At 37.4% G+C, this 57,671-nt stretch carries 64 protein-coding genes and 2 other annotated features (1 of these 66 running past the window's edge); of the genes, 16 read left to right on the top strand and 48 right to left on the bottom strand.

Going from position 1 to position 57,671, the window contains the following annotated elements:
* Positions 1 to 152: the 5' portion of a C40 family peptidase gene (locus C7B89_RS03025; protein WP_004231877.1), read on the bottom strand. 1,003 nt of this gene lie to the left of the window's left edge; 152 of the gene's 1,155 nt are visible here — the first part of the coding sequence; it begins with the start codon at positions 150 to 152; its stop codon lies off the left edge, out of view.
* Between the two features lie 321 nt (positions 153 to 473).
* Positions 474 to 2,462: an ABC1 kinase family protein gene (locus C7B89_RS03020; RefSeq protein ID WP_103118918.1), complete on the bottom strand. Its 1,989-nt coding sequence runs from the start codon at positions 2,460 to 2,462 to the stop codon at positions 474 to 476.
* Between the two features lie 248 nt (positions 2,463 to 2,710).
* On the opposite strand from C7B89_RS03020, the gene C7B89_RS03015 reads away from it, so the two are divergent.
* Positions 2,711 to 4,405 (top strand): FAD-dependent oxidoreductase, encoded by a 1,695-nt coding sequence (locus C7B89_RS03015; RefSeq protein WP_115673145.1) that lies wholly within the window; start codon positions 2,711 to 2,713, stop codon positions 4,403 to 4,405.
* Positions 4,406 to 4,443: 38 nt separating this feature from the next.
* Here C7B89_RS03015 and C7B89_RS03010 read toward each other — a convergent pair whose 3' ends face one another.
* The 11 genes from C7B89_RS03010 to hmpA all read right to left on the bottom strand — a co-directional run bounded on the left by C7B89_RS03010 (position 4,444) and on the right by hmpA (position 12,149).
* Entirely contained in the window at positions 4,444 to 5,394 is a 951-nt protein-coding gene (locus C7B89_RS03010) for a c-type cytochrome (RefSeq protein WP_004231872.1), read from the bottom strand.
* A 234-nt stretch (positions 5,395 to 5,628) separates the two neighbouring features.
* Positions 5,629 to 6,333, bottom strand: a complete 705-nt coding sequence (locus C7B89_RS03005; RefSeq protein WP_115673144.1) for a DsbA family oxidoreductase — start codon at positions 6,331 to 6,333, stop codon at positions 5,629 to 5,631.
* Positions 6,334 to 6,345: 12 nt separating this feature from the next.
* Positions 6,346 to 7,122 carry a sulfite exporter TauE/SafE family protein gene (locus tag C7B89_RS03000; RefSeq protein ID WP_103118920.1) on the bottom strand — a complete coding sequence of 259 codons (777 nt, stop codon included), beginning with the start codon at positions 7,120 to 7,122 and terminating at the stop codon, positions 6,346 to 6,348.
* Positions 7,123 to 7,202: 80 nt separating this feature from the next.
* Positions 7,203 to 7,433 carry a sulfurtransferase TusA family protein gene (locus C7B89_RS02995; protein ID WP_112118009.1) on the bottom strand — a complete coding sequence of 77 codons (231 nt, stop codon included), beginning with the start codon at positions 7,431 to 7,433 and terminating at the stop codon, positions 7,203 to 7,205.
* A gap of 141 nt (positions 7,434 to 7,574) precedes the next feature.
* On the bottom strand, positions 7,575 to 8,702 hold the full coding sequence (locus C7B89_RS02990) for an MBL fold metallo-hydrolase (protein ID WP_115673143.1): 1,128 nt from the start codon (positions 8,700 to 8,702) through the stop codon (positions 7,575 to 7,577).
* Between the two features lie 79 nt (positions 8,703 to 8,781).
* Complete coding sequence (locus C7B89_RS02985) at positions 8,782 to 9,177, bottom strand: DsrE/DsrF/DrsH-like family protein (protein WP_048394137.1); 396 nt, start codon at positions 9,175 to 9,177, stop codon at positions 8,782 to 8,784.
* 17 nt (positions 9,178 to 9,194) lie between these two features.
* The gene (locus C7B89_RS02980; RefSeq protein ID WP_115673142.1) at positions 9,195 to 9,743 is read right to left on the bottom strand and encodes a sulfurtransferase TusA family protein; all 549 of its coding nucleotides are present in this window, start codon (positions 9,741 to 9,743) and stop codon (positions 9,195 to 9,197) included.
* A 66-nt stretch (positions 9,744 to 9,809) separates the two neighbouring features.
* Entirely contained in the window at positions 9,810 to 10,106 is a 297-nt protein-coding gene (locus C7B89_RS02975) for a rhodanese-like domain-containing protein (protein ID WP_048394133.1), read from the bottom strand.
* A 12-nt stretch (positions 10,107 to 10,118) separates the two neighbouring features.
* Positions 10,119 to 10,460: a rhodanese-like domain-containing protein gene (locus C7B89_RS02970; protein ID WP_066037989.1), complete on the bottom strand. Its 342-nt coding sequence runs from the start codon at positions 10,458 to 10,460 to the stop codon at positions 10,119 to 10,121.
* 41 nt (positions 10,461 to 10,501) lie between these two features.
* A complete protein-coding gene (locus C7B89_RS02965) occupies positions 10,502 to 10,762 on the bottom strand; it encodes a metal-sensitive transcriptional regulator (protein ID WP_048394130.1) in 261 nt (86 codons plus the stop codon).
* A 220-nt stretch (positions 10,763 to 10,982) separates the two neighbouring features.
* Complete coding sequence (hmpA, locus tag C7B89_RS02960) at positions 10,983 to 12,149, bottom strand: NO-inducible flavohemoprotein (RefSeq protein ID WP_115673141.1); 1,167 nt, start codon at positions 12,147 to 12,149, stop codon at positions 10,983 to 10,985.
* 190 nt (positions 12,150 to 12,339) lie between these two features.
* Between hmpA and C7B89_RS02955 the strand changes: the two genes are divergently transcribed.
* The gene (locus C7B89_RS02955; RefSeq protein WP_048394127.1) at positions 12,340 to 12,777 is read left to right on the top strand and encodes an Rrf2 family transcriptional regulator; all 438 of its coding nucleotides are present in this window, start codon (positions 12,340 to 12,342) and stop codon (positions 12,775 to 12,777) included.
* A gap of 49 nt (positions 12,778 to 12,826) precedes the next feature.
* Here the strand turns inward: C7B89_RS02955 and C7B89_RS02950 are convergent, their stop codons facing one another.
* From C7B89_RS02950 to C7B89_RS02935, 4 genes are all read right to left on the bottom strand, one after another.
* The gene (locus C7B89_RS02950; protein WP_103118922.1) at positions 12,827 to 13,807 is read right to left on the bottom strand and encodes a GNAT family N-acetyltransferase; all 981 of its coding nucleotides are present in this window, start codon (positions 13,805 to 13,807) and stop codon (positions 12,827 to 12,829) included.
* A gap of 177 nt (positions 13,808 to 13,984) precedes the next feature.
* Entirely contained in the window at positions 13,985 to 15,103 is a 1,119-nt protein-coding gene (locus C7B89_RS02945) for a DUF4179 domain-containing protein (RefSeq protein WP_115673140.1), read from the bottom strand.
* Positions 15,075 to 15,665 carry an RNA polymerase sigma factor gene (locus C7B89_RS02940; RefSeq protein ID WP_115673139.1) on the bottom strand — a complete coding sequence of 197 codons (591 nt, stop codon included), beginning with the start codon at positions 15,663 to 15,665 and terminating at the stop codon, positions 15,075 to 15,077. Before C7B89_RS02940 ends, C7B89_RS02945 begins: the two co-directional genes overlap by 29 nt.
* Positions 15,666 to 15,890: 225 nt before the next feature.
* On the bottom strand, positions 15,891 to 16,385 hold the full coding sequence (locus C7B89_RS02935; RefSeq protein ID WP_048394119.1) for a DUF1648 domain-containing protein: 495 nt from the start codon (positions 16,383 to 16,385) through the stop codon (positions 15,891 to 15,893).
* A gap of 311 nt (positions 16,386 to 16,696) precedes the next feature.
* Here C7B89_RS02935 and C7B89_RS02930 point away from each other — a divergent pair, with 311 nt between their 5' ends.
* Together C7B89_RS02930 and C7B89_RS02925 are read left to right on the top strand one after the other, a co-directional pair.
* The gene (locus C7B89_RS02930; protein ID WP_115673138.1) at positions 16,697 to 18,391 is read left to right on the top strand and encodes a methyl-accepting chemotaxis protein; all 1,695 of its coding nucleotides are present in this window, start codon (positions 16,697 to 16,699) and stop codon (positions 18,389 to 18,391) included.
* A 262-nt stretch (positions 18,392 to 18,653) separates the two neighbouring features.
* Positions 18,654 to 18,892 (top strand) — a binding site (T-box leader).
* A 91-nt stretch (positions 18,893 to 18,983) separates the two neighbouring features.
* Positions 18,984 to 20,555, top strand: coding sequence for a 2-isopropylmalate synthase (locus C7B89_RS02925; protein ID WP_036079516.1), 1,572 nt, complete (start codon positions 18,984 to 18,986; stop codon positions 20,553 to 20,555).
* Between the two features lie 50 nt (positions 20,556 to 20,605).
* Here the strand turns inward: C7B89_RS02925 and metG are convergent, their stop codons facing one another.
* The 4 genes from metG to rsgA form a co-directional block, all read right to left on the bottom strand.
* Positions 20,606 to 22,240: a methionine--tRNA ligase gene (metG, locus tag C7B89_RS02920; protein ID WP_115673137.1), complete on the bottom strand. Its 1,635-nt coding sequence runs from the start codon at positions 22,238 to 22,240 to the stop codon at positions 20,606 to 20,608.
* 57 nt (positions 22,241 to 22,297) lie between these two features.
* Positions 22,298 to 22,558: a binding site (T-box leader), on the bottom strand.
* A gap of 88 nt (positions 22,559 to 22,646) precedes the next feature.
* On the bottom strand, positions 22,647 to 23,294 hold the full coding sequence (locus C7B89_RS02915; RefSeq protein ID WP_112116794.1) for an HAD hydrolase-like protein: 648 nt from the start codon (positions 23,292 to 23,294) through the stop codon (positions 22,647 to 22,649).
* Between the two features lie 15 nt (positions 23,295 to 23,309).
* The gene (gene fosM / locus C7B89_RS02910) at positions 23,310 to 23,735 is read right to left on the bottom strand and encodes a FosM family fosfomycin resistance protein (protein WP_115673136.1); all 426 of its coding nucleotides are present in this window, start codon (positions 23,733 to 23,735) and stop codon (positions 23,310 to 23,312) included.
* Positions 23,736 to 23,752: 17 nt separating this feature from the next.
* Positions 23,753 to 24,823 (bottom strand): ribosome small subunit-dependent GTPase A, encoded by a 1,071-nt coding sequence (gene rsgA, locus C7B89_RS02905; RefSeq protein WP_115673135.1) that lies wholly within the window; start codon positions 24,821 to 24,823, stop codon positions 23,753 to 23,755.
* Positions 24,824 to 25,215: 392 nt separating this feature from the next.
* On the opposite strand from rsgA, the gene C7B89_RS02900 reads away from it, so the two are divergent.
* On the top strand, positions 25,216 to 26,298 hold the full coding sequence (locus C7B89_RS02900; protein WP_054549649.1) for a type III polyketide synthase: 1,083 nt from the start codon (positions 25,216 to 25,218) through the stop codon (positions 26,296 to 26,298).
* A gap of 1 nt (position 26,299) precedes the next feature.
* Complete coding sequence (locus tag C7B89_RS02895) at positions 26,300 to 26,842, top strand: isoprenylcysteine carboxyl methyltransferase family protein (RefSeq protein ID WP_036079526.1); 543 nt, start codon at positions 26,300 to 26,302, stop codon at positions 26,840 to 26,842.
* A 20-nt stretch (positions 26,843 to 26,862) separates the two neighbouring features.
* Here the strand turns inward: C7B89_RS02895 and C7B89_RS02890 are convergent, their stop codons facing one another.
* Entirely contained in the window at positions 26,863 to 28,056 is a 1,194-nt protein-coding gene (locus C7B89_RS02890) for a GTP-binding protein (protein ID WP_036079527.1), read from the bottom strand.
* A gap of 169 nt (positions 28,057 to 28,225) precedes the next feature.
* Between C7B89_RS02890 and rpmG the strand changes: the two genes are divergently transcribed.
* A complete protein-coding gene (gene rpmG, locus C7B89_RS02885) occupies positions 28,226 to 28,375 on the top strand; it encodes a 50S ribosomal protein L33 (RefSeq protein WP_004231780.1) in 150 nt (49 codons plus the stop codon).
* A gap of 210 nt (positions 28,376 to 28,585) precedes the next feature.
* On the opposite strand, the gene C7B89_RS02880 is transcribed toward rpmG, so the two are convergent.
* The 4 genes from C7B89_RS02880 to C7B89_RS02865 all read right to left on the bottom strand — a co-directional run bounded on the left by C7B89_RS02880 (position 28,586) and on the right by C7B89_RS02865 (position 30,914).
* Complete coding sequence (locus tag C7B89_RS02880; protein WP_115673134.1) at positions 28,586 to 29,320, bottom strand: hypothetical protein; 735 nt, start codon at positions 29,318 to 29,320, stop codon at positions 28,586 to 28,588.
* A gap of 12 nt (positions 29,321 to 29,332) precedes the next feature.
* Positions 29,333 to 29,614, bottom strand: a complete 282-nt coding sequence (locus C7B89_RS02875) for a hypothetical protein (RefSeq protein ID WP_112116799.1) — start codon at positions 29,612 to 29,614, stop codon at positions 29,333 to 29,335.
* A complete protein-coding gene (locus C7B89_RS02870) occupies positions 29,607 to 30,179 on the bottom strand; it encodes a hypothetical protein (protein WP_048394104.1) in 573 nt (190 codons plus the stop codon). Before C7B89_RS02870 ends, C7B89_RS02875 begins: the two co-directional genes overlap by 8 nt.
* An 84-nt stretch (positions 30,180 to 30,263) precedes the next feature.
* The gene (locus tag C7B89_RS02865) at positions 30,264 to 30,914 is read right to left on the bottom strand and encodes a BMQ_0737 family morphogenetic spore coat protein (protein ID WP_004231775.1); all 651 of its coding nucleotides are present in this window, start codon (positions 30,912 to 30,914) and stop codon (positions 30,264 to 30,266) included.
* Between the two features lie 235 nt (positions 30,915 to 31,149).
* Here C7B89_RS02865 and C7B89_RS02860 point away from each other — a divergent pair, with 235 nt between their 5' ends.
* Together C7B89_RS02860 and C7B89_RS02855 are read left to right on the top strand one after the other, a co-directional pair.
* The gene (locus C7B89_RS02860; protein WP_066037978.1) at positions 31,150 to 32,337 is read left to right on the top strand and encodes a hypothetical protein; all 1,188 of its coding nucleotides are present in this window, start codon (positions 31,150 to 31,152) and stop codon (positions 32,335 to 32,337) included.
* 163 nt (positions 32,338 to 32,500) lie between these two features.
* Positions 32,501 to 33,118, top strand: coding sequence for an exosporium glycoprotein BclB-related protein (locus tag C7B89_RS02855; protein WP_054549653.1), 618 nt, complete (start codon positions 32,501 to 32,503; stop codon positions 33,116 to 33,118).
* A gap of 79 nt (positions 33,119 to 33,197) precedes the next feature.
* Here C7B89_RS02855 and C7B89_RS02850 read toward each other — a convergent pair whose 3' ends face one another.
* From C7B89_RS02850 to C7B89_RS02790, 13 genes are all read right to left on the bottom strand, one after another.
* Positions 33,198 to 33,710: a YfiT family bacillithiol transferase gene (locus C7B89_RS02850; RefSeq protein ID WP_048394098.1), complete on the bottom strand. Its 513-nt coding sequence runs from the start codon at positions 33,708 to 33,710 to the stop codon at positions 33,198 to 33,200.
* Positions 33,711 to 33,976: 266 nt separating this feature from the next.
* Positions 33,977 to 34,456: a hypothetical protein gene (locus tag C7B89_RS02845; RefSeq protein ID WP_115673133.1), complete on the bottom strand. Its 480-nt coding sequence runs from the start codon at positions 34,454 to 34,456 to the stop codon at positions 33,977 to 33,979.
* A 73-nt stretch (positions 34,457 to 34,529) separates the two neighbouring features.
* Positions 34,530 to 35,174, bottom strand: a complete 645-nt coding sequence (locus tag C7B89_RS02840) for a hypothetical protein (protein ID WP_115673132.1) — start codon at positions 35,172 to 35,174, stop codon at positions 34,530 to 34,532.
* Positions 35,171 to 35,659, bottom strand: a complete 489-nt coding sequence (locus C7B89_RS02835) for a GNAT family N-acetyltransferase (protein WP_048394093.1) — start codon at positions 35,657 to 35,659, stop codon at positions 35,171 to 35,173. Before C7B89_RS02835 ends, C7B89_RS02840 begins: the two co-directional genes overlap by 4 nt.
* Positions 35,660 to 35,741: 82 nt before the next feature.
* Entirely contained in the window at positions 35,742 to 37,313 is a 1,572-nt protein-coding gene (locus tag C7B89_RS02830; RefSeq protein WP_115673131.1) for a BCCT family transporter, read from the bottom strand.
* A 119-nt stretch (positions 37,314 to 37,432) separates the two neighbouring features.
* A complete protein-coding gene (locus C7B89_RS02825) occupies positions 37,433 to 38,203 on the bottom strand; it encodes an alpha/beta hydrolase (protein ID WP_048394090.1) in 771 nt (256 codons plus the stop codon).
* The gene (locus C7B89_RS02820) at positions 38,203 to 38,982 is read right to left on the bottom strand and encodes an ABC transporter ATP-binding protein (RefSeq protein ID WP_048394302.1); all 780 of its coding nucleotides are present in this window, start codon (positions 38,980 to 38,982) and stop codon (positions 38,203 to 38,205) included. Before C7B89_RS02820 ends, C7B89_RS02825 begins: the two co-directional genes overlap by 1 nt.
* 29 nt (positions 38,983 to 39,011) lie before the next feature.
* The gene (locus tag C7B89_RS02815; protein ID WP_016993066.1) at positions 39,012 to 40,007 is read right to left on the bottom strand and encodes a FecCD family ABC transporter permease; all 996 of its coding nucleotides are present in this window, start codon (positions 40,005 to 40,007) and stop codon (positions 39,012 to 39,014) included.
* A gap of 28 nt (positions 40,008 to 40,035) precedes the next feature.
* On the bottom strand, positions 40,036 to 41,043 hold the full coding sequence (locus C7B89_RS02810) for a FecCD family ABC transporter permease (RefSeq protein ID WP_048394088.1): 1,008 nt from the start codon (positions 41,041 to 41,043) through the stop codon (positions 40,036 to 40,038).
* Between the two features lie 154 nt (positions 41,044 to 41,197).
* On the bottom strand, positions 41,198 to 42,181 hold the full coding sequence (locus tag C7B89_RS02805; RefSeq protein WP_009370609.1) for an ABC transporter substrate-binding protein: 984 nt from the start codon (positions 42,179 to 42,181) through the stop codon (positions 41,198 to 41,200).
* A 204-nt stretch (positions 42,182 to 42,385) separates the two neighbouring features.
* Positions 42,386 to 43,216, bottom strand: coding sequence for a helix-turn-helix domain-containing protein (locus tag C7B89_RS02800; protein ID WP_048394085.1), 831 nt, complete (start codon positions 43,214 to 43,216; stop codon positions 42,386 to 42,388).
* Positions 43,217 to 43,226: 10 nt separating this feature from the next.
* The gene (locus C7B89_RS02795) at positions 43,227 to 43,691 is read right to left on the bottom strand and encodes a DinB family protein (protein ID WP_103118936.1); all 465 of its coding nucleotides are present in this window, start codon (positions 43,689 to 43,691) and stop codon (positions 43,227 to 43,229) included.
* A 21-nt stretch (positions 43,692 to 43,712) separates the two neighbouring features.
* Positions 43,713 to 44,282 carry a nucleotidyltransferase family protein gene (locus C7B89_RS02790; RefSeq protein ID WP_054549657.1) on the bottom strand — a complete coding sequence of 190 codons (570 nt, stop codon included), beginning with the start codon at positions 44,280 to 44,282 and terminating at the stop codon, positions 43,713 to 43,715.
* 112 nt (positions 44,283 to 44,394) lie between these two features.
* Between C7B89_RS02790 and C7B89_RS02785 the strand changes: the two genes are divergently transcribed.
* Complete coding sequence (locus C7B89_RS02785; RefSeq protein WP_054549658.1) at positions 44,395 to 45,189, top strand: sulfite exporter TauE/SafE family protein; 795 nt, start codon at positions 44,395 to 44,397, stop codon at positions 45,187 to 45,189.
* Here C7B89_RS02785 and C7B89_RS02780 read toward each other — a convergent pair.
* Genes C7B89_RS02780 through C7B89_RS02770 form a run of 3 tightly spaced genes read right to left on the bottom strand, consistent with a single transcriptional unit; the run spans position 45,186 to position 47,454 of the window.
* Positions 45,186 to 45,551, bottom strand: coding sequence for a YybH family protein (locus tag C7B89_RS02780; RefSeq protein WP_066037968.1), 366 nt, complete (start codon positions 45,549 to 45,551; stop codon positions 45,186 to 45,188). The two genes, C7B89_RS02785 and C7B89_RS02780, sit on opposite strands and share 4 nt — an antisense overlap.
* 54 nt (positions 45,552 to 45,605) lie before the next feature.
* Positions 45,606 to 46,499 (bottom strand): DMT family transporter, encoded by an 894-nt coding sequence (locus tag C7B89_RS02775; protein ID WP_054549660.1) that lies wholly within the window; start codon positions 46,497 to 46,499, stop codon positions 45,606 to 45,608.
* A gap of 4 nt (positions 46,500 to 46,503) precedes the next feature.
* Positions 46,504 to 47,454, bottom strand: a complete 951-nt coding sequence (locus C7B89_RS02770; RefSeq protein ID WP_054549661.1) for a proline dehydrogenase family protein — start codon at positions 47,452 to 47,454, stop codon at positions 46,504 to 46,506.
* 113 nt (positions 47,455 to 47,567) lie between these two features.
* On the opposite strand from C7B89_RS02770, the gene pdxR reads away from it, so the two are divergent.
* Both pdxR and C7B89_RS02760 read left to right on the top strand, forming a co-directional pair.
* Positions 47,568 to 48,959, top strand: a complete 1,392-nt coding sequence (gene pdxR, locus C7B89_RS02765) for a MocR-like pyridoxine biosynthesis transcription factor PdxR (protein WP_115673130.1) — start codon at positions 47,568 to 47,570, stop codon at positions 48,957 to 48,959.
* A gap of 4 nt (positions 48,960 to 48,963) precedes the next feature.
* Positions 48,964 to 49,455, top strand: a complete 492-nt coding sequence (locus tag C7B89_RS02760; RefSeq protein WP_244205556.1) for an SRPBCC family protein — start codon at positions 48,964 to 48,966, stop codon at positions 49,453 to 49,455.
* A gap of 44 nt (positions 49,456 to 49,499) precedes the next feature.
* On the opposite strand, the gene C7B89_RS02755 is transcribed toward C7B89_RS02760, so the two are convergent.
* From C7B89_RS02755 to C7B89_RS02745, 3 genes are all read right to left on the bottom strand, one after another.
* Positions 49,500 to 50,264 (bottom strand): hypothetical protein, encoded by a 765-nt coding sequence (locus C7B89_RS02755; protein ID WP_233732233.1) that lies wholly within the window; start codon positions 50,262 to 50,264, stop codon positions 49,500 to 49,502.
* Positions 50,265 to 50,334: 70 nt separating this feature from the next.
* Complete coding sequence (gene abc-f / locus C7B89_RS02750; RefSeq protein WP_115673163.1) at positions 50,335 to 51,966, bottom strand: ribosomal protection-like ABC-F family protein; 1,632 nt, start codon at positions 51,964 to 51,966, stop codon at positions 50,335 to 50,337.
* 331 nt (positions 51,967 to 52,297) lie between these two features.
* Positions 52,298 to 52,663, bottom strand: a complete 366-nt coding sequence (locus tag C7B89_RS02745) for a hypothetical protein (protein WP_054549664.1) — start codon at positions 52,661 to 52,663, stop codon at positions 52,298 to 52,300.
* A 132-nt stretch (positions 52,664 to 52,795) separates the two neighbouring features.
* On the opposite strand from C7B89_RS02745, the gene C7B89_RS02740 reads away from it, so the two are divergent.
* The 3 genes from C7B89_RS02740 (at position 52,796) to C7B89_RS02730 (ending at position 55,054) form a co-directional block, all read left to right on the top strand.
* Positions 52,796 to 53,686 carry an endo alpha-1,4 polygalactosaminidase gene (locus C7B89_RS02740; protein ID WP_054549665.1) on the top strand — a complete coding sequence of 297 codons (891 nt, stop codon included), beginning with the start codon at positions 52,796 to 52,798 and terminating at the stop codon, positions 53,684 to 53,686.
* A gap of 71 nt (positions 53,687 to 53,757) precedes the next feature.
* Complete coding sequence (locus tag C7B89_RS02735) at positions 53,758 to 54,240, top strand: DUF2243 domain-containing protein (protein ID WP_196333044.1); 483 nt, start codon at positions 53,758 to 53,760, stop codon at positions 54,238 to 54,240.
* A gap of 13 nt (positions 54,241 to 54,253) precedes the next feature.
* Positions 54,254 to 55,054, top strand: a complete 801-nt coding sequence (locus C7B89_RS02730; RefSeq protein WP_115673128.1) for a cytochrome c oxidase assembly protein — start codon at positions 54,254 to 54,256, stop codon at positions 55,052 to 55,054.
* Between the two features lie 14 nt (positions 55,055 to 55,068).
* On the opposite strand, the gene C7B89_RS02725 is transcribed toward C7B89_RS02730, so the two are convergent.
* Positions 55,069 to 55,578: a DNA-deoxyinosine glycosylase gene (locus C7B89_RS02725; RefSeq protein WP_066037962.1), complete on the bottom strand. Its 510-nt coding sequence runs from the start codon at positions 55,576 to 55,578 to the stop codon at positions 55,069 to 55,071.
* 18 nt (positions 55,579 to 55,596) lie between these two features.
* Positions 55,597 to 56,391, bottom strand: a complete 795-nt coding sequence (locus C7B89_RS02720; RefSeq protein WP_115673127.1) for a DUF2268 domain-containing putative Zn-dependent protease — start codon at positions 56,389 to 56,391, stop codon at positions 55,597 to 55,599.
* A gap of 105 nt (positions 56,392 to 56,496) precedes the next feature.
* On the opposite strand from C7B89_RS02720, the gene C7B89_RS02715 reads away from it, so the two are divergent.
* A complete protein-coding gene (locus tag C7B89_RS02715) occupies positions 56,497 to 56,757 on the top strand; it encodes a hypothetical protein (RefSeq protein ID WP_004231722.1) in 261 nt (86 codons plus the stop codon).
* Positions 56,758 to 56,822: 65 nt separating this feature from the next.
* Here the strand turns inward: C7B89_RS02715 and C7B89_RS02710 are convergent, their stop codons facing one another.
* Positions 56,823 to 57,557, bottom strand: coding sequence for a polysaccharide deacetylase family protein (locus C7B89_RS02710; protein ID WP_053075725.1), 735 nt, complete (start codon positions 57,555 to 57,557; stop codon positions 56,823 to 56,825).
* Positions 57,558 to 57,671: the final 114 nt, after the last annotated feature.

The raw sequence follows: 57,671 nt of genomic DNA, 5'->3' as shown, positions 1-57,671 counted from the left end.
TTTTTCTCAATCATTTGTTGAGAAGTTTCTTCGGCATGTACTTCTGTTGGTTGAATTGTATTAAATAATAAGCCGCCAGCTAGTGCTAATGCTAGCACCATCGACTTACGCCATTTGTTACGCTTAGCCACGTTACCTTCATTTCCCTTCATCTATCAATTTCGCTCTCGATATTCTATGTAATCACTTGAACGATTTCTATTTTAATTAAATGTTCTTATATTTATTTTAGCCTTTTAAAGTTTAGCATTTTCTACATAACTTTTATACTATTTCATGTCTATTTAATACATTAGTAAAACTCGAAATATTTCTGTAACATTCGCACTTAAACTACATTATTCTACATAATACATTTTTCTTCTACACAGAGAAACTATTAGCTAATTCGACATTAGACCTAACAGATATTTTGTAATGTTTTTGTAATATTTGAGGGTGCCAAAGAAAAAGGTAGGGAAAAAATTCCCTACCTATTGCTTCATCGACCTTAATGCTTGTATAGATAATCTCACTAACAAAATAGCACATAAAAATAAACCTAAATATGCCGCTGTGTTCAAATAGACCGCATAAGAATCGTGGATAAATTGTGAAATAGCTAAAAGAGCGACAGATATAATACCAAAAGTTATACCCACCAGCAGCAAAACAAATTGAGAAAACAAATGTGTAATAAAACGTGAATTATGTTCATCCGAAAAGACATCATGATGTAAAATGATTTTTCCGCTCTCAACTCGCTGAATGAGCTGATCGACTCTTCTAGGCATTTTACGCAAAGTCGGTATTAGCATAGATAATTCTTCTTGCAGCCGCTCCTTAGTTGCCATCGGTTCTTTAAAAGGCTTAAGGAAAGAGGCACGCATATATGTAGCAGAAAAATCCTTTGCCTCAGTAAAGATATCAAAACGTGGATCTATTACCCGTAATGTGCCATCTAACGTCACTAAGGAACGGAGAGCTAATCCCACTGCTGGATAGAATGCAAGTCCAAAATCTCTTACCACTGTAAATAGCGCGTGAATTAATTCTTCAGTAGGTATACGGTCAACATAGGAAATTTTCAGTAAAATTTGGTCGATTGCCTGCTCCATTCTCGCACGTTCTGCATGATCAGCATTTTCCACTAATAATGTTAAACCATCATATAAAACGCTTGAATCATTTAGTTGAATGCCCATCAAAAATAACTTTAAGCCTTCTTGCTGTGTTGCACCTAAACGTCCTACTGCGCCAAAGTCAAGCAAGACTGGTGTTCCATCTGTTTCATCGATATGGATATTTCCCGGATGTGGGTCTGCATGAAAAATACCAGAGAATAGCATCTGCTCAAAAAATGAGTAGAGTACGGTTCTTGCAAATTGCCTACGATCAATCGACAAACGATTAAATTCAGATGCCCCCTCTGCCACACTTTGTCCACGAATATACTCCATCACAATAACATTTTCATTACTGTAAGGCGTAAATATTTTAGGAATTCGAACCTTGTAATCGCTTTTCGCCAGTGCATTCTTCACCTGTAGCGTATTACGTACTTCAATATCTAAATGAATCTCCTCACGTAGCCCCTCTGCAAATCCCCCAGCCAACTCTCGAAAGCCTAATGATTCTGCCCAGGTTGATTTTGTGGATAGCCAATTAGCAAATTCCTCTAAAATTTCAAGGTCATCGCGCATAATTCCCTTTACTTCTGGACGCAATAGCTTGACTACCACCTCTTCATAATTTTTAAGCCTTGCTTTATGCACTTGGCCAATAGAGGCTGCTGCAATGGGTTCCATTTGAAATTGGCTAAATATTTCGTCCATTGATTGCGGAAGAGATCTCTCTAAAATTTGTTTCACTTGCTCCTCTGATAAAGGCCTTACTCGGTGTTGAAGCCTTTCTAATTCATCAATAAAAATAGGTGAAAAAAGCTCTTTTCGTGTGGAAAGTACCTGGCCAAATTTGATGAAAATCCCACCACATTGTTCTAACGTTGCGCGCAAAGCAATTGCAAGTTCTTTTTCATTTTCTCGTTGCCTCGCAAATTTAATCGTTTGTACGACACCGTTTGTAACAGCAATTTTTAATACCTGACGCAGGCGTTTCTGCTGTCGCCAATAGCTACGCAATCGCAATAGTAAAGATTTTTGGCCGTGACGGCGATCTCCATTCGTAATGCCACTAGGGTCAAAAAGCTCAAATACCAAATAAAGCAACATCGAAATTAGTAGCATACTACCGATCCAAATTAGTGTGCTTACCTCAGTTACTGTTTGCATCATCGTTTCTGATAAAAAATCTGTATGGCGTAGATAAGAATACCAGTACACAAAAGAGGTTAATGTCACACTAATAACGACTGACAGCACTCTTCGCACAAAATTAATATTCGAGCCAATTAATCGTCCACTCACAATATAAATCAAACCCGATACTATGAGGATTTGGGTTAAAAATTTCAAAAAGATCAATATGTCACCCCCTGTGCCATTTCCATTTCCTACTACCGTTAGTATAGCAAATTTGTGCATCAACTTTCTTGAACGAGGAACACCACAGAAAATTTATGAATTTGGCACCTTGATAATATACCCTTTAGGGTATATTATTTATTTGTAGTATTCAAACTACATAATTCTCCTATTTTTAGAAACAAAACCTTTATTTAAGAGACTCTAAATACCCCATTATGTATTTACTATGAAAAGGAGTGTTTACATTGAGTAAAAAATTTTTAATAGTCGGCGGCGTTGCAGGTGGTGCATCCACAGCGGCTCGTCTTCGTCGTCTAGATGAAAAGGCAGAAATTATTATATTTGAAAAGGGGCCGAATGTTTCATTCTCTAATTGTTCTCTCCCCTTCCATTTAAGCGGGATTGTTGAAAATAGCGACAAATTAATTTTAATGACGCCTCAAGGCTTCCAAACAAAATACAATATAGAGGCTCGTGTTCAGCAAGAAGTTGTACGTATTAACAGAGAGCAAAAAACCATCACCATTAAGGATTTAAAAACGAATAGAGATTATGAGGAAAGTTACGATACGTTAATTTTATCCCCAGGAGCAAGTCCTATCGTCCCTGACTTAGAGGGCATTCATTCTAAGCACGTCTTTACCATTAGAAACGTGGCTGATATTGACCGTTTAAATTGGTATCTACAAACAGATAATGTACAGGATATTGCCGTGGTCGGCGGAGGCTTCATTGGTGTAGAGGTAGCAGAAAATTTGAAGCTAGCAGGCTATAATGTATCTCTAGTTGAATTTGGCCAACAAATTATGGTCCCTTTTGATTATGATATGGCTCAAATCTTACACAAGGAAATGACTGATAAAGGGGTTCAAGTTATTGTCAATGACGGTCTTGCAAAGGTTACACCAAATAATGTGACGTTGAACTCAGGCAAACAATTGAAAGCCCAAGCAGTAGTATTAGCAATTGGCGTTCGACCTGAAATCCGCTTAGCCAAAGAGGCCGGGCTAACAATTGGTGAACTCGGAGGTATTCAAGTTGATGCAAATTACGTGACGTCTGATCCTTCCATATATGCTGTGGGAGATGCGATTGAAGTATTCCATCAGCTTACCCATAAACAGACGCGCCTTGCTTTAGCCGGTCCCGCTCAACGACAAGCACGTGCAGCAGCTAATCATATGTATAACATCCCTCATCACAACAAAGGAGTCATTGGATCTTCAAGCGTACAAATTTTCGATCTCGTATGCGCGACAACAGGTTTGAACGAAAAAACAGCCCTAGCAAATGGCTTTCAAGCAAAAAATGTTTATTTGATAGCTCCAGACAAAGTAGGACTAATGCCAAATAGTAATCCACTTCACTTTAAGCTCGTTTATGAAACACCGACGGGTAAAATACTAGGGGCTCAAGCAATAGGTAAAGGTAATGCAGATAAGAGGATTGATGTTATAGCTACCCTCATCACAATGGGCGGTACATTAGAAGATTTAAAGGAGCTAGAGTTATCCTATTCTCCAATGTTTAGCACTGCCCGTGATATTGTTAATTTGGCAGCTCTTGTAGCTCAAAATCTATTACACGGACACTTTAAGCAGGTAAAAGTTGATGAAGTAAGGGAACTCATTGAAAATCAAGCCTTTTTCTTAGACGTTCGTGAAAAAAATGAATTTGAATCCGGTCACCTTATCAATGCACACAATATTCCTCTAAGTGAACTTCGGGAAAGAATGGATGAAATTCCGAAGGATCAAGCAGTGTATGTGCATTGCCGATCTGGTCAACGTAGCTATAATGCTGTTATGGCCCTTCAAAATAGCGGTTTTTCTAACGTCTTTAATGTAAGTGGGTCATTCCTAGGGATTTGCTTATACGAATATTTTACAGATATCACAACGAACAGAGATAAAATAGTAACTGCTTATAATTTTAAATAAGTTAAAGGGATGCCAATTATCAGCATCCCTTTTCTTCGTTAATTTGTAGACAAAACTTTTTCCCAGTCAATCGTACCATTTTTAACTTGTTCACGTTTTTCCTTAGTCATGATGTCATTTGGACGCCCGCCTTTTGGCCAATCTTTTTCATGGTTTGCCCACTCTGGACGATCTTGCGATAAAATAAATGCAGCTAAATCTGCAGCTTCTTGATCTGTTAATGTTCCCGCTGCACCTATCGGCATATTATTTTGAATATAGCCAGCCATTTTTGACATACGTGCCATACCTGCGCCATCATTAAATGAATTATCTCCCCATAAAGCTGGGCCAGTATTAGCACCAGTTCCTGCGCCATCAGCTGCATGACAGGCTATACAGGACTGTGCATAAAGCTCCTCACCATCTGCAACATTTGGAATCGGCACATTCTTCATATCACTTGTGCCCGCCCATTCACGTTTTGCTCCAATCGGAACACCTTCAGAAATATAAGCGAAATACGCCACCATAGCCTCTAGTTCATCACTATTCATTTCGAATTTTTTACCATTCATACTCCGAACCATACAGCCATTAATCCGTTCTTCTATTGTAACTACACCACCTGAGCGTCCAATATACTGTGGATAATTTGCCATTACACCTACTAATGATGAGGCTTGCTCGTCATAGCCAGCACCGGCATGACAGCTTGTGCAAGATAATTGGTTGCCCACATATTCATCTGCCGCAACATGTGTGTTATTAACAAGTTCATAGCCCGTTAATATTGCTTCTTTCATTGGACCATCTGGTACTTCTTCAATACTTGGCGGAGCATAGACCACTGACTGAGCAGCTGCTGTTGTTGGTATTTGTGTTTGCACTGTCGCTTCTTTCTCACTCACATTCGAATCAACTGTAATTTTGTCACTGACAAACGTCCCAACAAAAATGGCGCCTGCTAACAGTACTGTTCCTGCTACTCCTGCTACTATAGGTTTCATCTATAATACCCCCCTTTGTATTCTCACTTATATTTTAGCAACATAACAATTTATTGGATGTGATTTTTCTCACACTACCATAAAATAGAACCATTCAGATGATAAAAAAGGATAAATTATACATTTTATTTTGTTCTATAACACAGAAAACAAGACTTAATACCTCTTGCAGTATTCATTTGTTCGAAAAAAAAGCGTCAAGTACACATACGCACTCGACACCTTTAAAGTCTTTTATAGTTTACACTGTCCATCAGCACATACCGATTCTCCATTGCCATTTATCATTATCGTTGGCTGAATACCAGCTATTTCTGCAGCTTGATGCAAAGTTCTCACAAACACTTCATTCGGCTCAGCCCCTTTAATACCATAACGATTTTCAAATACAAAGAACGGTACACTTTGTACGCCAAGTTGCTGTGCTTCATAGCGATCCTTGTCTAGCTCTTCACTAAAATCAGTTGAAGCTAATATTCCCGCTGCAACTTCTCTATCCAAATCTAATTGCGCAATAACTTTTAATAAGAACTCATCTTTATTCAAATCTTCACCATCTTTAAAATAACCAGCCATTAGTGCTTCCGTATAAGCTATCGCTTTACCAAATTGCTGCGTCCATTTAGCTAAACGATGAGCCTTTTCTGTATGCGCTGTTTTCACCTTAGCAAAATCATAATGCAAACCAACTTCCGTTGCTCTCGTAGCTATACCCTCGACCATATCTTTCACTTCATCTAGCGTGACATCATACTTTTTAGCCAGCGCCTCATAAAAAGAGGGTGCATTCACTTTCGGGATATCTGGGCCTATTTGAAATGCTTTATATTCTATTTCCACTAATCCTGTATAGCCTGCGATGCCAATCGCCCGTTCCAGTTCTCGCTTGCCAATATAACAAAATGGACATGTAAAATCAGAGAAAACTTCAATTTTCATTACCATACCCCCTTATAATATATCCATCCAAATTTTAATAGCTGTTGCTAATATAAGAACCGCTAAAATAATTTGTAGGAATTTAGTATTTAACTTGCCCCCTATTCTCGCACCTAGAGGAGCAGCTATTAGACTAGCTACAATCAAGATGAGCGCTGGATAATATTCCACTTGCCCAGTCATTAATTTACCAATAGTTCCTCCTATTGAGGAGATAAACGTAATAGCAAGGCTTGACGCAATGGTCATACGAGTAGGGATTCCTAAGACCACAAGCATGATTGGTACTAATAAAAATCCACCAGCTGCCCCTACTATCCCGGAACCGATACCAACAACGAAAGCTAATAGGGCCGACAATGGTTTATTAAATGTAACAGCCTGCATCGGTTTATCATCAATTTGCTTTTTCGGTATGAACATCATCACAGCTGCAATCAATGCAAGGATTCCATAGACCATGTTAATACCAGACTCAGATAAAAATTTTGAACCGAAGCTACCCACAAAGCTTCCCGCTAATATGGCGCTCCCCATATAGATAATGAGTGATTTATTTAAATACCCACCTTTACGATAGACCCAAACACCTGAAAGAGCAGCAAAAAGTACCTGAATCGCACTTATTCCTGACACCTCATGTGCAGAAAAGGCCGCAAATCCTAGTAATGGCGGTATATATAGTAGCATCGGGAAATTAATGATGGCACCGCCAATACCTAACATCCCTGATACAAATGAACCGAGAAAACCAATAAGTAAAATGGTTAAGATCCATGCAATATCCATTTAGTTTTCCTTCTTTCTGGCTGTATTCAACAAAAGGAAAGAAGGGTTGTTCTACTGTAATAGACAACCCTCAATCAGCCCTATGCTTTCTGAATGAAAAATGTAATAACGCCAGCCTCTTCAGATTGATCTAAAATGATATGACCTCCTGCTTTTGCCCAAGCAGGAATATCCGCTAAAGCTCCTTTATCTGTCACCTGAACTTCTAAAACTTCCCCAGACTTTAGGGTATCTATTGCTTTTTTTGTCTTCACAATAGGCATTGGACAAGAAAGGCCTTTTGCATCTAGTTGTAAACTTGATTTCATCATATTCTCCTTCAACTCGGCAAAGGTTGTAAGCGATTTTGCCGGTTCTTCTTGTTTTATATCTTCATGAAGGATGAGCGCCTTCAATTCACGAAATTTACATATAATAAGCATACATGCATACTCATTGCACTTTAGCATGTTTTATCGTACTGCACAGCGATTTGGTCCAATTTCCATTTCTGTTTGCTCATCTAACGCAGGTGTGATTTTCCCCATATTCACCTGACGAATTTCCTGATAAGCATTTGGTTGTGGAGGTAATTCATCTGTTACCACACGTCTAAATTCTTCTTCATCTTGAATATTTAATCCATGGTTTTGTACAAATAAATCCCCTAGTCGTCTAGCAACCGTCCCATCTTCATTCAGCTCATCAATAATCATAAAATGTGCTGGTAAGACAATAAGTTCATCAGACAATTCTCGATAACGCTTGTAAAGCGTGTATCGTAAATCTCCAACCCAGTCATCAGCAAGGCCAGCTAAATCAGGACGTCCGATTGAATCGATAAATAAAATATCTCCTGTTAATAAATATTTGCTGTCAACAACAAATGAAGTAGAGCCTATCGTATGACCAGGAGAATAGATAGCTCCTACATCTATTTTTGATGCACCGATTTGAACAGTCGTTCCATCAACCAATGGTGTATAGTGGAACACAACTTCCTCAGCGTCCTTAGGTGGCAAATAATAGGTTGCGCCTGTCATCTCTGCAATATGGCGCCCACCTGAAATGTGATCAGCATGTAAGTGTGTATCAAAAACATGTTTAATTTGGACATTTTTATGTTCTGCAAAATTTATAAACACATCTGTAAAACGTACAGCATCAATAATAGCTGCTTCACCTTCAGAAAGGACCATATAAGACAGACAGCCCTTTCCTAAGCGAACAAACTGATAAAGCTCACCACCGCCTGTTAAATCACCTACTTTAATTGGCTCTAAATATTCACTCCAGGATTTCATACCTCCAGCTAAATAGGCAACCTCAATACCTGCCTCAGCTAACATTTCAGCAACCATTAAAGACGATCCTTCTTTAGCACAAACGACTAATACATCTTTATCAGTTGGGATATTCGGTAAAATATTATCAATACCATCTAACAGTTCAAAATACGGTATATTTAAGTACTCAAAACGATGTCCATCGATTTTCCAATCTTCGAATGCATCCGCATTACGAACATCTAAAATAAACAACTCTTCATTGTGAATAACCTTTTTAGCTACTTGTGACGCGCTCCATTTTTGAATTGACATCTCTTTTACCCCCATTGGTATTGTTTTTATGTTTTTTATAGCGGAGAGGGGTGCCCTCTCCGCTTTTATAGGTAGGTCACTAGAATGTAAGTGACGGTGCTGCGTCTTTCGCGAATTCTAGGAACGTTACGGCTCCTCCCACTTCAATACCCTCAATGAAATCTTCAGTAGTTAAACCCATAACATCCATCGTCATCTGACAAGCAATAAATTTCACACCTAATTCTTGTGCCATTTCCACTAGTTGAGGAATAGCTGGCACATTTGCTTTTGTAAACCCTTCAGCATAGTGTTCTGCTCCAGCTGGCATTGGTAATGCATGCATACCTTGCTTATGAATTAAATTCAAACCTTCAAATGTAAAGAAGATAGCTACCTCTTTCTCAGAAGCTGCCGCAGCTGTTGCGATATTAAATACCTTATATGCATCAAATAAACCACCATTACTTGCAATGATTGCTACTTTGTTCGACATAATAAAATTCCTCCAATTTAAATGTTTTTTGTTAAATCGCCTGACCAGGATGTCATACCTGGTAAGACGTTAAATACTTTCGTAAAACCACGTGAAGCCAGCTTTTGCGCAGCCATGTCACTGCGTTTTCCAGTACGACAAATAACATATATCTCCTGCTCTTTATCAAGCTCAGAAAGTCGTGTCTCCAGTTCGCCCATTGGTATCGATTTTGCTCCCGCAATATGCCCAAAAGCGAATTCCGCTTCCTCACGTACATCTAGAATTAATCCTTTACGACTTGTGATTTGCTCTAAATCAATTGTTTGATCAAACGTCATTTCTTCTATTTGGTCGTTTGTACATTTACGAATATAGTGTTTCAGTACACCATCATCTTCTAAAGTACCAATATACTGATGACCTACAGTTTCAGCCCATGCCGCAATATCAGCTTTAGATCCTTTGTCAGTCGCAGCTACTTCTAAAATTTGACCATCTACTAAATCAGCCATCGCTTTTTTTGTTTTCACAATCGGCATCGGGCAAGAAAGACCCTTGGCATCTAGCTGAAAATCCGCCTTCATACTTTTCACAACCTCCATATACCTATAAGGGTATTATTTTAATCAAAAAAATATAGATTTAACCTATTACTGTACTTTTCCCTCCCAAGCTAACATACCACCAATCATGTTAGTTACATTAAAGCCATTACTTTCTAATAGTTGAGTAGCCCGAGCACTTCGTCCACCTGATCGACAAACCATAATATACGACTCCCTCTTATTTAATTCAGGTAGTCGAAACTCTAATAAACCTAGCGGGATATGAATAATGCCTGGGATGTGGCCAGCCTCTACTTCATCTACCTCTCGCACATCAATAAGATTCAGCTTCCCTCCTTGCTCCATCGTTTGTTGAACTTCTTTTGCTGTAATTTCTTTCACTTTTTTCTCCTCCTAGTATGCACTCATTCCACCACGAACATTAGAAACACGCTCAAAACCTTGCTTTTTAAGTTGCTTACAAGCCTGACTACTTCGCATACCACTCTGACAAATAACTATGATCTCTTTATCCTTCGGAAGGTTTTTAAAGCTCGACCCAAGCGGAACATTTTTAAATTGCGAGATATGCCGACCTTTATACTCAGCAGGCGTGCGTACATCGATAAATATCTTATCCTTATCATTCAGCATATCTTTTAATTGGGCTGTAGAAATTGATTGAACGCCCTTCGCTGGCTTCATTCGCCAAACGAAAAAGGCTGCCACAAGCGCGATAATAATCCATATTTCCATATGACCAGTCCTCCTTTTTATACGATTATGGGTATATCAAGTTATCGACTTTTCACGACCAAGTCCATCGCCTCTTGGATAGCAGCATTCATTTTTTCAGCATTGCCTTCAGCAGTCGATACACAATCTAATAAATTTTCACTTACAATGACACCAATCGTCCGGTCAACAGCAGAACGCACGGCAGATAGCTGTGTAATCACATCTTTACAACTTTGACCTTCTTCCATCATGCGTAAAATACCCCGCATTTGACCTTCCATACGTTTCACACGATTTGCAGTGTTTGAGCCATACGCCATTCTGTTATGCCCCCTTTCAAACGATAGATTGAACTTCCTTACGAGATTTATATTATACCCCTATAGGTATGTTGTCAACATAAAGCTTCTATCTTTTTTAAAATGCTGCAATTGCGAGTTACAATGTTCTCCCTATCGCTTTAACCTCATCTATCTGCTTCCTTATTATTTCAACAAAAAACCCTGCTACGAGTTATTACTCATAGCAGGGAGTTTATTTTTATTTAGCTAATTGCATGGCTGGCCCAAAGAATTCATAGTGAATTTTTTCATCTTTCACGCCAATTTCCTGTAAATTTTTAACAACCGCTTCCATAAAGCCTACAGGGCCACATACATATACATCTGCATTATCAGCTACTTTTTCAGCCAGCAATTCTTTTGTAATAAGCTTGTCTTCATCAGAGTATAAAGCTGTATAGGATGCATTCGGTAAGACGTTTACTTTCTTTTGAATGTCATCACTGAACGCTACAACCTTCTCATTACGAGCACATTGGATAAAGTTCACTTCATTCACTGCATTATCATTTAGAGATTGCAGCATACTGTTTAAAGGTGTTACACCGATACCGCCACTTACAAATGTAATTGGTGCAGCCGTTTCTTCTAACACAAATAATCCGGCTGGAGCACTTACATCTACCAAATCTCCAACTTGTAATTGATCATGAATATAATTTGACACTTTACCATTTGGCGTATGATCACTTTCACGTTTCACCGAAATACGATAGCCATCTTCTGCACTCGCTTGTGAAAGTGTATATTGACGGTTCATTAAATACTCTTCTCCTGGCACTTTCACTCGAATAGAGATGTATTGACCTGGTTCATAAGTTGGTAGTGGTGATCCATCTTCATTTACAAAATAAATAGAAGTTACTAAGTCACTTTCTACAACTTTTTTTGCCACTTTCAATGGTTTAAATAGACGCCAACCACCATTGTTCTCAGTTTTTTGGTATAACTCTTCTTCTACTTGAATGAAAATATCTGCGATAACGCCATAAGCCTCGGCCCATGCACCAATAATGTCATCAGTTGCTGCATCACCAAGTACTTCTTTAATCGCTTTTAATAAGTTTTCACCCACAATTGGGTAATGTTCAGGTAAAATTCCTAAACTACGGTGTTTATGTGCAATAAGCATTACGGCTGGTAAAATTGCTTCTAAGTTTTCAATATGAACTGCTGCAGCGTAAACAGTATTTGCTAATGCTGTTTGCTGACGGCCTTGTTCTTGGTTCGTGTGATTAAAAATATTTAGTAATTCTGGATGAGCTTGAAACATATTTTTGTAAAACGTCTTTGTGATTTCAACACCATGAACTTCTAATACAGGTACTGTCGCTTTAATAATTTGAATTGTTTCTTGTTTTAACATATCGCTTACCATCCTTTCGTGATTACAATATAACGCTTTCATTCTCTTAAAGCAATATATAAAATACATCTTTAACAAAATAGACATAATTAATGTATTTTAAATACATCTTTAAAAATAGGTTGTAGATATTATACTTCAATGTAAAAATGCTATAATTATTTTGAATTATAGAAAGTAGGGTGTTTAGATGCGCTTAACTTTATACACAGACTACTCTTTGCGCACACTTATTTATTTAGGCGCAAAGGAAGATGGTCAATTATCGACTATTCAAGAGATCTCAGATGCTTATAATATATCGAAAAACCATTTAATGAAGGTGACACACCAACTAGGGTTATTAGGTTACATTGAAACAATCCGTGGACGTGGCGGTGGAATTCGCCTTGCTATCGATCCAAAAACCATTACCATCGGTGAAATTGTTCGTCATACAGAAGAGGATTTTCATCTTGTAGAATGTTTCGATAAAGAAAATAACCTATGTAAAATAGCTCCAGAATGTCAATTAAAGGGTGTACTGTATGAAGCTTTGCAAGCCTATTTGAAAGTATTAGATCAATACACCTTGGACGATTTCCTTCATTCTAAGGAAAAATTAATGGCTCTACTGCTCGGTAAATAAAAATACCCGCTCAACATTTGTTGAACGGGTATTTTTTTTAGAAGTTTGCTTATAATTGCTTTGAAAAGAAAATCATATCCAATGCACGAATACCATTTTCATAAATTGGTTCTGGGTAATGACTGAAGTAGTCCTTTTCAATAGCCTCCATGCGAAAGCCTGCTTTTTGATAAAAAGCGATATTATCAATACTTGAGTTCGCCGTTCCAACTAATACCGTTTGATAACCATCCTTTTGACATTCTTCAGTGAGCTGTCGCAATATCTCTTTGCCTATTCCCTTCCCTTGATACTTTGGTACAATAGCAATATTCTTCAATTCAATTGTAGTATTAGTTTGAGGAATGACTAATGCCACTCCCACCAACAGTTCTCCACAATTAATTTTATATAATGTACCCTTATCTAAATATTTCCGAACTGCCACTTCACTCTCATCAGCTAATAAAAGCTGAGGTAAAAAGGCTTCTCGGTTTCCTTCTACCTTTTCTAGGGATGTTCGATAACGGACATAATCTTCTCGTTCAAAAACATTTAACACACATGGTTGCTTTTCCTTCACTTCTAACCACGAATGCTCCTCAGGATAATCTTTTTCCACCCCTAATCGAACAAAAGGTAGCTTTTCTTGTGCTTTTTGTGAACGGATATTAACCTTTCGGGCTCCTGCAAAAACACGTGATAATCCCAGCTCAAAAAACGCAATATCTAAAATAGCCGTTTTTGCTTCAAGATTATAGCCCTTCCCCCAAAATTGATAGCCAAGCCAAGAGCCGATATGACAGCTCTTTTTATGACGATCGATAAACATTAATGATGTCACACCAATGACTTGCCCCTCCTCATCTAAAATCACACGAGGGACGGTCTTACCTTCTTCTTCATCTATACGTTCACGCTTAATAAAATGAATTGTGTCTTCTACCTTGCCAGCAGGTAAGCCTAGGGCATCTCGAACCTGTGGCATAGAAGACAACGCATGCATAGCCTCAGCATACTTCACATCATGCCTTACTAACGTTACTGCCATCTTCTATTCCCCTTTATTTCTTAGGATTGAAAACTTATTCTTTATATATACTCCATATACTATAGATTATTCAAAAGCCTTGTTTTGCTAGTATAACTGAATATCCATCTACTTTATATAAATATAGAAAAATAAAAATTGAGAAAGTGAGCTTTTACTACACTTTCTCGATTATTTTTATGGTTGAACTGGTATAGTGATCTCTAGTTCAGGTATATATTGAATTTTCGGATAACCGTTTTTATCCAATTGAAACATACCTTTTTCGTTTTCCTTGAAAAGATGGATATAGGGTTTTAAGGTTATTGTTTTTGGAACAGATTCAAAAGGAGTGTACCGAAGATCATCAAGATGAATGTTTCCATTGGTAGCGTTCCAACCGTTTCCTCCAATTAATTCAATTTCACGACCATGCTCATCAATAATAACTATCCCCATTGTTAGTAGTGTTAAATTATCAGTGAACGTTGAATTATCAGTTAAAACCATCCGTGTTGTGATACTTGTTGTAACTGGTGTTAGCTTGACCTTTTCAAGAGTCAAATGAATATTGTCATATTGTCGACTTATATTTGGTGCTAAAGCTACATAGTCTTTCACTTTATTTTTCACAGGAATATCAATTTCAATGGGGTTTTCTATACCTTTGACAAAAGCTTGAATGGTTAAATCAAATTGCTCTGGGAAAGGCTTCCCTCCTTGATTTCTCAGATCTGAAAATTCAATAATGACAGAAGCATTATCTTTACCAGGGTACATAAAACCACTAATAGAATTGGACTCACTCGGAGCAAAAGAATTAATAGGCTCATCATTTATAAACAAATTATAATTACTGATACAATCCATTAAAGCTTCTTTCTGATCTTCTTTATAGGGGCGTTCAATAGCAATTGAAACACGTGTACCGTCATACGCTACTTCCGATACACTTAATGTAAACCCCTCCTGTGTCACACTTACCTGTGGTTTTGTAGAAAGTCCTTTTTCATCAGCCATCTGCAACCCCAAATCACCAGCGAGACGGAAAATTGAGGATAGTACAGGCACTTGTTTAAGCGTTGCAGCCATTGTTGGTGAAATAAATGATGTAATAAATAGCAAGCTAACTAGCATGGCTGTTGCAAAAGCAACTTTATAGTGCCATTTCTTCTGGTGCTTTACTACTTGTGGCTGCTCGTTACGTTCATATTTACTAATTACACGATCAACCAAATCAATTTCTACAGGTGTTTCTCGAATTAGCAGCTCTATTCGTGCCATTTCTTTATCCTTCTGCTTTGAATGAATGCTCATAAAATCCACCTCCTAACTTATTTTCCTTTATTAATTTTTTGCGTAATCGTTCATATTTTTTTCTTATTGTAGCTGGTTTCATATCCATAATTTCAGAAATTTCTTCAAAGCTATATTCTTCAATAGAACGAAGCAGTAAAATCCTTTTTTCATCTACATGTAAGTTTTCCAATAGCCTATGCACCATCTCATCATATTCAGGTATCGGTGCTTGCGTCTGCTTCACCTGTTCTCGCTTCACACTTAGCCAAAATTTATAGCCCCTATTTTTTGATTTTATGACATCAATACAATGGTGGTGAGCGATTTTATAAAGCCACGCCGATAAGGAAACCGTATAAGAAAATTTATGAATATTCTCTAGTCCTTTAATAAAAATATCTTGCGAAGCATCCTCCGCCTCCTCTTTGGTTCCTAGCATATAGTAACAATAAATATAAATTTGCTTTTGAAAACAACGAATGATTTCTGCATAGTCATGCGTGTCCCCTGATTGAACTTGCTCCACGATTGATTGAATATCTATATCAGCTCGCTCTTTTGATGGTTCTCGTGTAGTCAATGTTGTCCCCCCTCTCCAATCTATATAACTGAAATTATTAGAAGTTTGTGACACTAGATAAAAAATCTTAAAAATATTATTGAATGTCATCGAGTTACTTGGAGAAATCTTTTATATCTTCCCTTCTTCGCCTATATAACTGAAATCAACAGCCATTTGTGACACACTATAAAAATTTTTCACAAAAATAAAACGCTTAAGGGTAACCTAAGCGTTTGAGTCTCACTATTTTATTTTGTAGCTTGTTATAAACCCTTTAATAATTGGGATAAATACTCCTATCAATACAATGGGTAGGAACCACCATCCTAATGAATTTACCTCACCAAGACCAATACGAACCATCTGAATCGATATAAAAGCAAATAAAATGAGACAGATATTTTTTACTTGATTTAGTATTTTTCTGCTATTCAAATAAAATGCTTTTACATTACTTTCATCCAAACGTGACGGATAATTATGCATATGAGGTGCTTTTTCTAGCAGCCACATAACAATCCATAAAAATAAACCGATGAACGGAAGAATGAATAATTCTATTTTTGATCCCCATCGATCCACCTCACCTAATCCATTAAAATGACCAGGTATTTCATCAGGCAACTTACCCCATGCCAATATAATATAAAAGATGGATAAAATAAATATACTACCACCAATATAGTCCCATATCTTTTCTGATCTTGTTTTAGGTAACTTTAAAATTGGCCTATACATTTTCTCCACCCCTGTTCTTTTCCTTTACTACATCTACGTTATGACTACTATTAAAGTTTCAAAATTTATGAAAATTGACTTAATATTCAACATGCACCATTAATTATCCCTATTATTAGTAGCATTATAGCGATAAAATCTACTTTTTTTATTACTTCATATATAATTTATACCCATTTTCAAACTGCTAATTACTGTAGAAATACTCATAATACTTTGTAAAATTCATATAATCTGATATAAATGATATATATACATATTTCATTATTTTGTAACATTTCTACTAATTACTGAGAAAGGATATTTCAACTATGCGATTTACTATCTACAAGAAATTATTACTCGGTTTTTTTATAGTTATTTTGGTACTCGTTACAACAATCGGCTTAAATATAAAACAGCTTGATTCTGTAAATAAGACCTATCGTACATTATTGGAGGAACAAACTACTAAATCAATAAGTATTCAGGAATTACGGGTGATTGCAAAACAGGAAATTGTCAGCATGCGAGGCTACTTACTACTTGGTGACAAACAAAACTTTCAAAGTAATCAAGCCTCACGCGAGGAATTCAAACAAAAATCTGAAGAATTAATGGCTACTTTAGATTCAGAAAAATCAATTAAGATGCTTGAAGCTATTAATAAAAGTGAGCAAAATGTGCAAGAATTTGCAGATCGTATGTTTGAGTTAAAAGCTGCTGGAGAAACAGAGAAGTACGAAAAATTGGATAGTACTCAAGGACGCTTAATTATTAAACAATTCGATGAACGTGTTGAAAACCTTTCTAATTATCAAAATGAATATGTAGAAGGTAAAATGGCTGCTACATCCAATCAAATTCAAGACATCAAGCTCCAAATGATGCTTCTTGGAGTCTTTGCTGTTGTCATAAGTCTGATAATTGCTATGGTTGTTGGTAGTCTAATGTCTCGTCCAATTAACGGTATGGCTAAAGCTGCGAAAAAAATAGCTGAGGGTGACTTAACAGCTGAACAAATTCGTATAAAAAATCGTGATGAAGTAGGTGATCTAGCGCTTGCGTTTAATCAAATGGCTACAAATTTAAAGGATTTAATTACGAATGTGCGCCAAAACACTGTACAAGTTAGTGGCTCTGCTGCTGAGTTAACAGCTAGTGCAGAGCAAACTATACAGGCTACAGAACAAATCACTTCTTCTATTCAAGAGGTTGCTAGTGGCTCAGAGGCTCAAGGGAAAAACGCAACTGAAAGCTCAGAAGCAATGAAAAACATGACAAAGGGTATACAACAATTAGCTTCTACTACTGCGGCTGTTTCTGAACTGGCAATCGAAACAAATTCAGAGGCTAAGAAAGGGAATGATTCTTTACATCGTGTTATCTCTCAGATGACAACAATCAACACGGCTGTTTTAGAGTCAGCAAGTGTTGTTAAAAATCTAGACGGGCACTCCATTGAAATTGGCAATATCATTGGCATTATTACTGATATTGCAGAACAAACAAACTTATTAGCACTTAATGCTGCCATTGAAGCGGCTCGTGCAGGCGATCATGGACGCGGCTTTGCAGTCGTAGCAGATGAAGTGAAAAAGCTAGCAGAGCAATCAAAAAAATCCGCTGAGCAAATCGCTACCTTGATTTCTGAAATACAGCAGGATACAAACCGTGCTGTAACGGTGATGGATACTGGAACTCAAGAGGTTCAAATTGGTATGCAAGTAGTGAAGGTAGCAGAAGAAGGTTTCTCTAAGATTGTTGAGCTGATTGAGCAAGTATCCATACAAATCCAAGAAGCAACGACAGTGTCAGAGGAGATGTCCTCTAGTGCAGAGCAAATCTATGCTTCCTTTGATGAAATTGCAACTATTGCACAGATGTCCTCATCTAATTTACAAAATGTTGCTTCTGCTTCCGAAGAACAATTAGCTACTATCGAAGAAGTAGCTGCTTCAGCAGCAACACTTTCAAATATGGCAGAAGAACTTCACACGCAAGTCTCTCGTTTTAAGCTAGAATAAAAAACTGCTCGTTTTCTTTAGGTTTATAGAAAACGAGCAGTTTCTTCATACAAAGAAAAATAGCATGATTTTTCTACCTATCGTATGCTAACCCTACTCACCATTTTTTCCTAGTAAATACATTCTTCACCACTTTATTTTACACTTCACCAAATATCAAATTTTTAATAAAATAGACATTACTTAAGACAGAATTAAATAAATTTTTAGAATATTATTGACAGGCAGTTAATATCCAAGTAATATTGCTTTCAACAACACATTGCAGGCCAAGAATGGAAATAGTAAAAGTGATTGTGTACTTGTAGAGAGCCGATGGTTGGTGTAAATCGGTAGGCACACATTTTGAACTCGTCCATGAGCTACTCCCTGAACTTTTTAGTAAGGGATGTCGGTTTCCCCCGTTAACAGGATAGACAGTGATAGCTGTCGATAAGGGGACTTTTTCTATAAAGAGAAGGTCAATTAGAGTGGTACCGCGAGCATAAACTCGTCTCTATTTTTAAATAGAGACGGGTTTTTTATTTTTTTAATGACTTATTGGCCTAAGTGTAGATTTTAGATACTAATCACTAAAAAGGAGTGTTTGAAAATGGGAAGAAAAATTTGGGTGTTTGATACAACTTTACGTGATGGCGAACAGGTGCCTGGAGCAAAGCTAAATCTTTATGAAAAAGTAGAGATCGCTCAGCAGCTGAAAAAATTAGGTGTCGATATTATTGAGGCTGGATTCCCCGCTTCCTCTCAAGGTGATTTTGATGCCGTCAAAGCTGTAGCTGAAAAGGTTGGCAATACAAACGACATTATGATTACAGCATTAGCACGTGCTGTAAAGGCTGACATTGATGCTGTCTATAATGCTGTGAAGTATGCTCAAAACCCGATGATTCACATGGTACTAGGAACCTCTGATATTCATGTGGAGAAAAAATTCAGCAAGTCAAAAGATCAAATTTTACAAATAGGCGTGGATGCTGTGAAATACGCTAAAACATTATTGCCGCAAGTTCAATATTCCACAGAGGATGCCTCTCGTTCTGACTTTGAATATCTTTGGAAAACAATTGAAGCTGTTATGAGAGCTGGCGCAACGATGATTAACGTTCCTGATACGGTTGGCTTTGCAGAGCCAGAGGAATTTGGAGAAATGATTTTTAAATTAAATGACCGTATGAAAAATTTAGATGATAGCGTTCTTTTAAGCGTTCATTGTCACAATGATCTTGGCATGGCAACGGCTAATACGCTAGCTGCAATTAAAAATGGTGCAGATAAGGTAGAGTGTACAATCAATGGTATCGGTGAACGCGCAGGTAATGCTGCATTAGAAGAAGTTGTCATGGCACTTAAAACTCGTAGCTCCGTCTACAATGCAGAAACACGTATTAATACAAAAGAAATTATGAATACTTCACGTCTTGTTTCTAGCTTTATGGGCTTAGATGTACAGGTCAATAAAGCCATTACAGGAGATAATGCATTTGCCCATTCTTCTGGTATTCATCAAGATGGTTTGTTAAAATCGCGTGATGCTTATGAAATCGTCCATCCTGAGGATGTAGGTCTTGATGATATGGAGCTAGTACTAACAGCTCGATCTGGTCGCCATGCAGTGAAAAATGCTCTTGAAAAATTAGGTTTTACTAATCTTTCAACAGAGGAATTTGAAGGTATTTTCGAAGGATTCTTAAAGCTAGCCGATGCGAAGAAAGAAGTATATGATCACGATTTATATGTTATTGTTGAAAGCTATTATGAAAAACATGATGCCAATAATAAAAATGCTACACATTATAGTGAGCAATTCTTTGATTTTGATGATCTACAAGTCGTCAGCAATACAAGCTTCCCTTCAGCAAGTGTTAAGGTTCGAAAAGGCGGCGAAGTATTTAAAGCTAGTGCAGTAGGCTCTGGTCCAATTGATGCCCTCTATTCAGCCATTGCAGAAATTACAAATATGGATGTAAAACTAGTGGAATATAATATCAATAGTGTTTCACGAGGCAAAGAGGCTTTAGGTAAAGTAAAAATTACGATTGAGCATGAAGGCGAAAAGTATATTGCAAAAGCAGCAGATACAGATATTCTTAAGGCAAGTGCATTAGCCTATATTAATGCGATTAATAGCATTGTAGTGACAAAATTAACACCTGTTATGAATTAAATGAAAATAGCAAAGCAGTATGGCTCTTGCGCCATACTGCTTTTTCAATCCTAGTGACTATCCCTAACTAGTTTTTGATATTCCTCATCGATTCGTTCGATATCAAGACGTTCAAATAATGGTGTCACCTCTCGAATGACTTTAGGGAGATCTACCTGCTCATGCCACATCATTTCATTTATACCTAACATATTTCTTACTTTCTTTGCTGAAAACGGTAAGAAAGGATGCAGCAGCTGTCCTAAATTCGCAATGATATAGACGCAAGTTGCTAATGTACGATTACCTGCCTCTACGTTTTCTTTTACCTGTAGCCATGGCTGTTGTTCATCAAAATAACGATTAGCACCGCGAATATACTCAAAAATGGATTCTAACGCCTGCTTGAAATGACCACCTTCGATAAGAACACCCGCTTCATTAAACAATTGTACGGTTTGTTTTCGAATGTCGCTATCCACCTCCGCTTGTGGCACCTGACAAGCAAATGATTTCTCAATAAACTTCAATGTACGGTTTACAAAATTGCCATAGGCTCCGAGTAGTTCGCCATTATGGCTATAAATAAATTCCCGCCATGAAAAATCAGTATCACGATTTTCTGGCGCATTCATCGTTAAGAAATAACGAATAGAGTCCGCATCATAACGGCTTAAAATATAAGGAACCCATACAGCCCAATTCTGACTAGTAGATAATTTGCGTTTTTCTAATGTTAAATACTCATTAGATACGATATGGGTAGGTAATGCCTTGGATCCAATTCCCATTAAAATGGCTGGCCAAATAACTGTATGGAATGGAATATTATCCTTCCCATGTACATAGTATGAAATGGTCTCTTCATTCCATAAATCTTCAATAGCTATTTGATATTCTTTTGCCCATTCCAAGCTTGCTGTTAAGTACCCTGCTACAGCTTCGATCCATACATATATTTTTTTCCCTTCAAAACCTGGCACTGGAACATCTATGCCATTCGGTAAATCTCTTGTTACCGCTCGGTCAGGAACTCCCTCTGCCAAGTATCGCTCCGTTAACCCTAAAGCATTGTCACGCCAACGTTTCTCGGCTTTCGCTTGTACTAAATAAGACTCCAACCTTCCTTGAAATTGACTAAAGGTAAAATAAAAGTGCTCAGTTTCCCGAATAACAGGTTCGTTCCCACATATTTTGCAGCGCTTATCAATTAAATCCAATGGGTCTAAAATTTCTGAGCAGTTATCACATTGATCTCCCCTTGCTTTCGCTCCACAATTTGGACAGAGCCCCTCGACAAATCGATCTGGTAGAAATTGTTTATCCGTCTCACAGTAAGCCTGTTCAATTTTCTTCTTGTATAAGAAATTATTAGCCAGTAGCTGTAAGAAAAGGGCCTTAACGGATTCATGGTGGTGCTCCGCATCCGTTCTTGTGTACAAATCATAGGTAAATCCTAAATCATGAAAGCATCTAGTAAACTCCTCATGATAGTGATTAGCTATAGCTTCTGTCGTTGTATTTTCTTGGGCGGCACGAATAGAAATGGGTGTACCATTACAATCACTGCCTGATACATATAAAACCTGCTCACCTTTTTGTCGGTAATATCTAGCCAAAATATCACCTGGTAATAATGCGGCAACATGCCCTAAATGCAAAGAGCCATTTGCATACGGCCAAGCGCCTCCAATAACAATTGTCATTCTAAATTGCTCCCCTCACAGAAAAAATAGTAAAAAAAAATCGCCCTAATCAAATCTGATTAGGACGAGTATACCCGTGTTACCACCTATATTTACAAATAGCTCACGCTATTTGCCTCTATCAGTACGTCTTCACTCAAAAAAGAGATACTGCTGCTGTTGTAACGAGTGCCCATCTCGTCGTAATCTACTGGCTAAAAAGCTTTCGGTACGAAGCTCAAAGGTCATTTTCAAAAGGGTTCATTTACCTCATTTCCACCAACAGAGGCTCTCTATAAAATGCTAATCCAATTTACTTTTCCTTCTCAATGCTTTTTCTATAGGATTGGCATTATTTTACGCCTTCTTGTGAGGAAATGCAATGTTTGTCGCTAAATCATCCCTTTTTTTGATACACTTTCTTAAGTTAATCTAATGTAACCTTTAGCAAATCAGTTAAATCATCAATTACTATATCTGCTTTTTCTAACTCCTTATCTTGTGCAAAGTCAAAGCGAACACCTATTGATAGTAATTGATTGTCCTGTGCAGCTTGGATATCCGAAGAACGATCTCCTACCACTGCTCCATAATCAATTTTATTTTCATCTACAACTCTTTTGACCAGATCCGATTTATGCCCACTTGCAATTGCTTGAATGCTATAGATTCCCTTTATAAAACGCTCCAACTGATAGGTTTCGACGATTGCTTGTAAATAGTCAACCTGTCCATTACTCGCTATGTATAACGGATAATTCTCTGACAATGTTGCAAGGGTTTGTTCAGCGTTTGGATACAAAGCACCTTTATGTCCACGTATTTGCTCAATCAGCTTTACATGGAATAATACATTGCTCTCTTCTCGTATCTCTAAAGCATGCATAGGACATAATGTTTCCCACACAACAGGTAAAGGAACCCCCATTATTTCTCTATATTTTTCTATAGGTGTTTCTCCCTGCCACAAGCCGTTTGTCCGCAGCACATCAAATGTTGCGTCGAGCGCAGGCTCTAAAATAAGATTGGTTTGAAATAATGTTCCGTCCATATCAAAAATAAACGCTTTATTCATAAAATCTCTCCTTAATTAGTTATCAAAAAACACCATATGCTGCTTTTCTTGCTTATAATAATCCAAACGATCTTGCAAAGTTCCTGTATGAAATTCAAATTTATGACCATCAGGATCTGTAAAGTAAATCGATTTTTTATCCTTTTCATCTCTTGGCCGACCTGCTAAAATATTGACCTTTAGCTGAACCAATCTGTCATACATCTTATCAAAGTCATCCTCAGCGATTGTGAAAGCAATGTGTGTATAGGAATGATGGATGTCATTACGGGGTATATCCTTTTCTACATTCAGAGCTAGCCACAGCCCATTTACATCAAAATAGGCTGTGCTGTTCCCCTTTACTAGCAACTTGGCATCAAATACTCTTTCATAAAAAGTGATGGATTCCTCTAAATTAGAAACTGAAAACAATAAATGATTGATGTTTTGAATTGTCATGGTTGTGCTCCTATTGATTATTTCTTCCCCTTTTTCATTCCCTTGGCTATTTGCTTCCACTTGCGCTGCTCCTCAAGTTTTGCTTGCGTATTTGTTTTGTGCTCCATATAAGCCAATTCTCTTTGCAGCTTAAAATAGCTTTGTAGACGATATTGGTCCAAGTCCCCATCTACTATAGCTTGCTGGACAGCACAATAAGGCTCTTTTTGATGTGTACAATCACGATAACGACAAGCTGTTGCTAGTTCCTCAATATCTTGAAAGCTAGAAGCTAAACTATCCCCTTGATCCCACAATTGAAGCTCACGCATCCCTGGCGTATCAATTAGACAGCCACCAGCAGGCAATACTACTAGCTCTCGATGGGTTGTTGTATGTCGTCCCTTGGCATCATCCTCACGTATACCCGCTACTTTCATCAGTATCTCACCACATAAAGCATTTGTTAATGTGGATTTCCCTGCTCCAGAAGACCCCAATAGTGCCCCCGTGACCCCCTCTGTGAATAGCGTCTGAATTTCCTTTAGACCTTCGCCCGATAGAGCACTCGTTACAAAGATATCCACACCAAAGGCTACAGACTCCACTTCTTGTACTAAGCTCGAAACATCTTCGCATAAATCAGCTTTTGTCAGGACAATAATGGGCTTTGCCCCTGAATCCCAAGCAGCCACTAAATATCTCTCCAAACGTCGAATATTAAAATCTGCGTTCAAGCTCATAACAAGTAACACAATATCGACATTTGATGCGACAATCTGTTCTTGAATTTCCGTTCCTGCAACTTTACGTGAAAATACAGATTTTCGTTGGAATAGCTGATGAATAATTGCTCGTTCCTCTCCGGGCATTTTCTCCACTAGCACCCAATCACCAACTGCTGGATAGTCCTCCCTCGCTAAAGATGTATACGCATAATGACCAGCAATTGTCGCAAGCCATTCTCCCTCTTCAGCTAACACCCGATAAGAATGCTTATGCTCTAAAGTAACCCTTGCAGGCACACAATTTTTTAATTTAGCCTGTTTTTTCATTTCTATCATTTGCTCTTCAAAATATGTTGTAAAACCTAATGTTGTTAAATTCAATTTATTTTCCTCCTAAACGTATGATGCCTCAGCGAAAATAGTTGTCATCCGCAAGAGGCCCTATCGCAATTCACCTTTTGGAACTACAATAAAAAACCTTGTAGCTGCAATTCGGCAGTTACAAGGTTTCACAGGCACGTTTAAAAGATACACAAATACCCCGAGTTATGGCACGGCGTCACTTTGTATATTTTAGGCGTGTGAAATTGAACAAACCGAATTGCAGTTCGCTAATTACAGATCTATTCATCATGTCACATCACCTACTTTCCATTTAGTTGTTATCAATATAGCTAAATTTTCAGAAATTGTCAATTACAATATTATAAGCATTTATTCCAATCATCCACGCATACAATGAACAAAACCATTAAATGCGAGGAGATGTTGGATTGCCTAAAATCATTTCAATTAGCACATATCAACCACCTTACACATTACAGCAAGATAACGCAGAGGAACTAACGAAAGAGCTTTTTTATGCAAAAATTCCAAAACTAGAGCGCTACTTAAAGGTTTTTGAAAATGGTGGCATCAACACACGCCATTTTTGTGTGCCAGCTGAATGGCATCGTACGAATCACTCCTTTGAAGAACGTAATAATTTATATATTGAGTTAGCTACACAATACAGTGTAAGTGTCATTCAAGCATGTTTAGCTAATACAGCTTTTTTATCCTCACCTATTCCTACTGAGGACATCGATGCCATCATTTTTGTTAGCAGTACAGGAATTTCAACACCTAGCATTGACGCACGTGTTATGAACAAGCTTCCCTTTTCAGATCGACTTAAACGCATTCCTCTATGGGGTCTTGGTTGTGCAGGAGGAGCCGCTGGTATAAGCAGAGCCTATGATTTTTGTAAAGCCCATCCACATGCAAAGGTACTTGTCGTTTGTGTCGAGTTATGTAGCCTCACTTTTCAGCCAAATGATTTTTCTAAAAGTAATTTAATTGGTGCTTCTCTTTTTGCCGATGGTGCAGCATGCATACTTGTTTGTGGGGATGAAGTAGCTATCGCAACAAAAAGGCCAACCCCTAATATTCTAGCTACAGGTTCTAAATGGATGCCAGATTCGGAAAATGTAATGGGTTGGGATGTGAAAAACAACGGGCTTCATGTCGTTTTCCAAAAAAGTATTCCTTCTATTATTACCAATTGGCTCGGACCTTTCATTGAGCAATTTTTAATGGAACAAGGACTGTATAGCGAACAATTGACTCATTTTATTGCGCATCCTGGAGGAAAAAAGGTATTAAAAGCTTACGAAGATACACTTTATCTATCTCCCCAAAAAACCGACATTTCTCGGGAAATATTGAGACGACATGGTAATATGTCATCACCGACAGTGCTATACGTATTAGAGCAGTTTATGTTAAATGAAGGACAAGTGGAGGATACAGGCTTGCTCGTAGCTCTTGGCCCTGGTTTTTGTGCAGAAGCTGTATTATTAAACTGGAGGGAGTAACATGATCTTCTATTTTATTTTTATCCTTGTCGTTCTACAAAGATTGACAGAAGTTGTCATTGCCAAGCGCAATGAGAAATGGATGCTTTCACAAGGAGCCTATGAAGTAGGTGCTTCACACTACCCCTATATGGTAGCCATGCATATTAGCTTTTTTCTGTTTTTAATAGTGGAAATCGTCACAAACAATAATGGTATCTCGCCCTTATTTCCGTTATTTTTTATATTATTTTTAGCAGTGCAGGCTTTGCGGATCTGGTGTATTCGCTCTTTAGGCACTTTTTGGAATACAAAAATCCTCATTTTACCTGACGCACAAGTTGTTCGTAAAGGGCCATATGAATATATGCGCCACCCCAATTATGCGGTAGTTTGTTTAGAAATCCTTTTGCTACCACTCATGTTTCAGGCTTACTTTACAGCATTTTGTTTTACATTACTCAATATTACAATGCTTTCTGTCCGAATACCTATAGAAGAAAAAGCATTACGAGATGCTACTAATTATAATCGTGTATTTCAAAAGAAGATTTCGGAGTCTTAGCCGAAATCTTCTTTTCTTCTTTATTGCCATTCCCAGTTAAAGGGATCTTGTAGACGTTCCCAAGGGTTCTGAAACTCTTCATTTGTTAACAGACAGTTGTCCAACTGTTTAGTGATGTCTTCTCGATCTAGATCAATGCCAATAATCACAAGTTGTGTCATTCGATCTCCGAACTCTTCATCCCAATCTTCCAATACTTCAGGGCTTTGCTGGAATACATCCTGCTGCTGGGCTTGAGAAAGTGCCGCTACCCAATAAGAGACTGGTTCAATTTTTGCAGATGACCCCGCTTGCGATAATAATAGCGCAACTTCCTGATGTCTTGCACTCCAAATAATACCCTTCGCTCGTACTATTGAATCTGGCATGTGATCACACCACTCAACAAAGCGCATCGGATGAAACGGTCTTTTGCGTTTATAGGTAAAAGAAGAGATCCCGTACTCCTCAGTCTCTGGTGTATGGTTTTCATGACCAAGCTCCAACTCCTTTAACCAACCAGCCGATTCAGAGACACGTTCAAAGTCAAAGCGCCCCGTATTTAAAATTTCAACTGGATCAATAACACCATTTGTTGTACGTATAAGTTTTGCCTCAGGCTGTAATGCACGTAAAATACGTTCTAATCGCTCAAGCTCCTCTGCGGATACTAAATCGCACTTATTTAAAATAAGGACATCACAAAATTCAATTTGATCAATAAGAAGGTCTGCAACATCACGCTCATCTAATTCACCAACAGCTTCCTTCCGCTCCAATAAGCTTTCCCCAGACTGAAAATCATGCCAAAAACGATGGGCATCTACGACAGTAACCATTGTATCTAATCGACAAAACTTCGTTAAATCAATGCCAAGCTCCTCGTCTAAATAACTAAATGTTTGTGCAACTGGAATCGGCTCACTAATCCCTGTCGATTCAATCAAAATGTAATCAATATTGCCTAGCTTCGAAAGACGTTCCACCTCCTGCAATAGATCCTCTCGTAATGTACAGCAAATACAACCATTCGATAGCTCCACAAATTTCTCTTCTGTACGTGATATACCGCTACCATTTGCGATAAGCTCCGCATCAATATTAATTTCACTCATATCATTCACAATAACAGCGACACGTAAATCCTTTTTGTTTTGCAATACATGATTCATCATTGTTGTCTTACCAGAACCTAAATATCCACTCAATACTGTAACAGGAATTTTCTTTGTCATTCTTACAACTCCTCAAATCGTAATCATTACTATTTACAATTTGTAATTAAATCATATTACTTTGGAAAATGCAAAGCTTTTTATTACTAGTGAAATTAAACTTGACAATATCCAGTGAGAAATATATTGTTTAAATCGTAATAATTACTATTTAAAAGGAGGTCCTTCAATGCGTGTACAAGTAACACTAGCCTGTACTGAAACAGGTGATAAAAACTATATTACTACTAAAAATAAACGCAATAATCCCGAAAGATTGGAGCTTAAAAAGTACTCCCCACGTCTGAAGCGTGTAACCCTGCATAGAGAAACAAAATAATATTGGAATGGGGGTCATGATGAGTTCCTCATGAGCGGGTCTGACCTGTTTTAGAGTGGTGTCTTCTACTTTGTGAGCGGGGTTAACCTGCTTTGGAGCGCCTTCCTCTTCTTTGTGAGCGGTTGAACCTTCTTATAAGCTTTTTATGCAAATCAAAAAATGACTGTTTCAAAGGCATATCTTTGAAACAGTCATGATGAAATTTTATAGCTAAAGCTGCTCACTATTGATTTCTAACGCTAGTTCATTCAATTTCTCATCTAATTCATCGAGCATGCGTAATCTAAAATCTATTTGTTCGTCAATATTAACTCCTTGTTTCATTGATGTGCTACCATCCTTAGATTGTTTCTTTAATGCAACGATTTCATTGGATAATCTCTCAATATCTAGATTTTTCGTCTCTAACTCACTTAGTAAATGTCGATGAAGGTTGTCTGATTCTACTTTCTCTCTATGGTATTTTTCTAGTGTCTCTAAAATATTCTCCATTTGTTTACTTGCTATGGTTGTATAGTCACTTAACTTTTTATCTATGCCTTCCACAATAGACCTTTCATTTGAATCGATCGAAGCCTCCTTTGATGCTTGAAATTTGTCCATCAATGACTTTTTTTCAGCCCGCAATTCTGCCAATTCCTTTAATAATGCCTCAATGGATGCAATTTGCTTTTTTCTTTGCGCTTCTCTCTTCTGAATTTCTTCATCGTAAGCTTGCAATTCTTTATCAAAGTCTCTTTTCAACTTTAGGAGTTCCATTGAAAGTTCTTTTTTATGCCTTGTTAATTGAACATTTTCTCGTTCAAGTCGAAGAACCAAAGCATAATAATCACTATCTCTAAGTCTTTTTACTTCATTTTTGTACTTGGCTAACTCGGCCCTTAAAAAAATAATCATTTGTTGGAGCTGTATTGGATCATTGTTTTTCACAATATCATTGTCCATCATCACACCCCCCTAGCCTGAATATCTTTTTAGTAAATCGACCACCTCTTCAAGCTGCTCTCTACTTTCCTCTAGTAAATCATCCAGCTGCTTCATCCATTTTTCTTCTAACTTTGAATTCTCTATTTGTTCAACATGACTCTTTTCGCCTGAAACAAGATAAGCCATTAATAGCTGTAATGTACTTTTTTCAAGAAAGGCAAAGCTATTATCTTGTTCATTACGACGACTTAGCTGTTCCTTTACTAATTGTTGAATTACACTACCGAACTCTTGTTTTTCGTTGTCACCCATTGTCTTCCTCCTGTGTTTGGCCCATTCCATTTAGATTAATTGGATTTAAAACAACAACACCTTCTGTGAGCTGATCGCAATATGTAAAACCCATAATCGTGCCTGAATATGATAAATTATGGGACCATTTTATTTGAAAATTGGTAAATGAAATGGTTTCATTCGGTTCGATTGTTGATTTACCAACTGGTCTCAGCCAATACTCCTCTTTGCTTGATTTGTCATTAAAACGCTCCCACTGACTCTGCCCCTGAGTTTTAAAATTCGGAGTGAAATTTTCATGAACATATCTCCCTGAAAAGTAAAACGGTGACTCCTTGGGTATTGTTATACACAAAGATGGGTTCGTGACGGCTGCACTACCAATATTACGAATATGATAGGAGCCTAAACATAAACTCTCTTGCTCAGGATCATAAGAAATATTAAGTGCAGTTGTAAAATAACTAATGAGGTTAATCCTATTCGGAATTGCTAATTCCTCAACCAACCTTTTAATATCATGAACATAGGCATTTGTTTGTTCTTTTAGTGCCTGTATCTTGTCTTCAATACGATCTGCCACTTTAAACCTCCTTGTTATTTCCATTAAAAAAAGAGAGGATTACCCTCTCTTCATAGTATGACTTTCTTCTTTTTGTTATCACAATTAACCAACAGTTGGGAAAATAACTGGGCATTGTTGTGGACGAACCGCAGTTGGACATGAGAATGGTAAGTCTGCTCTTGGTTCGCAGAAAGTTGCTAAAAATTCCACAGTAACTGGGAATGTAGATTGAATACTTTGACAAACAGCAACAGTAATTGTCAACGCAGAGAACGTGATTGTACCTGCTGCAGCACCTGTTCCAACACTAAGTGTTCCAGTTGTACAAACGAAGCAATCTAAATCTGTGTATAAAATTTCAACGTCTGTTCCCTTAGGTGCACATAATGTCACTTGCTCACAGCGAGAAACTGGAATATTATTGCTTGTGAAAACAGTACCATTAGGTAAAGTAACGACAATTGTTAGAATGAAGTTCTTTTGAACATTTAGATGTTGCAGACAAACAGTTGATCCATCAATAGAGAATTGGCGATTCTCACGGTTCAGAATCACAATTGGATTTGTAGTTGCTGGAATTACTCGACAAGTAACAATAGCACCTGTTAAGTCAGTAGTTGCTGTAACACCTGGGAATGTAATTGGTCCAGTAGGTGAAATATCAAACGACATTTCTTTTACAATCCAGTCGTATACCTTATCAACATTTATACAGATTAGTTCCTGCGCCTGGGATGGCATATGCTCTTGCATCCTTTTGACACCTCCATAAAATTTTTATCTTTCGTTTGTAGCATATGTTTTTCAGCTATAAGTGCATGGGCTAACAAATAGTTACATTGGATATTTATTAAAATCAATCAAGATTTGTTTTCATACTCCTCCCTCATTAACGAGACGAATCAAAATGTTGAAAGAACCGTTATATTTGTAACAGAAAGTCAATATTTTTAATAAACTAATAATGGACTGAAAGGGGTGAACTACAATGGAAGAGTCAAAATTGTATACCACTCAAGAAATTGAAAATTTAAAGGAAAAAATTGAATCTTATAGAGAATCGTTAACCTCGTTAAAAATGGGGAAGTCAATTGAAGATTTCCTTTATATGAAGCAGGAGTTTGATGGACTAAAAACACAGATGGCCCATTTAGAAGGGATTACAGAGACATTGGATACTAAACAAAATTCATATATAAAAGGATACGACGATCAAATTAGGGTTCTTTCAACACAGCTTGAGTCTTTGAATCAAACCATTGAAGGAATGAACCAAGAGATTTTATCAATTTTAAATAAACTGTTACCAGTTAAAGGAAATGATGCAAAAACCATAATGCCCTCCATTGACATGCCTGCTCAAACCTATTCTAATCTTTTACCTAGACAACCTAGAATGACACAGACAGCAGATCAAACTACAATTACATCAGCACAACCTTCTTATAGACTACTACAAAGTGTGGCAGGTAAAGCCAAAAACCACCAACCAAATGTAAATATCGGGGGTCCCTCTCCTCAGAATGGTCTACCGGAAACTAAACCTGAAGAACGGCATTTTAATCAGCAATATTTCCAATCAATCAATACGCACCCCAGCCAAATATACAATGGTTTATACAGAAACACGACAGTTGAATCCACCTTCCATTTTAAAAATGCCATGGATGCAAAGGAAGTTCCAGTAAGTGTATATGATCCATCTGCCGTACAGCCTGCTTCAAGAGAAGAAAACATCGAGAATGATACTTTACAATCTTCTATAGTTAATGAATCAGATAGCACTAAAACTGAAACATTAAATAATCCTATGGAGGCTGTGAAAATTGAGAATGAACATAACAATCTTGAGAATCCCATTGTAACGAATGAATCGATAGAACAAGTTATCTTGGAGCAACTTAGCGAACCTGTTAGTCAAGACATTGAAGCAATAGCTAGTGAGCCTCTCAACCAAATCATTGCAGAAACAGTAGCAGAACCTTCAGCTATAGATCATTCTCCTTCATTGGAAACAGAAGAATATGTTGAAGTGTATCATGCTGATGCAACCTATGAGGTTCATCTGTCCTTTGAAGAAGAGATCATGCAACTTGAATCTGTAAACAAGCCGATTGAGGAAGACCATAAAAAGGGAAAAAACTCATTTTTCGATTTCTTTAAAAGATGGAGTTAACATTATCTTAAACATCCACTATGTCAAAACATACATAGTGGATGTCTTTATGTGTCAAATAAAAGCAGTCATTAAGAAATCATTGAATTTATAGGTGAAATAGATAATTGCCCTTAACCCCTAATCTGAAATGAATAGAATAATGAAGAAAGGGGGTGTAAAAATGTGTTTGAATAACTCAATGTGTGGCTGTTCAGGTAACGGTCATGGTAACGGGGAGTGTACTGCACTGGGACCTTTTGTTGCAATTGACGCTGCATGTATTACTCCACCAGTAGCTACTGGTTCTATTATCCCATTCTCATCAGGAATAACTCCTGTTGCTTTAGTGTCTCTTGCTACTGGTTTAGTTGGTACTGTAAGTCTTGTTGGATTTGGTACATCTGTTCCAGGAGTTGCTCTTGCTGGCGTTAATATCGATTTAACATCTAGTCTTGCTACTGAAGCATTTACGGTTCCACGTCCAGGTACAATTACATCTATTTCTGCTACAATCTCAGCAACTGCTGCTTTAACTCTAACTGGAACAGCGACTGTCAGAGCACAGATTTACCGCGCAGTTCAAGGAAGCAATGTATTCAGCCCTACTGCAGCATTTGTTGATTTATTACCAGCTTTACCACTAATAGCATTAGCAGTAGGTACGATTGCAAGTGGTAATGCAAACGTTTCAGTACCTGTAAGTACTGGTGATCGTTTACTAATGGTATTCTCTATGACTACTACAGGAGTTGCTGCTACACTTGCTGGTAACGCAAGTGCTGGTATTACTATCGTATAAAATAAACTTAAATAAAAAATGAAAACAAGTGATTTCCTTATTAGCAGAAATCACTTGTTTTTTCATAAAACATCCATATTTATTTAACCAAAGCATTCTGAATATGTGCCAAATGATGCTTACCATGCCATGCATAAAGGCCAATTGCATGCTCAAGAGTCGTCAGGCCTGAATCAGGATGATTAAAGGCTCTTTGTAATTGTTCATCCGATAAGCTTGACAGTAAATAAACCCAACGTTCATGTAAGCTTTCAATTAAATTAAAAGAAATTGCTACTGGCATTTCAGAATCTGGTAGCTGTGCCCATTCTGCCTCATTGTATGGCTTAATGGTTGGTACATCCTCTGTTAAAGCTAGCTTAAAACGAATATAGCTATTCATATGACTATCAGCAATATGATGGACTAGCTGTGTCACTGTCCAGCCATTTTCACGATAAGATTTTACTAAGTCTTGCTCGCTTGCACCACTTAATGCCTCTGCAAGTTGTTTTGGTAACAAACGAATTTCATTAATCCACTCTAGTACTTGCTGTGAATTCATTTCTTTGGGAAATTGGAATTGTCCAATGGGATAACGTAAATCTTTCATACTGCTGACCTCCATTTTATTTTTTATATTACCAATTTAATATTTTTCTTGCTACAACCATGCACTGTAATTATCTATGTTCAATAGCTTTTCGCATTTAAATTTCTGAATGGCGTCTTCAGCATCTTGTGCATTTCAGAAATATGAAAGCAATACACAATGCAAGCTTACATGCGCACACCATACACCTCCTTTCCCAATACATATACAAACATCAAAAACCCTTATTTTATAAGTATAAATAATTACAAAATAAGGGTTTACTATTATTCCTGGATATCGTATATCAACGTATCAAAGTATTTTTCATTTGTATACAGTAGAATAGCCCATTCACCAGGCTTAGGAACTTTCACATGAGAAGGTGTATGAGCATCTGCTCCATTAACAGGTCCTCCGAGTCCTATGCTCCAACCATTCACTAAAATCGGTTGTATGACTTTAGAGTCTCTATGGTATCCAATAACCGTTAATTCTGTATCTCGTACTTCATCTATTCCCCATAGATGCCACATCCATTTTTGTGTGCTTAAACTTGGCATATCTGCACCAATGACACCCGACTTATCAGCATTACCAATAATGCCTCTATCACCAAATTCCACTGCCTTTTGATTCCAATCAACTGATGCAATATCACTTTCTTGCACAAAATCAGGTAGATCCTCTGGCATTGTAACATTTGCTTTGTCTGTACAACCCACTAAAAATAATAGCAATATACATCCAAATACAACTCGTTTCATAACATCCCCCCTTTCTTATGAAACGTTTGTTTTAACCAGATTGTTACAGATAATTCTGTAAATTATGAAACTATCATTTTATCGTACTCTTTACATTATCAACTAATGACTTTAATGGATGGAGAATTGTAATTGCCGTGTGATCTTCAAATCGTTGCGCTGCATCCACCATCGATAGCTGGGCAACCGATATGGATTTTTCTTCAGCTGACAAAGTATGCAAAGCCCTTAAAATAGCATCATCATAGGCTTCCTTTTTCCCCTGCATAATGAGATCAAATGTATGCTCAATAATTTTTCCCTCTACATCTACTGATACTCCTTGATGCTTAGCATATTGGTGAAGTCTTGCCATCGTTCCTTCGACAGTTGCAGGATTTGTAAAAAGAATAAATTGAGGCTGTTGCTTACATATACTTTCAAAATAGGGCTCATCTATCTTTATGATAGGGATCGAGGGATCGAGCAAAGTTTCATCCTCTAATAAAGCAATATAATTTGTACACGTTATTAAAATGGCATCCACATCACAACTAATTATCCATTCAATTTGCTCCTTAACTTTACGTGCTAAACCATCACTACCTTTAGACACGTGCTGTATCACGCCAGGGTCTACAAAATGGAGTATCTCTATGTCTTCAGCGCTTTGAAAAGCCTGCTCAATGTATTGTATATTGGAATAATGAGCATGCAAGCAGGCGACCTTTTTTCTCAATTAAACTCCTCCTCATTGGAAAGTCTCTTTTCCATGGTTGCTATTACTAGAGAGTTACCATTACGATTCTTCACCATTTCCTCTTTCGTTACAACATAACCTAAAGAACGATATAACTCAATATTACGTGGAACACTCATACGTACTTTGCACTGACTAATTGTAATCCCCTTCGATAGTGTATATTGTTCAAGCCAAGAAATTAGTGTTTTAGCTAAACCTTGTCCCTGTCTTTCTGGGATAACTGAAAGTCTAAAAAAATAAATTCCCTTTGTACTGAGGGTAAACCTTACCATGGCAACTGGCTGTTTTTCGATATAGCCAATAAACGCTTGTTCACTTTGCTGCATTGCCTGCTCAATAGAATCCACCGTTTCACTTAGTGCACTGGATGGTGGAGTAGCCTTTTCATATTCTTGAAACGCCTGTAGCATCACCTGATGTATAACTGGGGCATCCTTGCTCTGTGCTAAAACAATTTCCATCCTAAAGCACCTCTTATCGTTTTTTATTCATAATAGTGCATATTAAAACAAAAAGAAACCGTATTATTTCGAATACGGCCTACTACTTAGTATGTTTATCTTTCACTTTTGCTTCCTTTTCAATATGCTTTCTCGCTATTTTCAAACGTTGGATATCCTTTTTCTTAAGAGGAATAATCTCTTCCTTCATCATCTTAATATAAGAAATCATTAATAAAAGTAACACCACTGTAAAGGGTAATGCAGCAATTAACGAGGCCGTTTGTAATGCTTCAAGACCTCCTGTATACAATAAAACACCTGAAATAGCTGCCATCAAAACACCCCATACAAACTTTGATAAAATGGTGGGATTTAAAGATCCTTTTGTCGTCATACTTGCCATAATAAAGGTGGCGGAATCAGCAGAGGTAATTAAAAATATTATGATTAAAAGTATTCCAATTGTGGATGCAATCACTGAAAGTGGTAAGTGTTCAAAAAGCTGGAAAAGAGCAACCGTTACATCATTATGAACAGATTGAGCGATTTGTGCATCTTGATGTAAATCAAACCACATCGCAGTTCCTCCAAAGGTCGCGATCCAAAAGCAGGCAATGAGGGGCGGAATAATTAATACACCTATAATAAATTCTCGTATAGTCCTGCCTTTGGATACACGAGCTATAAAGGAGCCTACAAATGGTGACCAAGCAATCGCCCATGCCCAGTAAAAGATTGTCCAATCCTTCACCCAAGTTCCACCAACATATGGCTGCATCCTTAAACTATATTGAATAAAATTTGAAATATAATCACCAATAGCTAATGTAAAGGTTTCAAGTATAAAGATTGTTGGGCCTGTAATAAAAACAAATAAGAGTAAGACGATTGCTAAAGTCATATTGACATTACTCAGAATCTTCATCCCTTTTTGTAGACCTGTTGTGGCTGATAACATATAGCCAATAAACATGATAAGAATAATGGCCACTTGCAAGATAAATGTATCTGGCAAACCAAAAACAAATGTCAAACCTCCATTTGTTTGTAATACGCCTAGCCCTATAGACGTTGCTACTCCCATGACGGTAGCAATTACTGCGAGAATATCGATCGTTCCTTTAACGACTCGATTTGTTCCAGTGACAGGCTCTAAAGCAGTGGAGATGAGCATATTTCTTTTTTTATTGAATTGTACAAAGGCCATAACAAGGCCCAATATGGCATAAACAGACCACTGGCTTAATCCCCAATGAAAGAATGAATATCCCATCGCCAGTCGGGCTGCATCCGTTGATAGCGGTTTTGTGTCACTGAAGGGTGGTGAAAAATAATGACTCATTGGCTCAGCTACTCCCCAGAAGACCAAACCGACACCAAGTCCAGCTGAAAAGAGCATGGAAATCCAAGTTAGAAAACTAAACTCAGGGCGACCATCTTCCGATCCAAGGCGAATGGTACCATATTTGCTAATTGCCAAGCCAAATAAAAAAATAACGATAATAAAGACTGACATTAAATAAAACCAGCCAAAATAATCCGTTGTCATATGAAATACGCTGTTTGCTACGTTCTTAAATTTTTCTGGTATCGTTGCTCCGATAATGACCAAAAGAAAAATTGCTCCACTTGAAATAAGAAATACTGGGTTTCTTAAAATTTTATTTTGCATACAGCGCCTCCATTTATCCCAGACAGATGACCAAATTTCCTTTATTATGCGTATCATTCGTTAATTTTATTAATAAATAAAAAAGAAACCGCATTATCAAAAGACAATGCGGTCTACTATTAATGTGATTTATGCATAAAACGTATGGCTCTACTCATAACAGTTGGTACGATCGAAGCATGATTTTCGTTTAAAGCCTCATAAAATTCAACATTCATTATTTTTTCTAATACTGTCGCCATTTGGCGCGCATCATCCACCATAAAGGTTTCAAGTTCACCAGCGCTCAAAAACAAAGTTTCGTTCATGTCTTGATGCTCGTTCAGAAATACTGAAGCACACTGCACTAATTCATGCTCATTCCACCAAATGGATGGGCTAATAGCTAGATAGCGCTGGAAGCTGGATTGGTGGTGAAATAGTTGCCACAGTGCAAAGTAACCTCCTAGGGAATGACCAAATAAAGCTTGCTGTGCTTGATTTACTGGATATTGTGCCTCAATCGTCGGCTTTAGCTCTTCTTCTATAAAGAGACTAAAATCCACTGCTCCTCCAAGCTTCTCATGACCTTTTCCTTTAAATCTTGCTGGATAAATATAAGACTCCGCAGGTGCTGTAAAATCATAAAATCTTCTTTCACGCATATCGTCGCCATGACCAATTCCAATAACAATAGCTGGAAGGATACCTGTTTTTGGTGCATTACGACTTTGTAGACGCACCGCTTCCTTTACAAGGTTAAAATAGGATGAGCCATCAAGTACATACAAAACTGGAAAGCCATCTTGTGGCGCTTCCTCCTCTGGCACATAGATATTAATCGTGTACAAATAATTTGTCAATTTTGAAGTCATATGTTGTGTAATGTAGTCTACTTTAGTTGTATTCATTAGATATCCTCCTTCAAAATTTCATAGCCATAACATACAGGTGTATTGGTTACAGGATCTTCCATAATGCGTGCATCAATATTAAATACTTTACGCATTACCTCAGCACTTAAAATTTCCTGTGGCGTGCCAGTTTGCATAATAATACCCTTACGCATTGCAATAAGATGATCTGAATATCTGGCCGCGTGGTTAATATCATGTAGAACCATCACTACTGTACAGCTGTGGTGCTCATTTAAACTTTTAACAATGTCCAATACCTCTAGCTGATGCGCCATATCTAAATAAGTAGTAGGTTCATCCAATAGCAAGATATTTGTTTCTTGTGCTAAGGCCATAGCTAGCCAAACACGCTGACGCTGACCTCCTGAAAGCTGGGCAAGCTCCCTATTTCGATATTCCATCGTATTAGTAACTGTTAAAGCCCATTCAATCATTTCCTCATCCTTATTCGTTAAACGATTGACATTGTTGCGATGTGGATAGCGACCATACGCAATTAACTCCTCCACTTTCAATTGACCAGGAGCTATCGGTGTTTGAGATAATATTGCTAGTTTCTTGGCAATATCTTTGGTCGATAAATTTTGCATATTTTGCTCCTGCAAATATACCGTACCTTGTTGTTTTTTTAAAATACGTCCTATCGTTTTAAGGAGTGTAGATTTACCACAACCATTTGGACCGATGATTGTAGTCACTTTGCCCTCTTCTATCGTTAAATTTAACCCTTCAAAGACACGTACCTGCTCATAACCTGAAGCCAAATTTTCCATTCTAAATGCAGTTTGCACGCCATTTCCTCCTATGCCTTAGATTTCACCAGTAAATACAAGAAATATGGAATCCCAATAATTGAAACAACAATACCTACAGCCAGTTCCGATGGTGCAAAAACGGTTTTACCAATAAAATCAGCGAGGATTAACAGACCTGCACCAATTAAAGCACTCACTGGCATAACGTAACGGTGCTGAATACCAACAAGCTGCTTGGCAATGTGGGGGGCCATTAAACCTATGAAGCCAATACTCCCTGATACAGACACACAAGCACTGACAAGACCTACACTGGCTAGTAACAGCTTCATTTTCTCCTTTTCAACAGCTATTCCTAAACTTGTGATGCTATCCTCTTCAAGCTGAAAATAATCGAGTAAATATGATTTTCTATGCACATATATTCCTAAAATCAAAAGCCAAGGTAGCATCGTAAGCGCAAAGATCCAATTCGCATTATAAATTGAACCTGCCATCCAAATAGCCGCTGATTCAAAATCTTGTGCACTCATTTTTAAGGATAGGAACAAGGACAAAGCTCCAAATCCACTATTGATAGCTATACCAGTTAAGATTAATCGCTGCATATCCAGATGACCATTTTTTAAAGCAAATGAAAAAATCAGGATAGCTGCAATTGTTCCACCGATAAAACCGAATAGTGGCATCATTAAAATTGACATCCAGCTGTTCATATCTGCACTCACTAGCTTTACTTGAAAGAAGTACATGAATAGTACGACTGCTGCACCAGCTCCAGCATTAATCCCTAATATTCCTGGATCTGCTAGTCCATTGCGTGTAATCCCCTGTAATACAACTCCTGCCATACCTAAGCCAATACCGACAAGTCCAGCAATGACAATCCGAGGTAAACGGAATTCAAATATAACAAGATCAAACTTTGAATTTGACTCGATCCGCAGCAATGTTTTGATAACATCCATTACAGACATATCAAAAACACCATTTGTAATATGTAAATAGCTCGCAACTAAAATCATTAAAACAAGCATCAGCATGGTTAAAAAGAATACACTTGAGGTTTTTTTACGCACGTTTTTCACCTCCGTGCTTACGAACTAAATATAAGAAGAATGGTACACCGACCAATGCGGTTAAGACACCAATTGGCGTTTCAAATGGATAATTGACAACGCGGCTCAGGACATCACAAAGCACTAAGAAAAAGGCTCCAATGACAGCTGCACAAGGAATAATATAGCGATAATCAACACCAACAAGGAAGCGTGTAATATGTGGTATGACTAACCCTACAAAGGCGATTTTCCCTACAAGTGCAACCGCTGTCCCTGTCAAACATACGACAGCTAGCATGCTAATAATACGAACTACTTTTGTTTTCTGTCCTAGCCCCATGGCAATATCTTCACCTAATGAAGTAATGGTAATCGCTTTTGCCGATAATAAAGCCAAGATCAACCCAGTTAAACCAAATGGAATAGAAAGAATCAGCATATCCATATTTACCATATGTACCTTTGTGTTATACCAAGCACTTACTGTTTGTGATACTTGGAAATACATCGCAATAGCAGTAGCAATACTACTTAAAAATGTGCCAATGACCGTTCCAATTATGGCTAGCCTTACTGGAGATAAGCCATTGCGGATTAACGAGCCAAAACCAAAGACAATACCAGCTCCCAATGCAGAACCAAGCATCGATAATAAAATCATTTGATAGTTTGGTAGCCCTGGAAAAAAAACAATGGCTAATGTAATGACAAATGCAGAGCCATCATTGACACCCATTAATGAAGGCGAGGCTAAATAGTTTCGTGTAATCCCCTGCATGACTGCACCGGCAACTGCTAAAAATGCTCCAACTAGTAATACCGCGGCAACTCTTGGAATACGGCCTGTTCTTATAATTTGATGATCGACATCCGATGGATCAAATGCTGTCATCGACTGCCATACTGTAATGGCACTAATATCTTTTGTCCCATACATAACAGAAATAAGTGCCACAAGGGCAATAAGGAAAGGAGATATCGCTAATATTGAAAACGACACTATGTTTGTTTTTTTCAACTTTCACACCTTTTTCTTTATCCATTTTGCGGTACACAATATCAATCACTTAAGTGTATACCCTTAACAACGCCTGCAATGAAAAATGCCACATCTTACAAAAGGCTGGTAATAGCCCGGTGATATCACCAAATCTACTACCAGCCTGTTTATACTATTTAAATAATTTTTCAGCCGCAGCATCTAAGAATTTCACCTTAGACCAAGCAGTACCACCTTGTGCTAATGGCTCAATTGTGTTGACGAAAACTTGATTATTTTGTGTTGCCTTTAAGCTAGTGAAAATTGGATTCTTTTGTAGCTCCTCTAAAGCTTTTGGCGTATCCTTATTCTCGGAATCCTCGAATTGCAGGAAAATCACATCTGGATTTACTTGTGCTAATGTTTCAAGTGATAGTTCCGCTTGCGCCTTAGCTGTTGTAACAACTTCTGGTACAGGTGCTCCTAAATCTTCATATAGAACAGGGTTTAAATAAACGCCTGCTGGATAGATGTACATCACTCCACCACGAACACGGATGATTAATACTTGCTTATCTGCTAATTGCTCCTTGGATTTTACTTGGGCATCAGCAACTTTGGCTTCATAGTCAGAGATGATTTTCTTTGCATCCTCTTCCTTCCCAGCTAATTGTGCAAGCAATGTTAAATTTTCTTTCCAATTTGTTGAAATATGTGAGTATGGAATCATTGTTTGAATTTTGTTGAGCTTTTCAGCCGTTTCTTCAGGGAATTTCGAAGTACCCACAATTACATCAGGATCCAGATTAAGAATGGCTTCTGCATTTGGCTCCATTTTATTTCCTACAAGTGTAGCTCCTTCAAAATCTGTTGCTAGATAGGCAGGAACTTTTCCACCTACTTCTAGAACACCTACTGGCTTAATACCAAGCATTGCCGCATCTTCCATTGATTCAAGACTGGCAGCGACAATGTTCTTTACTTCGGCTGGTAGCTCATATTGCTCGCCTAAGTACGTGATGGTCTGCGTTGATTTAGCTTGCTCTGTCTGTGATTCTGTTGCACTTGTCTCTGCTGTATTAGCTGTTGATGTTGCTTCCTCAGCTTTGTCTGTTCCACATGCAGCCAGTGATAATGCTAATAGTGCTGGTGCACACATTTTAAAATATTTATTCATAGATATTCTCCCCTAACGAGCTCATATTGATAATGATAATCGTTTTCATATATAAGTCAATATATAATTGATACTCATTATCATTTACGGATACTATCCTAACAAAGTGAAAAAAGATTGTGAATGGACGATTTCGAAAATGACATGGATTTTTGCCGATTTAAGCAATAAAAAAACTGCTTCTTTTTTATAAGAAACAGTCAATTATACATATCTGGCTTCCTCTATTTTTAACTTGCGATAGGCTGAGGGAGATAAACCCGTACACTTTTTAAATACTCTGCTAAAATAAAAACAATCTACATATCCAACACATTCCGCAATTTCAGCTACAGGTATTCCACCATATTCTAGTAAGTCTTTCGCACGTCGTATACGGTATTCTGTTATATATGTACTTGGATTCATACCTGTATGCTGCTCAAATAAATAAGCAAAACGACGACGCTCAATGCCCAATTCCATCGAGATATTTGATACTGAGATTTGCTGTGCATAATTTTCATGTATATACTGTAATGCCTGTTCCATTAATTCGCTGGCACTATCTAAAACCTGCATTTTTGCCGCTACAAGGATATCTTCCAACAAATTCATAAATAATGTCTTAGACTTGAATACAGCCATATTACCAGGAAAGGAATAGCTTTCTACTAATTGCTGAACATGGCTAATAATTTGTGTGTTAAAGCCTGTATTGATTAGAAAATGTTGCTCGGCTAGTGGATATAGATTTATTTCTTCTGTAGGTAGGCTGTAATGAACAACTGCATACTCCCAACCTTTATGGCCAGTCGCTCTCACTTCTATCGGCATCTGGGGGCCAGCATGGGCAATCATTCCTGGCTCCATCATATAGGGGGTTCCATTAAAGCTAAAGATCGCACTCCCTGCAAGTGGCACTACTAAACCACACTTTTCTGGAGCTGTTGTTCTACCAGCATCTACTTCACCTGGCTCCATTTTTTTAGTAAAAACATCTGTAAATTTTACAGAAGCATGTGCAAAGTAATCAATTAAATACTTGATATCCATATGCTAACTCCTATACATGTATAACATTCTGAATCTGTGAAAAATGATGTAAATCATGATTGATTAATCCTACAAAATAGTCGATTATAGTCATTTCTGACTGCCCAATTTTAAATGACTGTTGCCATTGCTCATCTGTCCATTGCTGAATATCCTGCAATAATTGACGCCTTGTGGAAATAAAATCATTCAATGTTTCCTCCATTGTTTGTTCACGGCTTTTCTTAGCTGCCATCGTATTCAAATGTGCTACATCTGGCCCTTTCGGCAGACGCTCATCTGTAAAGAGAAAAGGAATTCGGTAATTTTGCACAAACTTGTCCCATGGAGGAAGATGCCCAATTACCTCTGCAACCGACCATTTCCCAGGTTCAATGGGCATACGCCATTGTGCCTCAGATAACCCTCGTAAATTATCTATCCAATCTAAAGATTTTATATAGTGTTTAATGACATAGGTTTTATCTTGTTGCAATTGTTCCCCCTCTTTCTTTTTTTATTGAAGATGAATTTTCAATTCTGGCCAACATAAATGCCATTGTTTTTGCTGAATTCTTTGACGATAAATCGCATAGGCATACTTATTTTCTAGGTAAAACGATGTTGGCTCTACTATGCCTGCTCCTAAAAGATGAATACCGTACGGTGCTGCAATCTCTAGTACCCCATCTGATAATTTTACTCCAATTGCCGTTGGGATTTCTGGGAAATGAGAGATTCCATCAACAGCAGACTGATATGGTTTACTACCATTTAGGACATGCATTCGTGCTTGATTTTTCACGGACCAAGGCTCGTTTGGAGATAACTTTCTCAGTTCTCGCTCATACTGCTTCTCTACTTCTTCTGCTAAATTTTCTTTATCAAAATATATCACATCAATATCAGCAATTGGTGTTCTTTCTTTTTTATTATGAAGGTAATCCCATACCTTTGAGCGAATAATTCCTGCGCATATCCACCAATCTGGTAGTTGCAAGTTTTCTACTGTGGATAAAATGCTCATCACCCAGTCATCAGATGCAATTAAGTTCTTCAGCTCTTCCTCCGATTGAAGCAACCTCATTCTGTCAGCCTCCATTAATATAAATTAAATTTATAAATCACTAAAAATTATATATTAGATTTATACATTAACACCATTTACCCTAAAGCTAATAAAAGAAAGGGAGAAGCTTATGAATAAAATGATCATGCTGTTATTATTTGTACTACTTAGCTTAGTTGGACTTTTCTATACAAACATTTCTTTAACACTCGTATGTATCGGGATGGTAGCTGCTTTTATCGGTACACTTGCAGGGGGTGGTGGACTAATTACACTTCCTGCCATGATGCTTGTCGGTATCCCTATTCAAACAAGTATTGCCACAAACAAATTTTCGACAGGCATTTCATCTTTATCCAGTATTTTTTTTCTACTCTATCAGAAGGAGCTACATCTCACATCTATCATCAAATATATAGCTCTTGCTATTGTTGGGGGGATTTGCGGCTCACTTTTAGCGGTTTCGCTGTCTGAGCAAACTATGAACTATATGGCCTGTGTACTACTTCTTTTGGCTTTAGTCGTAACTTTGAAAAATAAGGCGTTGACGGAAGTTCCTGATTCGCTAGAACATCAAGCACCTCATTTTTGGCAACCATTTTTCATCGCTATGTATGATGGTGGTTTCGGCCCTGGCTCTTCGACATTTAGCATCTTACACTATCTACGTACTCATCATACTTACATAAAGGCTGTACAGCTCACTCGAGTACTCCTCTTCGGGAGCTGTACAGGAGCATTTATTGTGTTTTATCACACTGGCTTTATTCAATGGCACTATGCAATTGCTATGGCAGTTGGCTCCATTATAGGCTCCCAATTAGGTCTTATAGTGCTCCCATACATTCCATTAAAAATAGCCAAAACACTACTAACATTGATTATTATATTGTTGCTTGTTCAAGTTACATTGAAAATAATTTAATGACCACTACTCAAATGCTCATGAATTACCTTCCATTGATCGTTAACTAATGTAAAAATATTAGTTGCTCTACCGCTACCTGATACAAATTTTTCGTTATGATAGCCTTCATAGTGATATGTATAAAGACAGGTAGCCGTCGTTTCATCAACGGTTAACCATTTTACATCAGTAGCTGAATAAACCTCTTCTTTAATGACATTCCATGCATGCTTGAAATAAGCCTCAATCTCCTCTGTTGTTGTGCATGTTTTATCAGAAAACCAATAAATTGCTTGTGGATGCAAAATAGCCTTTACTTGATTAAAATCATGGGTATTTGTTGCTTGGATATAATGTTCCAATGCTTGTTGATGTGTCATCTTCACCCCTCCTTTTTTTACAATATTATCCGATAATTAACTTTTTATAAATCACTAGTTCTGTATCCCTTTCTGCTTTGACAGTAAATAGATGGCAGCTATAATTAAGAAAAAACCACAGACCTGAAGATTAGTTATTTTTTCATCCAATAGAATAGAAGATAAAATCATACTACTAATTGGCAATAAGCTAGTAAGTACACCTGCCCAAGATGCTGAAATTACTGCAAGACCCTGTTGCATCAAAAGAAACGCTATGACGGTTACAACAATGCCGAAATACAATACTAATCCCCACTCTGCAGCTGATATTTCTTTAAATTCAAAATATCTGCTTTCAGCTACAGCAAATGGGAAAAATAATATGACGCCAAATAAGCTAACCATAGTTGAGACTGTAAGAGCACTCATACGATAAGAAATTAACTTACCAATGATGATAAATAAAGATTCACAGAATACTGCACCTAAAATGAATAGATTGCCTAATAATGAAGTTGAAAAATGGTTAGTAGTAGAATGGTTAGCAATGTTCATAAGGATGGCTCCCACTACGGCAAGAAGTATGCTAATACCCATATTCCTCGTTAATTTCTCCTTCAAAATAAAATAGGATAGGAATGCCGTGCAGACTGGCAGAGTACCAGTAATAATACCAGCTTCCATAGCAGTCGTTTTTGAAAGACCATGGAGCATTAATAGATTAAATAAAAACACCCCTAATAACGCTTGTAAAAAAATCGCTACTAACTCTTTTCTGTTTAATGTTGAAAATCCCTCTATCTTTATCCACAAAGGAATCAAAATAATTGCAGCCACAAGAAATCTTAGTTCATTAGCTAAGAAAATTGGAAAACTTTGAACAACCAATTTGCCCGCAACAACTGAACTACCAACGATACTCATCGCCACAATAACTTTCCCACTACTCCCGATCCACCTATTCATTTTTCTATACTACTCGTTCCATGGATTCATTAATAATATCGGTTACTGCTAAATATAGGTTTTCAGGGTGTTCAGCAATTCGGTGGCAAAGATATAAGTACCACTCATTTCCATACGTTAAATATACTCTACAACGATAATCTTTCCTTCTTAATTCATTGAGTAATGTAGGGCGTACACCATAAAGCATCTCAACTTCAACATTTGGGTTCTCAAGATATTGACGTCGCTCTATCTCTTGAATAAGCATTTCATCATGTGTAGCGATTGATAACGGATGATTCGCATTTACTAACTGATCAACATAATCAAGATAATGCTTATTCAGTTCTTCTGATCTGATCATGGCTATATCGACAGACTCTTGAAAAGCCCCTTTAACAAGTCTTATTTTCCCTGGATATTGCATAAGTTCTTGTAAATCTAACTTTGTACGATAAAGATGCACTTGCAATGTAATTCCAACATTTGTATACTTCGTTGCTATTTTTTTGTAAAGAGTAATAATATCACTAGTCTTTGAGGACTCTTCCATACTTATCATCAAAGTTATTCCATACCGCTGAGCTTTTTGTGTAAGCTCTTCAAGATGCTTATAAGCAATCTCAGCATTAATAGAAAGACCTATATGAGATAAATCGAAAGATACTGTTTGCTTTAAAGATAAAATCCCCATTTCCTCAATTACTTGTAAAAGCTCATCCTTTGCTCTTTGACAATCCCTTAAATTGGTTGTATTTTCCCCAATATATTCAATGGAGATATTATAATTGTCATTAAGATAATTACGTGCAGCAGCGATGGCATCCTCTCTTTTTTCTCCTGTTACATACCTTTTTGCTGCTTTCCATAATAATGGGTAGAGCTCTGTTGATTGCTGCACCGCATATTTCAAGCGCTCGTCTCGTGCCGCGGCTTTTAAGGCCTGAATCACTAATTCTTCTGTTTTCTTCATATTTATTCCCCCTCTTCGGTATTGGTAAGTACTTTATCATGATAAAATTGGTAACTGTAGAACCACTTTAAAGTGATTTTAAAGGTACCACTTTCAAATCGGAGGTATGTAAAATGTTATGGATACCTATAGATCGAGCATTAGATATTCCTTTAAATCGTCAAATCTATCAGCAAATACGGGAAAAAATTTTAAGTGGACAACTTCAGGCAGGTGAAAAATTAGTATCAACACGAGAGCTTTCAGTAGAATTAAAAGTATCAAGAAATGTCATATTAGAAGCTTATGATCAGTTACTTGCCGAAGGATTTTTAATTGCACGAAGAGGAGCTGGTACATTTGTTGCAGAAGGCACATTGTTACCACAACAGACCAAACCTCTTATTACAAATAAAGCAGGAGATCCAATAGTAGGGAAAGAGGTTGTAAACTTACGCTCGGGTATTCCAGCACTCGACTTGTTTCCTCGTAAAACTTGGGCGAGGATAAGTCACCAGCTATGGCACGATAGTGAGTCCTCCATATTAGGATACGGGGTTCCAGAGGGGCGCATAGAATTAAGGCATACTCTTGCCCACTACTTATTAAGGACAAGGGGCGTTGAATGTCATCCAGAGCAAATTATTATTACATCTGGTGCGACACAGGCAATGATGCTTGTGTCGAGATTATTGCTGTCATCTAATGATATTGCTATTATGGAAGATCCTATAACGAATGATATTCAAACTATCTTTAAAGCTTCTGGTGCTACCATTTATCCGGTACCAGTAGATGAATTCGGGATGAAAACAAGCCTATTACCAGATAATATAGATCCTAAACTTGTCTTTCTAACTCCTTCTCATCAATTTCCTTTAGGAAGTACCTTACCTATTCAGCGTAGAATTCAATTAATTGAGTATGCTAGAAAGAATCATTGCTTTTTAATAGAAGATGATTATGATAGTGAGTTTCGCTACGAAGGGCCACCTGTTAGCTCTTTACAGGGCCTAGATCCAGAGCTAGTTCTCTACATCGGTTCTTTTAGTAAAATTCTCTCTCCCGCATTAAGAATAGGATACATTATCCTTCCAACACAGCTTACTGAAAAATGCCGTCAATTAAAATGGTTTACGGACTTACATACACCTTCCTTAGACCAGCTTATCCTTTCTCGCTTTATACAGGAGGGCTATATGGAAAGACATATCACAAAAATGAAGAAGTTCTATAAAAGCCAACGTGATTTTCTGATTCAATGTTTACAATCCACTTTTTCACATAACATAAAAATATTTGGCTATTCTACAGGTATGCACTTAGTTGCAGAATTTGAGAAGATTAATTTTACACGAAACTTATTAGTGAAAATAGAACAATTTGGTGTAAAGGTTTACCCAGTAGAGGATCATACAATTCAAAAGGGAAAATATAATAACAGATTGATTATTGGCTATGGTCATTTACAAAAGCATGAAATTGAACTAGGCATCACTAGACTTTTTCAAGCAATTTATCATTAGGAGGATGTCTGTGCTAGCTACTATTGTAAAACAATCAAATTACCATATTGCTACATTCAAACGGCCATTACTATATTCAATAGATGCCGTTTGGGCCGCTATGACTAACAATGAAAACCTACAAAAATGGATGAGTAATTTAGAAATCATTGAGCTACGTAAGAACGGGAAAATACATTTTAATATGAATGATGGAACAGGTAATTTTGAGGAAATAACCATCACAGATTATGTTGAGAAAGAAGTATTAGAATTTGGTTGGGGAACAGATACGGTGAGATTTGAATTATTTTCTACTGAAAAGGGTTCTTTATTGGTATTAGTGGAGACACTTCAAAATCTGACAGAGCATACACCGAAGGATTTAGCAGGATGGCATATTTGTCTTGATATGTTAAAAGATCTACTAAATGGCGTTGACCATCAATATTTCCCAATGGATGAATGGCAGCAAAGATTCAGCGAATACCAAAAAATGCTGAATAGTATAAAGTAAAATAATACAAAAAATCCTAGAGCATCATTACTCTAGGATTTCTATTATTGATAAAAGGCTGTAGCAATTGCTAGTGCTTTTAAAGGATCTTTGATTGAATCCAGTGTGTAAACAAGCTTTTCATCCTGCCACACTATTAAATTACCTGATTGATAGACATCTAGCTGAGCCATGCCATATTGCCTTGGAATAGGTAGCATGTGGTTCTCTAAATACGCTACTGCCTGCTTAGCAAGTTTGACACCTGCATCAGGATTATCAGTTCGTGTATGAGTGGCAATTGCCCATCGCCCTTCGTTCCAACCAGTCCATAATGAACCAGCGCCTGCATCTTGATAACCTTTTATATTGTAACCAAGATCAACCTCTTGCCCGCCATTTTGATTAAAATTATCAAATGCTATCTGTGTGCTTGCACCTTCCACACTTTTATATTTCTTGACCAGCAATCTTCCAATAACAGTCGCTGATTTCTTTAATCGAATATCGTTAATTGGCATATTCTCTTTGCTCTCATAAAAAATAACTTCAACCTGGTCGCCCTGTGTTCTTGCTGTAGCTGATAAAAATGCACCCTCAGCAATAGGTAACGTTGTTGGCATTTTTATTGGAACATTGAAATGTATCTGCTCCTTTATTTGTTGAAGAGCTTCAGTTGCTTGAACCGCATCAATTTGATCATTATTAGACAGTGCTACAGATGTACTTGTTTCAATCTCATGTTCTTGTGCATTCTTATTTCGTTCAGCACAAGCACTTAAGCTACAAATGCTTAACAATAAAAAGAGAAATACTACCTTTTTCAACATGTTAACCCCCATTTAAGAAATGCCTTCTCTCCATATTTTCCCCTGAAAAAGGTTAACTTAAACGCTTCAGCTATTGAAGTTCATTGATGCGCTTCGTCAGCTCATTAAACTTCTGATCAAGCATGGTGTAGTCCTTATCTTTTACTGTTAGAAAGCTCAGTTTGCCTAAAATCTCTTGCCTTTCCGTTTCAAGCTTTAAACGGAGAGCCGCTGTATCATCCACTTTATTCGGTGTGACTTCTGTCCACTTTTTCTTGATGTGCTGACCGTGAAGCTCCCAAACACTGTTCGTGACTTTTTCTAGAAAGTATCGATCATGTGAAACGACAAGCAATGTTCCATTATATTGAGTAAGAGTATGCTCTAACTGCTCACGAGAAGGTAGATCAAGATGGTTTGTCGGCTCATCTAAAATAAGAACATTTTTATCCTCTAAAATATAAGCCATCAGCTTACACTTTACGCGTTCTCCCATACTCATTTTGCCTATGGGAGATGTCCAATGTGTCAGTGTAAACCCTAAATTCTTCATCAAGTTGCGCACTTTAGCACGCTCTTCAAATGTCTCTTGATAAAAATATTGCTCTGGTGTCTGATCAAGTGGTAAATCAAATACTTCCTGTGTCAGATAACCAATGTTTGCAGCTGGTGATACCCATACTTCACCCTCAGCTTCTAGCTTGCCTAAAAGAACTTTTAAAAAGCTTGTTTTCCCACTTCCATTCTTTCCTGTGATAGCTATCTTATCTCCAAATTGAGCCGTAATATTCACATCGTTAAATAGTATGCGTTCACCAAATTTTAAAGATAAATGCTTGATTTCCAGTAAGCGCTTGCCAACTCGTTGATTCGTGCCTAAAGAAAAACGAATCTCTGCTTCTGGCTCCACTGCTTCCACTCTTGTCTTCGCAAGTTCAGCCTCTAATCGCTTTTTCTTAGATTTCACCTGAGAATCTAAACGCTTTGCTTTCACACGATGGTACTCCTTAAAACCTTCCAGTTTTGTTGACTGGGCGTGGCCCTTTTGTGACCAAGACGTCAGTTCCGACATTTGAGCCTCAATTCGTTCAATGTTTTTTTGCTGCTTCTCGTAGGCACGTTGCTGTGTTAATCGTCGGTGTTCCCTATCAGCCATGTAGCTTGTATAATTGCCATCATGTTCAATCAGGCTTTTTTCCTCAATAGACCAGATTTTTGTGGCAACCTTATCTAAAAAATAGCGATCATGTGATACCACGATGATTGTCCCCTTATAGTTTTGTACTTGTCTGATGAGGAATGCGGTACTTCGTTCATCTAAATGATTCGTTGGTTCATCAAGTAATAAAATTTGAGCATTCTGGGAAAAACCTTCTGCAAGACGCATTTTCAGCTTTTCACCCCCACTTAACGCTGCAAATGACACATTAGGTACCTGCCACTTAGCCAGCAGATCAGCTTCTCTTGCGGATACTTCTAGTTTGTCAAAATGAGCTAGCTCCTGTTCAACAAATGTAATTTTTAAAGCCTGTGCTCCCTGAATTACTCCCATAGTTGGTGATAATGTACCTTGAATCAATTGTAATAATGTCGATTTCCCAGCACCATTCCTCCCTATAATGCCGATGACTTCGCCTTTTTTTACTGTGCCTGTCACATGCTCAAATAACAACATATCCTTTATTTCATAACGTACATCCTGTAATTTTAAAAGTTCCTTCATACTATCCATCCTCTCCAGTTGGAGGGACAAAAAAATCCCTCCAATTCATTTGGAAGGATTAGTCGCTACAATATCATACACAAATAAGCTCCAAAATTATTGTGAAAACAAGCTTTGGAGTAGCTAAATATCGGCAGTGGTTTGCGAATATAAAGCAATTATTATGAAAAATGGGCAGACTAATCCTATTTTTGTTGTTCGTGAAATATAAAATTTCCTATACAAAAATTAAGATTAGTTATTCATTAGCCACCCATCTTCCCTTCATTCATCGTTATCGTCATTGTAACATCATTTTTTTAAAAATAAAACTCCATACCTTGAGCTAAGTCTATCTAAAACATTCATAGGAACGAATTTGGTTTCTAGAAATGGTACGGAAATACCAGCCATATCTTCGACTCCATCTAAAGCCAGCAATGATTTCCCTTCCTACAGCTGTTGGGAAAAACCAAAAACTTCTACCACTATTCATCCAAATATACGTATTTCTAAATAAACAGGAGCGTATACCACTAGAACCTTCTCGCCAAGCAGGAATTGGTGGTGAAAAACCTGGTGGTGTACTCATTGGCATTTGTCCTGCGGGAGGGGGGCCGAAATGAGTTGGCCCAAATGACGTTGTTTCAAAATCATTATAACCTCCCCAACCACCAGGTCTTCTAAAATTATCTTCTCTAAATGGATTATTATACACACAAACCCTCCTTTTACATTATTCAATATATGTAAAAGGGCGATTCACCGTTGAGCCATTGCCCATTTACCAAAGGTAACCTAGTTCCTATTATTGTATAATGGAAGGAAAATCCTTCAAAAAGGAGTACTTATGAAAAAATTATTGATACTCTTATTAGCCCTGCTTATCGCAGGTAGTATGTGGATGCTGCTTGCTAAAAATTCAGTCTCTTCTTCCATAAATATTCAAGCAAAGCTTGCTGATGTGAAAGATTACACATACTACTTAGATAAAGGCAACGATGCCATTGGCAAGAGCATGACGAAGTTAGATTTAGTGATTGTAGAACCTCTTGAAATGCAGCAAAAGTATATCGTCAATGCTCAAAAAAGCGGTACTTTAGTGTACGGCTATATTAATGTGATGGAAGCAGACAAATGGAATACAGCACTCTATCAACAATTAAAGGAAGAAGATTTTTATCGAGACAAACAGGGTGAAAGAATGTATTTTGCCAAATGGGATTCTTTTTTAATGGATTTGACTTCTACGCACTATCAAGACATTTTGCTAGCAGAAATAGAGCAGCAAATTGTTCAGAAAGGCTTAGACGGTGTGTTTTTAGATACGGTTGGTAATATCAATTCCTATTTACCTGAAGATGAACAAAAGTGGCAAAATGAAGCCATGTTATCTTTTATCCAACAAATCAAAAAACGACATCCAAATATATCTGTTGCTCAAAATTGGGGATTTCAAACACTCGCCGATTATACAGCACCATATATTGATTTTATTATGTGGGAGGATTTTTCGTATCCTGTGGTAGGAAAAGATAAATGGTCACTCGATATGATGCAACAGCTTGTCCACATACGCAATAAATTTGGTACACAGGTGATGGCAATTGGTTTTGAAGAAGAATCAAAAAGCCGTGCATTAGCTGAGAAGCATCATTTCAAATTCTTTTACAGTCCTGCTGGTTCTTACTATAATAGCTGGCAATCATCCTTACTTCCCTCTGACAAACGACTGTTTTGAGGGATATTTGTTTAAGAGCTCATCTCAGGGGTAGACTAAAAGAAAATCAGCTTGAGGTGATAGGATTGGATATGACCAATATGTATGAAGAACAAAAACATCAGCATGAAAATCGCTTTCAATATAAGCAGCGTAACATGTGGACTGGGATTTTATTTGGGCTTGGGGTTGTTGCATTTATAGATGAGGTGATTTTTCACCAATTATTACACTGGCATCATTTCTATGATAAGTCTACAGCAGCTATTGGACTAGTTTCAGATGGTTTATTTCATGCATTCAGCTTTTTTGCTACCATTGGATCTGCTTTTTTATTGGCTGATCTAAATAGAAAACATGGGTTTTGGCTAAAAAGATGGCTAGGCGGTATTTTTCTTGGAGCAGGCTCATTTCAGCTTTACGATGGAATTATACAACATAAATTCATGAAACTTCACCAAATTCGTTACAATGTTGAAATACTTCCCTATGATATCGTTTGGAACATATTGGCGGCGCTATTAATAATTATCGGTATTGTCTTACTGCTCCAAACAAATCAAAAAGATCAATAGGAGGTGGCGCATCTTGCATTCTCACGATGTTCATGCTCAAAACTTTCCTATTATGGTTCAGCTTCTACTGGCCTTGCCATTTGTTCTAGCTCTTATAGGCTATATCCTCGCTGTTATTATTTCGAATCAACATAAAAAACAATGGCCTCATTTCCGTACTATCTGTTGGATTGTTGGAAATGTCTGTGCTCTGATTACATTAATCGGCCCATTGGCTGCTCTTAGTCATATTCATTTTGACGCACATATGATAGGACATTTATTGCTTGGCATGCTGGCACCATTACTTATGGCTTTAGCAGCACCAATGACTCTGCTGTTAAGAACCTTACCAGTAAACAGGGCACGTATTCTCTCTCGACTACTAAAAAATCCGTATGTTCGTTTTATTCGTCATCCAATTATTGCATCTATTCTAAATGTAGGAGGCCTATGGTTACTCTATACAACCTCACTTTTCAATTTGATGCATGAACATATACTATTGTATGTATTCATTCATCTCCATATTTTTCTAGCGGGTTATTTGTTTACTATTGCCTTTATTTATATTGATCCTACTCCACATTCATACTCTTATGTTTTTCGATCCCTTACATTAGTAGTAGCATTGGCTGCTCATGCCATATTGGCAAAATTTATTTTTGCAAATCCGCCTCATCATGTACCATCCACTGAGGCAGAACTAGGTGCTAAGATCATGTACTACGGTGGAGATGCTATTGAAATCCTTCTTGTGTATATTCTCTTTTATCAATGGTTTAAAAGCACAAGGAATAGTATTCAACCCAAAGCAGCTACTTCATCACGCTAATCTCGCCCTCTTGATTAGGTTAAATAGGATTGGATAATCTGCCAGTCCTCTAGCTTTTCAGTGAACGTTTTAATATTTTTCCCTGGTATTGGACTTGTTGATGGCATTTTTTTATAGGCTCGTCCTTCTAGAAGCCCTAAGCCAATATGCTTTTTAAAAACCTCAAATGCTTTCGCTCCATTAAAAAGCACTAATTGAATATTAGGGTATTGTTCAAAAAGGGTTTGAAAATCATTGGGCTTTTCATTGCGTATCGCTGCATCTAAACTTCCTTCACGTTCACAAGTTGCAATCGTGTCCCAAAGACCGATTGCATTGTTTTTTAATAAGGCTATTCTCTCTGTATAATCATTTGGAATCGCTATCTGTAATAACTCACCCATAATAGGCCAAAAGTGATTGCGTGGATTGCCATAGTACTGCTGTTTCTCTAACGATTGTTTTCCTGGCATGGATCCAACAATGAGCACCCTTGTTGATGAGTCTACAATTGGTAATAATATATTTTTTAATTCATTGGACACAACAATCACTCCTTTTCTCTATTGTAGCGGAAAATTCGAACCAGTAAGTAAATCTTGGCTTGAAATGAATAAGGGATGTTGGCATAAATGGTTCATTTTATACGACTGCACAATTTTGTAGCCTATACAGTAGCCTATCCAAGGTGGAAGGGCCCCCCCGTATAGAAATGGATGATGTTGTTTGATTCCTTGAAGTTGTAAATTCGGTAAAAAATGATGCTCCCATAAAGCTAAAAGTTCTTTTTCTGAGTAGGATTGTAACCAAGGAGCAATCCACCTTTCTCCGTATAAATCTTTCACCGCATCTTCTGCTAAGCCTTCTAAAATGAGAGAATCCAATAAAGTCATATCATCTAAAGTTTTTTTTAATATGTGTATACGACAAACATGGTTATATTCATGAGCAAATAATGCTTGAAGCTCCTGCTTTTCTAAATCATCCACAAATAAAAAAAGCGAATGAGGATAAGCGACACCATTTTTATTGGTTATCGTTTGCTGCTGAGTAATTGGGAAAATATAAATTGGTATTGATGGGCCATTCCATTTCCTCTGTAAGTATAGGAACTCCTGCTGTACACTGGCCCATACTTTTTGCCTCTTTAATTTTTCAACATCGACTTCCTCATGAGGTAAAAAAAGACCCTGTTGCTGTAATGTATAGTGAATTTCTTCTGGAAGCCCATCTCGAAATAGTTTGACTAATCGACCGCAAAGAATCGAGCATTGTAAGCTTGTTCGCTCATCCTTTCTAGTTGATTTTCTAGCACTTACAAATTCATCTAACCACTTATCCGTTGACACAACTGCCATATTATCACCTCTTCACAGCATATGTCTTGAATAGACAATCGGCTAGTGATAAATGCATCAAATCGCATATATTAGCTTGTAATGACAATGAAAGGAGGGATATGTGTGAATCCAGCTGATGCTTATAGTCTTTGCTGTAAATATCATGGTAAACGTGTTCGAATCTCGGATTCATCTGGTAAAGTACATGTTGGAGAAATCACAAGGGTAGATAGAAGACAGGTATGGATTCTACCTGATAGAAGATATAGTGGTTATGGTTTAGGGTTTTGGGGATTTGGAGGGTATGGAGGAGAAGGTTTTGGCTATGGAATTGCTCTAGGAACAATTTTAGGTATTGCGCTAGCTCCAATTATTTTCTTCTAATTCAAACCTTTTATTTAAGTGAAAAAGAAGCCATTTCAAACATTGTTGAGATGGCTCATTTTTCATTATTGAACTTGCTCTTGTTGCTGTTTGCTTTCAATCAGCTCGGATATTGTAACAAATGTGTAGCCTTGCTTTTTTAATGCAGGTAGTATTTCTTCTAGTGCTTGAATTGTTTGTGTACGGTTCCCGCCACCATCATGAAATAAAATGACATCTCCAGGCCTTGTTCCCTTCATTACCTTTTGCACAATTTTTCTTACACCAGGCTCTTTCCAATCTTGCGTATCCTGATGCCAGGACCACATTACTACCTTATAGCCGTCCTTAACAGCAGCATTAATCATAGCATCCGTGTAATTTCCACCAACGGGACGGAATAAAACTGGGGAAAAACCAGTAATACTATAAATCGTGTCATTTGTCTTTTGAAGCTCCTCTTGCAATTTTTTGATGGAAACTTTAAATGGATGTGTATACGTATGATTTGCTAATTCATGGCCTTCTGTATAAGAACGTAAAACAAGCTCTGGATATTTTTCTGCATTTTTTCCAATAATAAAAAAGGTGGCTTTTGCATCATATTTTGCTAATAAATCTAGCACAGCAGCTGTGTATTTAGGATGTGGACCATCATCAAAGGTGAGTGCAACAATTTTATCCTCTGTTTTGATATCCCAAACAACTTCACCTGTCTCCTCATAATAAGGACGACCTCTATCTGCGTAGCCTTCCTGCACTAAAAATCCCGAGATGATTAAAAAGAAAACCATAAAAATGAATACGTAATTACGTGTCATAGCATCACCTCCCAAGTCCGAAATCACAGAACTCCGTCAACTTACTATTTACGAATTACCCGGAAATATACTTGTGAAGGATTGTCTGTTTTCTCCTTTTAATTATTTCAAAAA

Origin of the sequence: Lysinibacillus capsici (assembly GCF_003367505.1) — a bacterium.
Classification (GTDB): domain Bacteria; phylum Bacillota; class Bacilli; order Bacillales_A; family Planococcaceae; genus Lysinibacillus; species Lysinibacillus capsici.
This window is presented reverse-complemented; position numbering and strand designations above follow the sequence as displayed.

Bases quoted from the DNA above. Each gene is read 5' to 3' on its own strand.
- C7B89_RS03010 (WP_004231872.1), bottom strand. From the start codon at position 5,394: ATGAAACCTATAGTAGCAGGAGTAGCAGGAACAGTACTGTTAGCAGGC.
- C7B89_RS03005 (WP_115673144.1), bottom strand. From the start codon at position 6,333: ATGAAAATTGAAGTTTTCTCTGATTTTACATGTCCATTTTGTTATATT.
- C7B89_RS03000 (WP_103118920.1), bottom strand. From the start codon at position 7,122: ATGGATATTGCATGGATCTTAACCATTTTACTTATTGGTTTTCTCGGT.
- C7B89_RS02995 (WP_112118009.1), bottom strand. From the start codon at position 7,433: ATGATGAAATCAAGTTTACAACTAGATGCAAAAGGCCTTTCTTGTCCA.
- C7B89_RS02990 (WP_115673143.1), bottom strand. From the start codon at position 8,702: ATGTCAATTCAAAAATGGAGCGCGTCACAAGTAGCTAAAAAGGTTATT.
- C7B89_RS02985 (WP_048394137.1), bottom strand. From the start codon at position 9,177: ATGTCGAACAAAGTAGCAATCATTGCAAGTAATGGTGGTTTATTTGAT.
- C7B89_RS02980 (WP_115673142.1), bottom strand. From the start codon at position 9,743: ATGAAGGCGGATTTTCAGCTAGATGCCAAGGGTCTTTCTTGCCCGATG.
- C7B89_RS02970 (WP_066037989.1), bottom strand. From the start codon at position 10,460: ATGGAAATATGGATTATTATCGCGCTTGTGGCAGCCTTTTTCGTTTGG.
- C7B89_RS02965 (WP_048394130.1), bottom strand. From the start codon at position 10,762: ATGGCGTATGGCTCAAACACTGCAAATCGTGTGAAACGTATGGAAGGT.
- hmpA (WP_115673141.1), bottom strand. From the start codon at position 12,149: ATGTTAAAACAAGAAACAATTCAAATTATTAAAGCGACAGTACCTGTA.
- C7B89_RS02955 (WP_048394127.1), top strand. From the start codon at position 12,340: ATGCGCTTAACTTTATACACAGACTACTCTTTGCGCACACTTATTTAT.
- C7B89_RS02950 (WP_103118922.1), bottom strand. From the start codon at position 13,807: ATGGCAGTAACGTTAGTAAGGCATGATGTGAAGTATGCTGAGGCTATG.
- C7B89_RS02945 (WP_115673140.1), bottom strand. From the start codon at position 15,103: ATGAGCATTCATTCAAAGCAGAAGGATAAAGAAATGGCACGAATAGAG.
- C7B89_RS02935 (WP_048394119.1), bottom strand. From the start codon at position 16,385: ATGTATAGGCCAATTTTAAAGTTACCTAAAACAAGATCAGAAAAGATA.
- C7B89_RS02930 (WP_115673138.1), top strand. From the start codon at position 16,697: ATGCGATTTACTATCTACAAGAAATTATTACTCGGTTTTTTTATAGTT.
- C7B89_RS02925 (WP_036079516.1), top strand. From the start codon at position 18,984: ATGGGAAGAAAAATTTGGGTGTTTGATACAACTTTACGTGATGGCGAA.
- metG (WP_115673137.1), bottom strand. From the start codon at position 22,240: ATGACAATTGTTATTGGAGGCGCTTGGCCGTATGCAAATGGCTCTTTG.
- C7B89_RS02915 (WP_112116794.1), bottom strand. From the start codon at position 23,294: ATGAATAAAGCGTTTATTTTTGATATGGACGGAACATTATTTCAAACC.
- fosM (WP_115673136.1), bottom strand. From the start codon at position 23,735: ATGACAATTCAAAACATCAATCATTTATTGTTTTCAGTTTCTAATTTA.
- C7B89_RS02895 (WP_036079526.1), top strand. From the start codon at position 26,300: ATGATCTTCTATTTTATTTTTATCCTTGTCGTTCTACAAAGATTGACA.
- C7B89_RS02890 (WP_036079527.1), bottom strand. From the start codon at position 28,056: ATGACAAAGAAAATTCCTGTTACAGTATTGAGTGGATATTTAGGTTCT.
- rpmG (WP_004231780.1), top strand. From the start codon at position 28,226: ATGCGTGTACAAGTAACACTAGCCTGTACTGAAACAGGTGATAAAAAC.
- C7B89_RS02880 (WP_115673134.1), bottom strand. From the start codon at position 29,320: ATGGACAATGATATTGTGAAAAACAATGATCCAATACAGCTCCAACAA.
- C7B89_RS02875 (WP_112116799.1), bottom strand. From the start codon at position 29,614: ATGGGTGACAACGAAAAACAAGAGTTCGGTAGTGTAATTCAACAATTA.
- C7B89_RS02865 (WP_004231775.1), bottom strand. From the start codon at position 30,914: ATGCAAGAGCATATGCCATCCCAGGCGCAGGAACTAATCTGTATAAAT.
- C7B89_RS02860 (WP_066037978.1), top strand. From the start codon at position 31,150: ATGGAAGAGTCAAAATTGTATACCACTCAAGAAATTGAAAATTTAAAG.
- C7B89_RS02855 (WP_054549653.1), top strand. From the start codon at position 32,501: ATGTGTTTGAATAACTCAATGTGTGGCTGTTCAGGTAACGGTCATGGT.
- C7B89_RS02850 (WP_048394098.1), bottom strand. From the start codon at position 33,710: ATGAAAGATTTACGTTATCCCATTGGACAATTCCAATTTCCCAAAGAA.
- C7B89_RS02845 (WP_115673133.1), bottom strand. From the start codon at position 34,456: ATGAAACGAGTTGTATTTGGATGTATATTGCTATTATTTTTAGTGGGT.
- C7B89_RS02835 (WP_048394093.1), bottom strand. From the start codon at position 35,659: ATGGAAATTGTTTTAGCACAGAGCAAGGATGCCCCAGTTATACATCAG.
- C7B89_RS02830 (WP_115673131.1), bottom strand. From the start codon at position 37,313: ATGCAAAATAAAATTTTAAGAAACCCAGTATTTCTTATTTCAAGTGGA.
- C7B89_RS02825 (WP_048394090.1), bottom strand. From the start codon at position 38,203: ATGAATACAACTAAAGTAGACTACATTACACAACATATGACTTCAAAA.
- C7B89_RS02820 (WP_048394302.1), bottom strand. From the start codon at position 38,982: ATGGAAAATTTGGCTTCAGGTTATGAGCAGGTACGTGTCTTTGAAGGG.
- C7B89_RS02815 (WP_016993066.1), bottom strand. From the start codon at position 40,007: ATGCTGATGCTTGTTTTAATGATTTTAGTTGCGAGCTATTTACATATT.
- C7B89_RS02805 (WP_009370609.1), bottom strand. From the start codon at position 42,181: ATGAATAAATATTTTAAAATGTGTGCACCAGCACTATTAGCATTATCA.
- C7B89_RS02800 (WP_048394085.1), bottom strand. From the start codon at position 43,216: ATGGATATCAAGTATTTAATTGATTACTTTGCACATGCTTCTGTAAAA.
- C7B89_RS02790 (WP_054549657.1), bottom strand. From the start codon at position 44,282: ATGAGGTTGCTTCAATCGGAGGAAGAGCTGAAGAACTTAATTGCATCT.
- C7B89_RS02785 (WP_054549658.1), top strand. From the start codon at position 44,395: ATGAATAAAATGATCATGCTGTTATTATTTGTACTACTTAGCTTAGTT.
- C7B89_RS02780 (WP_066037968.1), bottom strand. From the start codon at position 45,551: ATGACACATCAACAAGCATTGGAACATTATATCCAAGCAACAAATACC.
- C7B89_RS02775 (WP_054549660.1), bottom strand. From the start codon at position 46,499: ATGAATAGGTGGATCGGGAGTAGTGGGAAAGTTATTGTGGCGATGAGT.
- C7B89_RS02770 (WP_054549661.1), bottom strand. From the start codon at position 47,454: ATGAAGAAAACAGAAGAATTAGTGATTCAGGCCTTAAAAGCCGCGGCA.
- pdxR (WP_115673130.1), top strand. From the start codon at position 47,568: ATGTTATGGATACCTATAGATCGAGCATTAGATATTCCTTTAAATCGT.
- C7B89_RS02760 (WP_244205556.1), top strand. From the start codon at position 48,964: ATGTCTGTGCTAGCTACTATTGTAAAACAATCAAATTACCATATTGCT.
- C7B89_RS02755 (WP_233732233.1), bottom strand. From the start codon at position 50,264: ATGTTGAAAAAGGTAGTATTTCTCTTTTTATTGTTAAGCATTTGTAGC.
- abc-f (WP_115673163.1), bottom strand. From the start codon at position 51,966: ATGAAGGAACTTTTAAAATTACAGGATGTACGTTATGAAATAAAGGAT.
- C7B89_RS02740 (WP_054549665.1), top strand. From the start codon at position 52,796: ATGAAAAAATTATTGATACTCTTATTAGCCCTGCTTATCGCAGGTAGT.
- C7B89_RS02735 (WP_196333044.1), top strand. From the start codon at position 53,758: ATGACCAATATGTATGAAGAACAAAAACATCAGCATGAAAATCGCTTT.
- C7B89_RS02720 (WP_115673127.1), bottom strand. From the start codon at position 56,391: ATGGCAGTTGTGTCAACGGATAAGTGGTTAGATGAATTTGTAAGTGCT.
- C7B89_RS02710 (WP_053075725.1), bottom strand. From the start codon at position 57,557: ATGACACGTAATTACGTATTCATTTTTATGGTTTTCTTTTTAATCATC.